Genomic DNA, 56819 nt, shown 5'->3' on the forward strand with positions numbered 1-56819 from the left:
GGCGGGGGGGCATTGGACGTTACGAATGGCTTTCAAGGTGGCCCGGGAGGCCGGCGCGCGTGCATGGTTTCCGTCCCGATGCGGGCTTCAACTGCGCGCGAGATGCGCGAGATACGCGCAGAACATGTCGGCCATCGCGTCCGAGTACGCGTCGATTTCCGCGGGCGTGCGCGCGGTTTCGGAGAACGCCTTGCCGCCCGTCGTGAGCGTCGTCAGGATCAGTTCGCACGCGAGCGCATGGGTGGCGTCGGGCACGTCGGGCAGCGCTTCGCGGATGAACGCGCTGAACGCCCGGTTGCCCTCGGCCTTCACGTCCTGCGCCTCGGGGGCGTCGCGATAGAGCGGAGCGGCATCGTCGAGCGCGGTCCGCATCGGCGCTTCGTCGCATTCCGAACGGATGAACGCATGCACCGCCGCGCGCAGCCGCTCGGGCGGCGTCTTGCGCGTGTCCTGCAGGATTGCGCACAGCATGTCGTGCGTCTGCCGCCACTCGTCGTGCTGGAGCCGGAACAGCACGGACGCCTTGTTCGGGAAGTACTGGTACAGCGAGCCGACGCTCACGCCGGCCCGCTCGGCGACGCGCGCCATCGTGAAGCGCTGCGCGCCTTCGCTCGCCAAAACCTGAATAGCCGCCTGCAGGACGTCCTCGACGAGGCGGGTCGAGCGCGCCTGCCGAGGCTGCTTGCGCGTGGCGATCGGGGCGTTTCGGCGGTCGGTCATGAGCGGTTTGCCAATGCGAATAGTAAAACCTGAATAGTTCGTCATATTCTAGTCGGGTGCACTGACGCACTCAACCCGATACGGAGATATCGCATGACCACCCTGATGCTCGACCCGCTGGCTTCGCTGCTGGCGCGCCTGTTCGACGAAGCCGACGCGTCGTCGCCCGCGACGAGCCCGGCCTTCGCCAACGTGTCGCGCGACGAGCAAGCGCGGCTGATGCGCAGCAAGACGGACTACGCCGATCTGTATGCGCGCCTGAAGGACTACCCGCTTCCCGTGTCGCGCGAGACGGGTATGCTGCTGTACATGCTCGCGCGCAGCGGCGGCGCGAAGGCAATCGTCGAATTCGGCACGTCGTTCGGCATCTCGACGCTGCATCTCGCGGCCGCGCTGCGCGACAACGGCGGCGGCCGGCTGATCACGAGCGAGTTCGAGCCGTCGAAGGTCGTGCGCGCGCAGGCCAACCTGGCGGCGGCCGGCTTGGCCGATCTCGTGGAGATTCGCGAAGGCGATGCGCTGCGCACGCTGGCCGCCGATCTTCCGGATTCGGTCGACCTGCTGCTGCTCGACGGGGCGAAGGCGCTGTATCCGGAGATTCTCGCGCTGGTCGAGCCGCGGCTCAGGGCGGGCGCGTTCGTCGTGGCCGACAACGCGGAATACAGCCCCGACTACCTTGCTTACGTGCGCGCGCCGGAACACGGCTACCTGTCGGTGCCGTTCGGCGGCGACGTCGAATTGTCGATGCGGCTGCGCTGACCGGACGGAGCGAGGGTGTCGACGATTTCATGCGTCCCCGCATCAAATATAGGAAAACTGATTAAGCGGAAGCGGGGCGAAAGGTGACGGGATGATCCCCGTCGCTGCGACGCCGTGCGCGTCACTTCAGGAACACATAGCGCGCGAAGTACGGGAAGCGGCCGACCGCATGTTCGGTCGTGCACGTCGCGGCCGGCGGCGTGCCGCCCGCCGTGTCGAGCCGCTGCACGAAGCGCACGCCGGCGAGCGTGCCGGTTGCGGCCGGCGTCGCCGCGAGCAGCAGTTGCGGAATGCTGGCCGGGCTGGCGCTCGGCACTTCCGCGAGCTTCTTGCCGGTAATGCGGCTGCCGTCGAGCGCTTCCCACGACGGTCCCGCGCCGTGCCGGACGACGAGCGTGCCGCCGGCATCGAACAGCAGCGCTTCGGGGTGCTGGAATGTCCACGCGAGCCGGTGTTCGGCATCGTATTCGCACGTGTAGACCTGCAAGCCGCTCGCGGTGGTCGTCAGCGCCGGCGTGGCCGGCGCTGGCGCCGTGAGGCCGGCAGCCTCGTTGGCGTGCGAAGGCGCGGTAAAGGCCGCGAGGGAAAAACCGGCCGCAAGGGCCAGCAGCATGTCGCGTGTCGGGGAGCGGCTTGGCATGACGGGGCGTCCTTTCAGGTCGGGTGACGATCGTATGGCGTCGATCCCGTCAACGTTAGACGCCGATCGCCCAGGCCGCAACTCGGAAATGACGATCGCGGCGATAGTCGCCGCGATTGCCGGAGGGCGGATGCGCGATCAGCGGATCGCGACCGGGTTGATATTGACCTGCGTGGAGCCGACGTACAGCGGCTGGCCGAGCACGAACAGGAATTCCCATGCCTTGTCGCGCACCAGCGCGCGGCTGTCGATCAGCTCCAGGTTGTAGATGCCGCGCTTCGCGAGCATGTACTGGTTGACCGGGAATTCGTCCCGCGTATGCGGATTCGGATAGACCTCCGACGCCCACGTGTCGCCGCCGAACGCGACGATCCCCTGATCGGCCAGCCACTTCGCGGCTTCCATGCCGATGCCGGGCTCGACGGCGAGGAACTGCTTGTCGTCCTTGCCGACCAGCTCGAGCCAGCCGGTGTTGAACAGCACGACGTCGCCCTTGCGCAGCGTCAGCCGCTGCTTCTTCAGCACGGCCTGGATATCGGCGACCGTGAACTCGGTGCCGCCCGGCACGATCGGCTTGCCGTAGTGGGCGGTCATGTCGAGCACGACGCCGCGCGTGACGATCGGCGGCACCTTCTCGACGCCGAGCTTCTTCACGCCGTCGACGGTCACGAAATCGGCCGCGCGGTTGCCGTTGTAGTACACGTTGTCGATGCCGATGTGGCCGATGCCGTTCAACTGCGTGCCGACGCCGGTCCATGCGTTGACGAGTTCGTCGTTGAACGTGAACTTGTTCGGGCCGAGGCTCTTGCCGGCCTGCTGGCCGACCTGCACGTTGTACAGCCGGAAGCTGCGGTGGCGGTACGCCGGCAGGTTCTTGTCCACCGGCACGGCCAGCGGATAGGTCTTGCCGGCTTTCACGAGGCCGACCGCCTGCTTGACGACGTCGGGCGTCAGCAGGTTGGCCGCGCCGATTTCGTCATCGGCGCCATAGACGGACGGATACCAGCCGGCCGCCGCCGCCTCGGACGGGGCGGCGTGGGCCGCTTGCGCGGCCGCGAACGGCAGGATCGCGGCGAGCGCGAGCCGGGCGAGCGTCGCTTTCATTCGAGACTCCTGTCGATCGTTATGCCGCGGCTTGCGCGAGCGTCGGGTAGTCGGTCAGGCCGTGGGCGCCGCCGCCGAACAGCGTATTGCGGTCGTGCGGCGCGAGCGCGGCGCCGGTGCGCAGCCGCTCGGGCAAGTCGGGATTCGCGACGAACGGGCGGCCGAATGCGACGAGGTCGGCCCAGCCGGCGGCGATCGCCTCGCGCGCGCGCTCGGCGGTGTATGCGCCGGCATAGATCAGCACGCCCGGGAACGCGGCGCGCAGTTGCTGCTTGAAGGCGACCGGCATCAGCGGCGCGTCGTCCCAGTCGGCTTCCGCGATGTGCAGGTAGCCGACGCCGAGTTCGCCGAGCAGCTTCGCGGCGGCGAGGTAGGTCGTTTCCGGATCGTCGTCGACGCAGCCGTTCAGCGTGGTCAGCGGCGCGAGGCGGATGCCGACGCGCGATGCGTCGCCGGTCCCGTCGATCAGCGCCTGCGTGACTTCGCGCAGGAAGCGCAGCCGGTTCTCCAGCGAGCCGCCGTATGCGTCGGTGCGCGTGTTCGCGTTCGAATCGATGAACTGGTTCACGAGGTAGCCGTTCGCGCCGTGCAGCTCGACGCCGTCGAAGCCGGCTTCGATCGCGTGGCGGGCGGCGGTGCGGTACTGGTCGACGATCTCGCGGATCTCGTCGATCGACAGCGCGCGCGGCTCGGACGCCTGCACGAAGCCCGGCGTGCTGCCGTCCTCGCCGGCGATGAACACGTTCACGCCCTTCGCCTGGAGCGGCGACGACGACACGGGTTGCGCGCCGCCGAGCAGGCTCGTGTGGCTCAGCCGGCCGACGTGCCACAGCTGCGCGAAGATGCGGCCGTGCGCGGCATGCACGGCGTCCGTCACCTTGCGCCAGCCGGCGACCTGCGACGGCGTGTGGATGCCGGGCGTCCATGCGTAGCCCTTGCCGAGCGGCGCGATGTAGGTGCCTTCGCTGACGATCAGGCCCGCACTCGCGCGCTGCGCGTAATACGCGGCCATCAGTTCGTTGGCTTCGTCGCCGGGTTGGCTGGCGCGCGAGCGCGTCATCGGCGGCATCACGATGCGGTTCGGCAGCGTCAGCGCGCCGAGTCGCAGCGGTTGGAAAAGCGGGTCCTGGGTCATGGTGGATTCCTGTCGGTGCCGCGGCCGGCGGGCCGCGGACGGGTCATGTCGGATGAAGGCGGCGTGGGCTCAGTCCCACTTCGGCGCGAGGCCGTCCGGGTCGACTTCGCGGCCGTTGCGCTCGAGCGCGGCGATCTGCGCCATGTCTTCGTCGGTCAGGCGCAGCGTCTGCGCGAGCAGGTTGCTCGCGAGGTTCTCGCGCTTGGTCGACGACGGAATCACCGAGTAGCCGAGTTGCAGCGCCCATGCGAGTGCGACTTGCGCCGGCGTCGCGTTGTGACGCTGTGCGATCGCGCCGAGCACCGGGTCGCCGAGCACCTTGCCGTACGCGAGCGTCATGTACGACGTCACGTGAATGCCTTCGGCGTTCAGGAACTCGACCAGCTTGCGGTTCTGCAGGTACGGGCTCAGTTCGATCTGGTTCGTCGCGATCGCGTCCTTGCCGACGGCCGCGATCGCTTCCTTCGTCAGTTCGATGTTGAAGTTCGAGATGCCGATCTGGCGCGTGAGGCCCTTCGCCTTCGCGTCCGCCAGCGCGGTCATGAACGCGTCGATCGACACGCCGTTGCCCGGCGCCGGCCAGTGGATCAGCGTCAGGTCGACGACGTCGGTGCGCAGCTTGCGCAGGCTTTCCTCGAGGCTGGCCGCCAGTTTTTCCGGCGCGTAGTTGTCGACCCAGATCTTCGTCGTGAGGAACAGGTCTTCGCGGCGCACGCCCGACGCGGCGATCGCTTCGCCGACTTCTGCTTCGTTGCCGTAGATCTGCGCGGTGTCGATCGCGCGGTAGCCGACTTCGAGGCCGTTGCGGACCGAGTCGATGACGACCTGGCCTTGCAGGCGGAACGTACCGAGGCCGAATGCGGGAATCTTGCTCATCATGTGCTCCTGAAAGAGGGGGAACGATTGCGGTATGGAAGTCATTCTGGCGCGTGAGACTGATGAGATAAACGCGTTCATCAGTCAAAAATATTTGATTTAAAGTCAAATATAGGTCGCGCCATGGGCGTCCGGACCGTGGTCGCCGCTTATGCGGCGCGCGTCTGCGGCGTCGTGTTCGGATGGAACGCGGGCAGCACGTCCGATGCGATTTCGGCCATCGTCTCGTCGAGCGGCCGCCGGTTGCGGCGGAAATGCAGGCCGATGTGCTGCACGCCCGCGTCGCGCATCGCCGCGAGTTCTTCCGTCAGCGCGATGCGCCCCGCGCGGGCGCCGAAGCGGTGCCGCTGCAGCGGTTCGTGCGGATCTTCCGCGAGGTCGAGATGGATGAAGCTCACGTACGGCTTGTCGCCGGCCACTGCGTGCCAGTTCGCGGCGCGCTGCAGGTGATCGGCCGGCGTGCCCGGATACGCGAGGCAGCCGTCCATGTGTTCGCCGATCCACGCAGGCGTCTGCTGTGCGAGGCCCGCGACGAGCAGCGGCACCGGCGAACGGGCGGCGGGCAGCACTTCCAGGCCGGGCGGCAAGTGTCCGCGCGCGCCGTCGCGCAGCAGCGCGATCTGGTCGCGGAAGTTTTCGCCGCGCGTGGCGAAGTCGCGGCCGAACAGCGGATATTCGACCGGCCGGTCGCCGCTCGCGACGCCGAGCAGCAGGCGACCGCCGCTCAGTTCCTGGATCGTCGCGGCCGATTTCAGCGTCAGCAGCGGTTCGCGCAGCGGCAGCACGACGGCCGCGGTACCGAGCAGGATGTCGTGCGTGATTCCGGCGAGGTAGCCGAGATACGAGAACGTTTCGAACACCTGCGCGGCATCGCCGAACGACGGGTCGTACACCGGCACGTCGCGCACCCAGAGCGCGCGAAAGCCGAGCGTGTCGGCCAGTTGCGCGAGCTCCGCGTGGATGTCGAGGTCGGGCACGCCGGGGTGGCGGCCGTCATGCCGGCGTTTCGCGTTGCCGGACGGGGTCCAGTCGTTGTCGAGCGGCAGTTCGATGCCGATGCTGAAGCCGCCGGCGGCGAGCGTGTCGAGTGAAGTGGACATGGTCGGGCTCCGTTCAGATCGCGCGCAGGCTGCCGTCGAGCCGGTAGAAATCGAGCGACGGCGCGGTGAAGAACGAGCGCGACGTGCCCGCGGCGAAGTCGTCGATATGCACGACGGTGGCGCGATCGGCTTCCTGCCACGAGATCGCGTAGGTGTCGTCGGCGATGGGCTGCCACGTATAGGCCACTTCACCCTTCGCGCCCGCGTACGGGCCTTCGGTGATCTCGTAGCGCATGTGGAGGCCGTCTTCGTCGTACGCGTTGAGCGCGGTGAGGCCGTCGTAACGGACTTCGAAAGTCTTGCCGGCGAACGGCGGACGTTGGGTCGATGCGTTCATGCGGGTGGCTCCTGCAAAAGGATGACGTTCAATGGGCGAGTTCGACGGGTTCGGCCGTGCGTTCCGGCAGGCCCTGACGGCTGTCGAGACGGCCGCTCAGCGCGGTGAGCGCAAACGCGCCGAGCGTGACGACGGCGGCGATCCACGGCGTGTGGCCGAGGCCGACGTTCGCGACGATCAGGCCGCCGAGCGACGATCCGCCGGCCACGCCGAGGTTGAAGGCGGCGATGTTGAAGCCCGACGCGACGTCGGTGGCGTCCGGCGCGAAGTGGCGCGCCTGCTTGACGACGTACACCTGCAGCCCCGGCACGTTGCCGAACGCCACGGCGCCCCACGCGAGCATCGTCAGCACCGCGAGCCATTTCACGTGGATCGTGAAGGTCAGCGCGAGCAGCACGATCGCGAGCAGCAGGAAGATCCGCTTGAGCGCCTTCACCGGGCCGACGGCGTCCGCGAGCTTGCCGCCCCACACGTTGCCGATCGCGACCGACACGCCGTAGCCGACGAGCACGAGGCTGACCTGCGACGGCGTGAAGCCGGCGATCTGTTCGAGCAGCGGCGCCATGTACGTGAACGCGATCAGCGAGCCGCCGTAGCCGACCGCCGTCATCGCATAGACGAGGAGCAGGCGCGGCTGGGCCAGCACGCGCAACTGGCGGGCGAGCGGCGCGGGCGGCGTCTGCGGCAGCCCGCGCGGCACGAACGCGACCGCGCCGAGGAACGCGACGAGGCCGAACAGCGCGACGATCAGGAACGTCGCGCGCCAGCCGAAGTGCTGGCCGATGAAGGTGCCGAGCGGAATGCCGGCGACGAACGCGACGGTCATCCCGCTGAACATCGTCGCGATCGCGCTGGCGGCCTTGTCCTTCGGCACGAGCGTGGTCGCGATGATCGAGCCGACCGAGAAGAACACGCCGTGCGCGAGGCCGGTGAGCACGCGCGCGACGATCAGCGATTCGTAGCCCGGCGCCTGCCACGCGACGAGGTTGCCGACGGTGAAGAGCGCCATCAGCCCGGCGAGCAGCGCCTTGCGCGGCACGCGGCCGGTGAGCGCGGTGAGGAGCGGCGCGCCGATGGCCACGCTCAGCGCGTACAGGCTGACGAGCAGGCCGGCGGACGGCAGGCTGACGCCGAGGTCGGCGCCGATCGTCGGGATCAGCCCGACGATCACGAATTCGGTGGTGCCGATGGCAAAGGCGCTGATGGTCAGCGCAAGCAACGCGAGTGGCATGACGGGATCCGGGTTTCAGTAGGAATGGATCGCAGTGTGCCGGCTTTACTTTTGCGGAAAAACTGGTCTATAAACCAAATTGTTTTGATTTCAGATCAACAATGAAGATCACTCTCGACGAACTCCAGGCCTTTGCCGCCGTGGTCGACACCGGTTCGATCACGGCCGCCGCCCAGCAGCTCGACCTCACCGTGTCGGCGACGAGCCGCACGCTCGCGCGGCTCGAGGAAAAGCTGAAGACCACGCTGCTGCGCCGGACCACGCGCCGGCTCGAACTGACCGAGGAAGGGCGCGCGTTCCTGCAGGATGCGCGCGCGATCATCGAATCGGTCGAGAACGCGGAAGAGCAGATGCTCGCGCGGCGCGAGATGCCGTCCGGGCGCCTGCGCGTCGACGCCGCGACGCCGTTCATGCTGCACGTGATCGTGCCGCTCGTGCGCGGCTACCGCGAGCGCTTCCCGAAGGTCGAGCTGGAGCTGAACAGCAACGAGGGCATCATCGACCTGCTGGAGCGGCGCACCGACGTCGCGATCCGGATCGGCCGGCTGAAGGATTCGACGCTGCACAGCCGGCGGATCGGCAACAGCCGGGTGCGCATCCTCGCCAGCCCCGACTACATCGAAGCGCACGGGCAGCCGCGCAAGGTCGAGGATCTGCCGAAGCACACGCTGCTCGGCTTCACGCAGCCCGAATCGTTGAACGTATGGCCGATCCTTGGCGCGGACGGCGAGCCCTGCCGCATCGAGCCCGACGTCTGGTCGTCGAGCGGCGAGACGCTGCGGCAGCTCGCGCTGGCGGGCACGGGGGTCGTGTGCCTGTCGGATTTCGTGACCGCGCAGGATCGCGAAGCGGGGCGGCTGGTGCAGGTGCTTGCGCGCCAGACGCTCGACGTCAGGCAGCCGATTCACGCGGTGTACTACCGCAATACCGCGATCTCGTCGCGGATCGCGTCGTTCGTCGACTACCTGATCGAGGTGCTGGGCGGTGGCAGCGGCGGCGATGCGCCGGCGCGGCGCAAGGCCGCGTGGATGGAGTCGCAGTAGCGACGCGGCGCTGCCTTTCCAAGTTCGGCGTGCCGCGCGGCGGCACGCCGTCGTGCGGCGATTACGCCTCTTCGGCCCAGGACATTCCGTCGCGCGCGAGCAGCGCCGACGAAGCCGCGGGCCCGAACGTGCCGGCCGTGTACAGGCGCGGCCGGTCGCCGAGCTGCTTCCAGCCGTCGAGGATCGGCTCGACCCACGACCAGGCGGCTTCGAGTTCGTCGCGGCGCATGAAGTGCGTGAGGCGGCCGCGGATCACGTCGATCAGCAGCCGTTCGTACGCTTCCGCGCGCCGTTCCGGAATCGCCTGCTGCAGGTCGAGGTTCAGGCTCACCGGCACCATGTTCATTCCGCTGCCCGGCTCTTTCGCGAGCATCTGCAACTGGATCGACTCTTCCGGCTGAAGCTGGATCACGAGACGGTTGCCGTAATTGCGCGGGCCGGTCGGGATGATCGAGAACGGCATGTCCGCGAACTCGATCACGATTTCCGACTGGCGGCGCTGCAGCCGCTTGCCGGTGCGCAGGAAGAACGGCACGTTCGCCCAGCGCCAGTTGTTGATGTGCGCGCGCAGCGCGACGAAGGTTTCCGCACGGCTGTCCGCCGGCACGTTGTCTTCCTCGAGATAGCCCTTGACCGGCTGCCCGTCGACCGCGCCGGCCGTGTACTGGCCGCGCACCGTGTCGCGCGCGACGTCCGACAGCGACATCGGCCGCAGCGAGCGCAGCACCTTCAGCTTCTCGTCGCGCACCGCGTCCGGGTCGAGCGACACGGGCGGCTCCATCGCGACGATGCACAGCAACTGCAGCAGGTGGTTCTGCACCATGTCGCGCAGCGCGCCGGTATGGTCGTAGAAGCCCGCGCGGCTGCCGACGCCGACCGTTTCCGCGACCGTGATCTGCACGCTGCGGATGTTCGGCGCCTGCCACAGCGGCCCGAAGATCGGGTTGCCGAAGCGCAGCACCATCAGGTTCTGCACGGTTTCCTTGCCGAGATAGTGGTCGATCCGGTAGATCTGCGATTCTTCGAAGTGCTTGCCGACCGCGTTATTGATCGCCTTCGCGGACGCGAGATCGTGGCCCAGCGGCTTTTCGAGGACGACGCGCGAGTGCGCGTCGACGAGGTGCGCGGCCGACAGGTTGTCGCAGATCGTCGTGAACAGCTCCGGCGACGTCGACAGGTAGAACACGCGGATCGCGTCGCCACGCGCCGCTTCGGCGAGCCGCAGGTAGTCGTCCGGCGCGTTCACGTCGATCAGCACGTACTTGAACAGGTCGAGGAAGCGGCTCCACGCGTCGGCGTCGAACGCCTTCTCGTCGATGAACGGGCGCGACTGCTCGTCCATGAACTTGCGATAGCCGTCGATGCCCCAGTCGCGGCGGCCGACGGCGATGATGCGCGTCTCGGGCGGAAGATTGCAGTGCAGGTGCGCCATGTACAGCGCGGGCAACAGCTTGCGGGCGGCCAGGTCGCCGCCGCCGCCGAAGATGATCATGTCGACGGGCCGGTCGGCCGCCGTCTGGGAAGGCTGATTCGTCATGGGAGGTTCGCGGTTTGAAACGGTGAACGTGAAACGAACTTCGAGGGCAATCGGGCGCCGGATGGCCGGCGCCGGTACGGCAAAACGCAATAGTGCACCGTTTTGATGGTTTGCGTGTGCGTTCCCCCGGATGTAACAGGGCTTGCGTTCTCGCTGATGGCTCGATTATGATTGAGCGCTCACTCATTAAAGGAATCGAACGTGGCCCGACCGCGCAGTCCCGACAAGCACGAAGCCATCCTCGCCGCGGCCGCGCGCGCGCTCGCCGAGGACGGCGCGACCGCGACGACCGCGCGCATCGCGCGGCTGGCCGGCGTGGCGGAAGGCACGGTGTTCACCTATTTCGACACCAAGGATGCGTTGCTGAACGCGCTGTACGTGAGCCTGAAGGCCGACATGCGCGAAGCGATGATGACCGGGTTTCCGGAACACGCGCCGGCCGAGCAGGCGGTACGGCATGCGTGGAACGGCTATGTGTCGTGGGGCGTCGCGAATCCGGACGGCCGGCGCGCGCTGCAGCAGCTCGGCGTGAGCGGGCGCATCGACGACCCGCATCGCGCGGCCGGCGCCGAAGGCTTCGGCGCGATCCGTGCGCTGCTGCGCGAACAGGTCGCCGCGTCGGGCGCGCTGAACCGCGACGAAGCGCATGCGTTCTGCTCGGCGTTGTTTACGTCGATCGCGGAAACGGCGATGGAATCGATCGCACGCGATCCGGCGCGAGCCGATGCGTACCAGGAAGCCGGCTTTCGCGCGTTGTGGGCCGTGTTGCACGCGGTGTGAGTCAGGCACGGCCGTCGGGCGGCGCGTGCCGCGACGACCGGCACGGAGTTTCAGGCCGGGCGATGCAGGTCATGAAGGATCGGTTCATCGTCCATATTAATGAGTGAGTAATCATTCATTTTCATCGTTTCACCACGATCAAGGAGTGGAAAATGTCGAAAGTCTGGTTGGTAACAGGGGCCGCACGCGGCCTGGGACGCGCGATTTCGGAAGCCGTGCTGGCGGCGGGCGACCGACTGGTGGCCGGCGCACGCGACCCGGCGCAACTGGCCGATCTGGCCGAACGGTATGGCGACCGGTTGCTGCCGGTCGCGCTCGACGTCACCGACGAAGCGGCGGCAGAGCAGGCCGTCTCGGCGGCACGCGCCGCATTCGGCCGCATCGACGTGCTGGTGAACAACGCGGGCTACGGCCATACGGCGCCGTTCGAGCAGATGGGCGCCGACGTGTTCCGCGACCAGATCGAAACGAACCTGTTCGGCGTGATCAATCTCACGCGCGCGGTGCTGCCGACGATGCGCGCACAACGCGCGGGGCGCATCTTCCAGGTATCGTCGGTCGGCGGGCGCACGTCGACGCCCGGGTTGTCCGCGTATCAGGCCGCGAAGTGGGCGGTCGGCGGATTCAGCGACGTGCTCGCGAAGGAAGTCGCGCCGTTCGGCGTGCGCGTGTGCACGCTCGAACCGGGCGGGATGCGGACCGAATGGGCCGCGCAGGCGAAGCGCGACGTCGACGATCTGCTGCCCGACTATCAGCCGTCGGTCGGCAAGATTCTCGAGTTGCTCGGTGCGTATGGCGGCCACGAGGTCGGCGATCCCGCGCGGATCGCGGCGTTGATCGTCGACCTGTCGCGCCGCGACGACGTGCCGCTGCGCCTGCTGCTCGGCGGCGATGCGCTGTTCGTCTGCGAGCAGGCGGAACGGCAGCGCGCGGAAGAGGCGGCGCGCTGGCGGGACGCCACGCTGTCCACGCAGTTTCCGGACGCGAAGCTGCCGGACGGACTGGAGGCGCTCAAGGCGATCGAGTAAGGGCGGCCGCTGTCGCGGGCGGCGCGTCGATCGCGTCGACCGCGTCGCTCCCGCAAGCCGGGTCGCGTGCCGGCGCGATCGATTTCGCCGGCGGCCCGGCGCGCAAAACGCCGCGTGGGTCCGCATCGCAACGCCGGCTTTCGCCCGACCATTCGCGAAACGAGAACGATCAATTCTCCTCAGCGGGGATTCTGTCGCAACCGCCGAGTTTCTAGACTTGCCTCAAGCGATGAGACCTGCTCGTCGCACCTCCAAAAGGACACAGTCATGAAGCTCTACGTTCATCCGCTTTCCGGTCACTCGCACCGCGCCCGCCTGCTCATCTCGCTGCTCGGCATCGAGCATGAACTGGTCGAAGTCGACCTGGCCGCCGGCGCGCACAAGTCGCCTGAATTTCTGGCGCTGAACCGCTTCGGTCAGGTGCCGGTGCTGGTCGACGGGGACACCGTGATCGCCGATTCGAATGCCATCCTCGTGTATCTCGCCCGCACGTCGGGCAACAGCGACTTCCTCCCGCAATCGCCCGTGCAGGAAGCCGCCGTGCAGCGCTGGTTGTCGGTCGCGGCCGGCGAGATCGCATTCGGGCCGGCCGCCGCGCGGCTCATCACGGTCTTCGGTGCGAAGTTCAATGCCGACGAAGTGATCGCCCGCGCGCATCGCATCCTCGCGCTCATCGACGCCGAACTCGCGGGGCGCGACTTCATCGTCGGGCCGAAGCCCACCATCGCCGACGTCGCGTTGTACGGCTACGTTGCGCGTGCACCCGAAGGCAATGTGGACCTGTCCGGCTATTCGAACGTCGCGGCGTGGCTGCGCCGCATCGAAGCGTTGCCGGGTTTCGTCGAGTTCGTGAAGACGCCGGTCGGGCTCGCGGCCGCTGCGTGATCGAGGTCGGCCCGTCGCCCGTGCGGTGACGGAGGCGACGCCTGCGCGTCAACGCGCGCTGAAAGCGTCATGTGCAGGTTCCGTCGAGGAGACACATCGTGAGCACGGTATCGAATGAAGCGAACTCGCCGTGGCATCGGGGCGAACTCGAGCTGCAGGAAAAAACAGGCGTGATGCAGAAGATGGACAGCGTGGGACGGCGCTTCGTCAGGGATCACATGCCCGACCAGCATCGCGCGTTCTTCGCACAGTTGCCTTTCGTCGTCGTCGGTGCGGTGGCCGACGACGCAGACGTATGGGCGACCTTCGCATTCGGCCAGCCCGGCTTCATGCAGTCGCCGAACGACAAGCGCCTGCGCATCGACACCGTGTTCGATCCGAACGATCCGGCTGCCAGTGGCACGCACGACGGCGCGGCGATCGGCCTGCTCGGCATCGAACTGCATACGCGGCGTCGCAATCGCCTGAACGGCATGATCCGCCGCGGCGAGACGCGCGCATTCGATCTCGATGTCGTGCAGAGCTTCGGCAACTGCCCGCAATACATCCAGTTGCGCGATTTCGCGTTCGTACGCGAACCCGATACGTTCTCGGAAATCGCACCGGAGGAAAGCGATCGTCTCGACGATCGCGCCCGCGCGATCATCGCGGCTGCCGACACGCTGTTCGTTGCGTCCTACGTCGGCGACGGCGCCGAGCGTCAGGTCGACGTTTCGCATCGCGGCGGCAAGGCGGGGTTCGTGCGCGTCGGCGACGACGGCGTGCTGACGATCCCGGATTTCGCCGGCAACCTGTTCTTCGCGACACTGGGCAATTTTCGGGTCAATCCGCGCGCGGGCATCGTGTTCGCCGACTTCGAAACCGGCGACGTGTTGCAGATGACCGGCGAAGCCGAAGTCGACCTCGATTCACCGGAGATCGCCGCATTTCAGGGCGCGGAGCGACTGTGGCGCTTCAAGCCGCGCCGCGTCGTTTATCGCGCCGGCGCATTGCCGTTGCGCTGGACGTTCCGGGCGGAAGGCTGGTCGCCCAACTCGCTGATGACGGGGAGCTGGGACGAGGCCGCGAGCCGCCTGAGCGCCGCCGAACTGGCACGGGCGTGGCGTCCGTTCAGGGTCGCGAAAATCACCGACGAGAGCACGCTGATTCGCTCGTTCCAGCTCGACCCTGCGGACGGCGCCGGCTTGGTGCCGCACCTGGCGGGCCAGCACGTGCCGATTCGCGTGAACCTGTCGGAAGGCGGCGATCCGCTCATCCGCACCTATACGTTGTCGAGCGCGCCGTCGGACGGTGTGTATCGCATCAGCGTGAAGCGGGAAGGGCGCGTGTCGTCGCATCTGCATGACGGGGTGCAGGTCGGCGACCGCATCGAAGTGCGAGCGCCCGCCGGGCAATTCACGATCGATGCGCTCGAGCGCCGTCCTGCCGTGTTGCTGGCGGCCGGTGTCGGCGTGACGCCGATGCTGGCGATGTTGCGTCACATCGTCTACGAAGGCGCGCGCAAGCGCGGCACCCGCAAGACCTGGTTCTTTCACGCGGCACGCTCCGTGAAGGAGCGCGCGTTCAGCGACGAGATCGGCCAGCTCGCGTCGGCGGCGAACGGCGCGGTGAACGTGGTGCGCGTGCTGTCGGACGCGACCGGCGCGCGCGAGGGCGACGCGTTCGACGTCGTCGGCCGCATCGATGCGAACCTGCTGCGCGCGACGCTGCCGTTCGACGACTACGACTTTTACCTGTGCGGACCGTCGGGCTTCATGCAAGCGGTCTACGACGGGCTCCGCGACCTGAACGTGGCGGACCACCGAATCCACGCGGAGTCGTTCGGCCCTTCCGGGCTCAAGCGTCGAGCCGATTCGGACGCGAGTGCCCCGCTGCGTGCGCCGGCGGATACGCCGACACCCGTCGCGTTCGTCAAGTCGGGCAAGGAAGCGCGCTGGCAGCCGGGCAGCGGCTCGCTGCTGGAACTGGCCGAGGCGCGCGGCTTGACGCCCGAATACGGGTGCCGCGGAGGCAGTTGCGGCACCTGCCGCACCCGGATCGTCGAAGGCGCGGTGACGTATCCGGTCGCGCCGGAATTCAAGGTACCGGACGACGAAGCGCTGATCTGCTGCGCGGTGCCCGCGCATCGCGAATCGGGCGGCGGCGACCGTCTGCTGCTCGACGTGTGATTCAGAACCCTCGTCGCAAGGCGACGATTCCCGACGAAAGGAGTTTGACCATGAAAGACGTCAACATTGTTCGCCCGCCGGTTCCACCGTTCTCGCTGGAGACGGCGATCGAGAAAGTGCGGCTCGCCGAAGACGGGTGGAATACGCGCAATCCGGAGCAGGTTTCGCTCGCGTACAGCATCGACAGCGTGTGGCGCAACCGCGCCGAATTCGCGACGGGCCGTCCGGCGATCGTTGCGCTGCTCACACGCAAGTGGCAGCGCGAACTCGACTACCGGCTCATCAAGGAGTTGTGGGCGTACGGCGGCAACCGGATCGCCGTGCGCTTCGCGTACGAGTGGCATGACGACGCGCAGAACTGGTATCGCTCGTACGGCAACGAGAACTGGGAATTCGGCGACGATGGCCTCATGCATCACCGGCATGCGTGCATCAACGATCTGCCGATCGCCGAGGCCGACCGGAAGTTCTTCTGGCCGCTCGGGCGCAGGCCCGACGATCATCCGGGCCTGAGCGATCTCGGCCTGTAGGGCCTGCTTGCCTACGGCGTGCGATGCTCGTACGCGTGCCGACTCGCCGGTGCCTGCTAGGCAGACCACATCGGCGCTTGGGCCCTCAGCCTTTCGACGCAGAGATCGATGAACGCGCGCGCTTTGCGGTTCGCGTGCCGGCCCTCCCGATGCACGACGTGAACCGGAAGCGGCGCAAGTTCGTGCTCGGCCAGCAGCACGCACAGCGTGCCTTGCGCGAGTTCGTCGACCACCTGATAGGACAGCAGGCGCACGATGCCGAGGCCGGCCGTTGCCGCGGCAATCGCGGAATCGTTCGTCGTGGTCAGCAGGCGTGGCTGAATGGGGACGGTGAGCGTCTTGTCCCGCGCGCGGAAGCGCCATTCGGGCGCCGGCGTGATGCCCGTCGCCTGAATCGTGACGTGAGCCGCGAGATCGTCCGGATGCTGCGGCGTGCCGTGCGCGTCTAAATAAGCGGGAGACGCGCACAGCACGCGGCGTACCTTCCCGACCGAGACCGCCTGCAGCGACGAGTTCGGCAGCTCGCCGATGCGCACGGCCACGTCGGCGCCTTCATCGACGAGATTGACGACGCGGTCCAGAAACCAGCAGTTGAGATTGACGGAAGGATGCTGCTGCAGATACTCGAGCGCGATCGGCGTCACGTAGCTCTTGCCGAACAGTACAGGCGCCGTGACGGTGAGCTGGCCGCGTGGCGTATTGCCGGTGCCGGTGGCGGAAAGCTCGGCCGCGTCGATGTCCGCGAGAATGCGCCGGCAGTCTTCGTAAAACGACGCGCCCGCATCGGTGATGCGGACCACGCGCGTCGTCCGCGTCAACAGCCGCACGCCGAGATATTCCTCGAGTTCCGTCATCACGCGGCTGATCACCGACGGCGAGACGTTCAGCTTGCGCGCCGCCGATGCGAACCCTTCCGTCTCGACCACCGTGACGAAGGTGGTCATGGCCTGGAGCCTGTCCATGTATGAAAGATATCCGGGTGAAGTGAACGTGTCCGCACGCGCATCGTGCGTCAGGATGAACGCGCGTCCGGCTCCGCGATGCTCGACGATCGGATGCGCCACTTCGCCGGCGTCATGCCGACCTGCCGTTTGAACACCCGTTGGAATGCGGCCTCGGATCGATAGCCGACCGATTCGCCGATCTCGGCGACGGACATCGTCGTTTGCGCGAGCTTGCGCCCGGCAAGCGCCATGCGGATTTCAGTCAGGACATCGCTGGCCGAGCGGCTGATCGCCTCGTCGAAGTGGCGTGCGAACGTCGCGCGCGACATGTGGCAGCGCTCGGCCAGCCGGGCCAGCGTCCAGGGCTTTTCGGGCTCGTCGAACATCGCTGCGAGCGCCGGCTGCAGCCGATGACGTTGTGCCAGTGCAAGCAGCCCGCGCGGCGCGTGGTCTGCCTCTGACGCACTGCGCAGGGTCAACGCGAACAGCGCGCCGGACAGATGATCCACGACCGCGGCGCTGCCGGCGCGTTGCTCCAGCACTTCCTCGCGCATCAATTCGATGACCCGCGCGAGCCGCGTGGCTGCAAACGCGGCGTCGCGCGTCTGTTCGTCGCCTGCGGTTACGCTGCTCACGATCAGACGTCGCGGCAGATGATCGCGCAGCAACTGCTGCGGGACGGCAGGCAGCACGAAGCGCCCGCACAGCACATCGGTGTTCGCATTGGCGCTGCCGTTCGTCGCAACGGTCAGGCCGTTCCTGTGCCGCTCGCGCGCGGCGCGCGGCGCCTCGCCGCTGCCGTCGTGCAGCCGATGGGCGCTGCCGGACGGAAACACCACGATGTCGCCGGCCTTCATCCGGAGCGTCGGTTCGTCTTCTCCGTCCGTCTCGCACTCGACGACGGCCTCGCCGCGCAACAGGATGTGATAGGGGAGTTCCCACTCGCTCGACTCGGGATGGTCGATGCGCCACGGCGCCCCGAAGTGGCACCGCACGTCGAGCCGCCCGGTGACCGGCATCATCGACAGCAATCGGTCGAGCATTTCCATATGAGACGTTTGAGCATGGAGTTGCGGCAGTATGGCATTAAAGAAACCGTCGCGCATCCCTACACTGACTCCCATGCCATACGACATGGCTAACCGTTCAACCACGAAGCAAGGAGTCGATCATGTCCCGTCTCACCACCATTCGCCCTGAAGAGGCAACCGGCGCGGCCGCTGAAGTGTTCGCGAAGATCAAGAAGGCCGTCGGCAAGGTGCCCAACGCATACGCCACCATCGGCACGCAAAGCCCCGAAGCGCTCGGCGCGGCGCTGGCGTTCGATGCGGCGGTCGCGGCGAGCACGCTCGGCAAGGCCGATATCGAAGCGATCAAGCTGGCGGTCAGCGAATACGCGGGATGTGATTACTGCGTCGCCGCTCACACGCTGATGGGCAAGCTGGCAGGCCTGACCAGCGATCAGATGAAGCAGGTGCGCGCGGGCGCGGCAACCGGCGACGCCGCGCGGGACGCGCTGGTCGCGTATGTTCGTACGCTCGTCGGCACGCACGGCACGGTCCCCGTTGCGGTCGTCGATGCGGTGCGCGCAGCGGGCTATACGGAACGCCAGCTCATCGAGATCAATCTCGCCATCGCGTCGATCACGTTCACGAACCTCGTCAATCGCGTGAACGATACGACGCTCGATTTTCCGGCCGTGGCGTAACGGCGCGGCAATCGCGGGCAGGAAGCCCGCGTCCGCGCCGATACGCGGACGCACTACCGGCTGTCGGGATCGGCCCGGTACCCGAGCTCGCCGCTGATCAGCGCGGCCTCGTGGCGCAGTGCCGTCGCGACCGGCCCGTCGATCGACGCGTCGAAGCCGCCGGTCGCGCCCAACGCGGTGATCGCCGCACACATATGTCCGTTCGCATCGAATAGCGGCGCCGACACGGCGCTGATGCCCTTCAGGTTCGTGTCGCGGACGGTCGCGAGGCCGGCCGCGCGAATCTCGCGCTGCAATTGACCGACCGGATCGCGTCGATCGAGCTGCGCGCGCAGCTCGGCCGGCGCCGACGCGAGTTCGTCTTCCGCAAGCTGCCGCACACGCGGTTCGTCGAGCAGCGCGAGGAACAGCCGCCCGGTTGCGGACCATAGCAACGACATCACCGAGCCGGCGCGAACATTGACCGTGACCGGCAAGCCGGGCTCTTCGAAGCGCATGATCGTCGGCCCGCGGTTGCCCATGATCGCGACGAAGCACGTCACCTCCAGGCGCTCGCGCACGCGCACGAGCGACGGTTCGGCGAGCCGTATCGGGTCGGCCATCCGGATCGCCGCGAGCCCGATCGAGATGCACTGGGGCCCGAGCACGTATTGCTGGGTGGCGCGCTCCTGCGTGACGAACGCTTCCTCCATCAGGCTCGCCAGATAGCGGTGAACCTTCGCGGGATTCTCGTCGAGCCGCGCGGCGAGCGCGGTCAGCGTGGCGCGGCCGCCGCACGCGGCGAGTTCCTTCAGCACGAGCAGGCCGGTCGACGCGGACTGGACGCGTTGCCTGCGGTCGCGCTCGGGCGGCGCGGTCTTCTTCGTTCTGGCGATCTTTTCCATAAGCCGGATTCTAGCCGGACGACCGGCGGCACCCGGCCGCCAAGGTTTACCCCAGTCGTTTGATTACGCATTGCGTATTAGATTTACGCAAAATCATAGCACGGGAGCGAATCATGTCCGTCACGGACCGCCACGCGTCATCGTCGAAATGTCCGTTTCATCCTGCGCCGGCCGCGGCGAGCGCACCGAACGGCTGTCCGGTGAGCGCCGCCGCAGCCGCGTTCGATCCGTTCGACGACGGCTACCAGCAGGACCCGCCCGAGTACGTGCGCTGGGCGCGCGAGCAGGAGCCGGTGTTCTACAGCCCCAAACTCGGCTACTGGGTCGTCACGCGCTACGACGACATCAAGGCGATCTTTCGCGACAACCTCACGTTCAGCCCGTCGATCGCGTTGGAGAAGATCACGCCCACCGGCCCCGAGGCGAACGCGGTGCTCGCGTCGTACGGCTTTGCGCTGAACCGCACGCTCGTCAACGAGGACGAGCCCGCGCACATGCCGCGCCGCCGCGCGCTGCTCGACCCGTTCACGCCCGACGCGCTGAGGCATCACGAACCGATGGTGCGCCGGCTCGCACGCGAATACGTGGACCGCTTCATCGACGACGGTCGAGCGGATCTGGTCGACCAGATGCTGTGGGAAGTGCCGCTCACCGTCGCGCTGCACTTTCTCGGCGTGCCCGAGGAGGACATGGACACGCTGCGCGAATACTCGATCGCGCACACGATCAACACGTGGGGGCGCCCGAAACCGGAGGAGCAGGTCGCGGTCGCGCATGCGGTCGGCAAGTTCTGGCAGTTCGCGGGCAAGGTGCTCGACAAGATGCGCGAGAATCCGTCCGGGCCCGGCTGGATGCAGTACGGGATCCGCAAGCAGAAGGAACTGCCGGACGTGATCACCGATTCGTATCTGCATTCGATGATGATGGCGGGCATCGTCGCGGCGCACGAGACGACCGCGAACGCGACGGCGAACGCGATGAAACTGCTGCTGCAGCATCCGGACGCGTGGCGCGACATCTGCGAGGATCCGTCGCTGATTCCGAACGCGGTCGAGGAGTGCCTGCGCCACAACGGCTCGGTCGCCGCATGGCGACGGCTCGCGACGAAGGACGTGACGATCGGCGGCGTCGACATTCCGGCGGGCTCGAAGCTGCTGATCGTCACGTCGTCCGCGAATCACGACGAAGCGCGCTTCGCGGACGCCGACCTGTTCGACATCCGCCGCGAGAACGCGAACGATCAGCTGACGTTCGGCTATGGATCGCATCAGTGCATGGGCAAGAATCTCGCGCGCATGGAGATGCAGGTCTTCCTCGACGAGTTCACGCGCCGTCTGCCGCACATGAAGCTCGCCGAGCAGCGCTTCACGTATGTGCCGAACACGTCGTTCCGAGGCCCCGAGCATCTGTACGTCGAATGGGATCCTGCGCTGAATCCCGAGCGCCGCGACCCGTCGGTGCTGCGCCCGCGCGCGGCGGTGCGCATCGGCGAGCCGTCGTCGCACGCGGTGAGCCGCGCGGTCACGGTCGAACGCGTGTCGATGTGCGCGGATCGCATCGCCCACATCCGGCTCGTGTCCGCCGACGGCCGCCCGCTGCCGCGCTGGACGCCCGGCGCGCACATCGACGTGATCTGCGGCGATACCGGCATCACGCGCCATTATTCGCTGTGCGGCGACCCGGACGAGCGCGACGCGTACGAGATCGCGGTACTGCACGAAGCGCAGAGCCGCGGCGGATCGGCGTGGGTGCATGCGAATCTGCGCGCCGGCGATGGGCTGAAGATTCGCGGCGCGCGCAATCACTTCCGCTTCGCAGCCGACGTCGACAAGGCCATCTTCGTCGCGGGCGGCATCGGCATCACGCCGATCAGTGCGATGGCGCGCGAAGCGAAGGCGCGCGGCATCGATTACGAAATCCACTACAGCGGCTCGCGACGCGCGTCGATGGCGATGCTCGATACGCTCGCCGCGCTGCATGGGGAGCGTCTGCACGTGTACGTGTCGGAAGAAGGCTCGCGTAACGACTTTCGCGCGCTGTTCGCGCAGCCGGCCGACGACACGCACATCTACGCGTGCGGCCCCGCGCGGATGCTCGACGCACTCGAAGCGAGCTGCGCGCACTGGCCGCGCGATGCGCTGCGAGTCGAGCATTTCGTGTCGACGAAGGCGGCGCTGGATCCGTCGAAGGAGCGGCCGTTCGAAGTCGAACTGAAGGATTCGGGCATCACGCTGACGGTCTCGGCGAACCAGACCGTGCTCGACGCGTTGCAGCACGCGAACATCGACGTGCAGAGCGACTGCCGAGAAGGGCTGTGCGGCTCGTGCGAAGTCCGCGTGCTGGCCGGTCGAGTCGATCATCGCGACAGCGTGCTCACGCGCGCGGAGCGCGATGCGCACGACCGCATGATGACTTGCTGTTCGCGCGCGTGCGGTGGCGAGCGGCTCGTTCTCGAACTTTGAACGCGCGGTGGCGCCGCGAGCGCCGCTCGCCCCCCATAAACCACAAAAAAGACCGGAGACATGCGCGATGAAAAAGCGTGCCAACCTGATGTTCGCCTGCACCGTCGGCACCACGCTCGAGTGGTACGACTTCTTCGCGTTCGCCGCGTGCGCGGTGCTCGTGTTCGACAAGCAGTTCTTCGTCGTCGGCAATCCGCTCGCGGCCACGCTGCTCGCGCTCGCGACGTTCGCGGTCGGCTTCGTCGCGCGGCCGCTCGGCGGCATCGTGTTCGGGATGATCGGCGACCGCATCGGCCGCCGCAAGACGCTCGTCGTCAGTCTGCTGATGATGGGCATCAGCACGTTCTGCGTCGGCCTGTTGCCGACCTATGCGTCGATCGGCATCGCGGCGCCGCTGCTGCTCGTGCTGCTGCGGATCGTGCAGGGGATCGCGGTCGGCGGCGAAGCGACCGGGGCGATCCTGATGATCGCCGAATCGATGCCCGCCGCGCAGCGCGGCTTCTGGACCAGCTTCACGATGTTCGCCGGCCCGCTCGCGAACGTGCTGACCGCGTTCGTGATCGGGCTGGTGCAGCGGTTCTACGGCGATGCCGCATTCGTCGACTGGGCGTGGCGGATTCCGTTCTTCATCTCCGCGCTGCTCGTGATCGTCGGTTTCTGGACGCGCCGGCGCGTCGAGGAATCGGCGGCATTCGCCGAGCTGGCCGCCGCGCATCGGACGGTCGAGCGCGCGTCGCTGCGCGAAACGTGTGCGGGCAACTGGCGGCAGATGGCGCGTGCGTTCTTCGTGAAGGCCGCGGAAAACACGTTCCTGTATCTGTTCTCGACGTTCGCGCTCGGACTCGCGACCGGCTATCTGCACTTCAGCCGGCCGCAGGCGCTGTCCGCGCTGATGTGGGCGTCGGCGATCGAGGTCGTCGTCATCCTGATCGCCGCGCACGTGTCGGACCGGGTCGGACGGCGCCCGGTGCTGATCGCCGGCTTGCTCGGCGCGGCGGTCGCCGGTTGTTCGTTGTTCACGTTGTCGCCGGGCAGCGATTATGCGCATCTGCAACTCGCGTTGATCGCGTGCCTGGCCTGCCACGGCATCATTCTCGGACCGATGGCCGCGTACATGGCCGAACTGTTTCCGACGCGGGTGCGCTTTACCGCACTGTCGACCAGCTATCAGCTCGCATCGGTGCTCGGCGGGTCGATCGCCCCGATCGTCGGCACGCTGCTCGTCAGCTATACGGGCTCGGCGATCTTCGTCGCGGGTTACGCGATGCTGATGGCGCTTCCCGCGTTCGTCGCGGTGATCGCGTCGCGCGAATCGCGCGGTGAGGACATCGATTCACAGTCGATGTTCGCCGGACATGCGATGCGGACGAACGACCGGCCGCGTTCGACGCATGCGTAAAGAACGGCGGCCGCGTCATGCGGGCGAAGAAGCGGGTTGCGCGTGTGCCGGCTCGACCGGTCCGTACTAGCCCTGTTACGGCTCGTCGGCTCGAACCCGCCCTGTGCGGAAGCGGCGATCAGGTGCCGTAGACGTTCTCGCAGAGCGCGACACTCGCGCCCAGCTTCCGCGATAGATCGGCGGCCGCATCCAGTTGCGGTCGATCCAGCTCGCCCGACTCGTGCGCGACGCTGAGGCGAGACGCAGGACCGGAAAGCGTCAGCGCCGCCATGAACTTGTCGCCGGCGCCGAAGACCGGCACCGCGAACGCCGCCGTGTGCACGTCGCGCGCACCCGCGGTGAAGAGGGGCAGTGCAGGCGGCTTGTCGTAGATCGGTTCGCCGAGCCCCCAGAAGCGGATCACGTGACTGATGGCCGTGTCGTCGAGCGGCAGCTTCGTGCCCGCCAGCCGCGTTTCACGTAGACCCTCGGACGGCTCGACGCGAAACAGGCAGAGCCGCTGCCCGTTGTCGTGCACGTAGTACGATGCGCTTTCCTTCGTCAACGCGGCCAGCGCATGCAGCGCCGGTTCCACCACCGTGGACAGATGGAAGGACTGCTCGTACAGCTTGCCGAGGTACAGCACGCGATGTCCGAGCGAATAGTTGCCGGATTGCGCGCGCACGACATACCCCATTCGCTCCAGCGAATTCATCAGCCGATAGACCGTCGTCTTGTGCATGCCGGATGCCTGCGACAGCATCGCGAGCGACTGCGATTCGGCGCCGGGCTTGAAGCAGTCCAGCAGCGAAAGCGCCTTTTCCACGGCAACGACCCCGTCGTTTCCCATTCCTTCTCTCCCGTCGACATTCATTCGGGATTGTACAGAGTAAAACGATGGTTTACCACGTAAAAGGGTAAACGCCAGTGCCTTTGCGCGCGTCCTCTGGCTATAGTGGTTTCACTATGTACACCAGTGTTGTACAGAGTACAACGCACAACCCGAGGTCGAAACATGAGCAAGCCATCCGTCAGCACTTCTCCGATCAATCGCGACATCGAACGCGTCTCGCCCGAACTCGTTCAGGCGGCCGCGCGCTACCAGGCCGCGATCCTGGCCGACGTCGCGGGCCGCCGTGGCACGGTGCATGGCCGCGTGCGGCCGTTGTCGCCGAAGATGAAGGTCGCCGGCCCCGCGGTCACGGTCGAAGTCCGCGCGGGCGACAACCTCGCCATCCATGCGGCGCTCGCCGTCGCGAAGCCGGGCGACGTCGTCGTGGTCGACGGCAAGGGCGACATCTCGTGCGCGCTGCTCGGCGAAATCATGGCGGCGCAGGCGAAGGCGACCGGCATCGCCGGTATCGTCATCGACGGCGCGGTGCGCGACGCGCACGAACTGGCCAACGGCGACTATCCGATCTTCGCGGCCGGCCTCAATCCGTGCGGCCCGACCAAGAGCGTCGCGGGGCGCGTGAATGCGCCGATCTCGCTGGGCGGCACGACGGTGAATCCGGGCGATCTGGTGGTCGGCGACGCCGACGGCGTCGTCGTCATTGCGCGCGCCGACGTCGCGCGCATCGTCGATCTCGCGCAGAAAAAGCTCGACTTCGAAACCGCGCGTATCGCGGCGATCCACAAGGGCGACCTTCGCCCGGGCTGGATCGAGAAGGAGTTGCGCGCAGCCGGCATGCTGGCAGAAGGCGAGGCACTGTGATGCAGGCCGCTTCGCACAAGCCCGTGGTCCTCGTGACCGCCGCCGACCTGGCGCCGCAGGCGCTCGAGATGCTTGCGCAGTTCGACGTCGTGTTCGCCGGCAAGCAACCGACCGAGGACGACATCGTGGCGCTCTGCACCCGGCACAGGCCGGTCGCGATCATCGTCCGGTACGGCAAGGTCAACGCCCGCATCATGGATGCGGCCGAAAATCTGCAGGTGATTTCGAAGCACGGCAGCGGGATCGACGTGATCGATCAGGACGCTGCCGCCGCTCGCGGCATCGCGGTGCGCGCCGCGGTCGGCGCGAATGCGGCCGCCGTCGCCGAGCACACATGGGCGCTGCTGCTCGCGTGTGCGAAGTCGGTTCCGCAGCTCGATATGCGCATGCGCGAAGGCCATTGGGACAAATCGACGCACAAGTCCGTCGAACTCGACGGGCGCACGCTCGGCCTCGTCGGACTCGGCGCGATCGGCCGGCGCGTGGCCGCGATCGGCGCGGCGTTCGGCATGAAGGTGCTCGCGTTCGATCCGTTCGCGAAGGAAGCGCCGGCCGGTGTGAAGCTGGTGCCGCTCGACACGCTGTACGCGGAGTCGGACGTCGTGTCGCTGCATTGTCCGTTGACGGCCGACAACCGCCGGATGCTCAACCGCGACACGCTCGCGCGTTTCAAGCGCGGCGCGATGCTCGTCAATACCGCACGCGGCGGCTTGATCGACGAAGCCGCGCTTGCCGACGCGCTGGCGAGCGGCCACTTGCGCGCGGCCGGCCTCGACAGCTTCGACGTGGAGCCGATGACGGCGCCGCACCCGTTCCAGCAGATCCCCAACGTGATTCTGTCTCCGCATATCGGCGGCGTGAGCGATGCCGCGTACGTGAACATGGGGAAGGGCGCAGCCGCCAACGTTCTCGCGGTGCTGGACGAACGTGCGCACAGCGCGGCTTGAATCCCGAACATCGAGGTACACATGTTTTATCTGACAAGTCCCGACGTGCGCGAAGCCGAAGTGTTCACGCGCATGCCGGAGAAGTTTCGCAAGCCGGACGTCCGCACGGAATGGGCGCGCGCGAATCGCGGCGGCATGGTCACGGATTCCTTTCTCGAAGGGCCGGTGTGGGATCCGGACGGCTATCTGTTCGTCACCGACATTCCGCACGGGCGCATCTTCCGCATTTCGCCGTCGGGCGACTGGGATCTCGTCGTCGAATACGACGGCGAGCCCAACGGGATGAAGCGCTTCGACGCATCGCACCTGATCATCACCGACTACCGGAACGGCCTGATGCTGCTCGATATCGAGCGCGGTGAAGTTCGCCCTTATCTCGAGCGCCGCAACACCGAGCGCTTCAAGGGCGTGAACGACCTGACGTTCGACTCGGCCGGCAATATCTACTTCACCGATCAAGGGCAGACCGGGCTGCACGATCCGACGGGCCGTGTGTATCGGCTGTCGCCCGACGGCAAGCTCGACATGCTGCTCGGCACCTGCCCGAGCCCGAACGGGCTCGTGCTGTCGCGCGACGAGAAGGTGCTGTTCGTCGCGATGACGCGCGGCAATGCCGTGTGGCGCATGCCGCTGCAGACCGACGGATCGGTCACCAAGGTCAGCCAGTTCTTCACGTCCTACGGACCGAGCGGCCCCGACGGCCTCACCGTCGATCTCGAAGGCCGCCTGTTCGTCGCGAATCCGGGGCTCGGCCGCGTATGGGTGCTCAACCACTGCGCGGAGCCTGTCGAGATCCTGACCGGGCCGAAGGGGGCGTCGCTCACGAGCGTGTGCTTCGGCGGCCCGGACATGAAGACGCTCTTCATCACCGAATCGACGTCCGGTTCCGTCCTGAAAGCGGATATGAGCATTGCCGGCCCGCTGCCGAAGCAGGCGGCGAAGCAGGACTGAGACCCGCGAGCCGAGCCGGGAAGCCGCACGTCGGCCTCCCGCCCGTATGCCGAAAGATCGCGCCGCCAGCCGCGCGACGAAGGAGACAAGCATGACCATTTCGCACGCGCTGCATGCCGGCGACGACGCCCCGCACGCCGACGCGTCATCGGCGGAGCGCCTGGCCGGCGACGATTACGCGGCCAGCGAGCGCACGCTCGCGAAGGCGTTCCGGCGCATTCTGCCGTTCATCTTCGTCTGCTACGTGATCAGCTATCTCGACAGGACCAACGTCGGTTTTGCCGCGCTCACGATGAACAAGGATCTCGGTCTCACGGCCGAGCAGTTCGGTTTCGGTGCGGGCCTGTTCTTCATCGGCTATTTCCTGTTCGAGATTCCGAGCAACCTGATCATGCAGAAGGTCGGGGCGCGTGTATGGATCGCGAGAATCATGATCACGTGGGGCCTGTTCTCGATGGCGACCGCGTTCGTCGTCGGTCCGAAGAGCTTTGCGGCGGCGCGCTTTCTGCTCGGGCTCGCCGAGGCGGGGTTTACGCCCGGCATCTACCTGTATTTCACGCACTGGTTTCCCGGCAAGTGGCGCGCGAAGGTGACGGCCGCCTTCCTCGTCGGCATTCCCGTCGCGAACATGATCGGCTCGCCGATTTCCGGTGCGCTGCTCGAACTCGGCGGCCTGCACGGGTTGCGCAGCTGGCAGTGGCTGTTGCTGATCGAAGGCGTACCGGCCGTGATGCTCGGCATCGCGTGCCTGTTCGTGCTGGCCGACCGTCCCGAGAAAGCCGCGTGGCTCAGTGACGAAGAGAAGGCGTCGCTCGCGAAGCGCCTCGCGTTCGAACAGCGCGACATCGGCGCGAAACACGGCAGCAAGCTCCGCGACGCGATGACGAACTGGCGCGTATTCGTGCTCGCGTTCGTCAACTTCTGCGGGATCGTCGGCTCGCTCGGCGTCGGCTTGTGGATGCCGCAGATCATCAAGCAGTTCGGCGTCGAACACGCGGTGGTCGGTTGGCTGACGGCCATTCCGTATGCGATCGGCGCCGGTGCGATGCTCTGGTGGGCGCGTCTCGCCAATCGCGCGACCAACCGCATTCCGTATGTCGCCGGCGCACTGGCGCTCGCCGCGGTGGCGTTGTGTGCGAGCGCCTTCATTCATGCGCCGGTTTTCAAGCTGATCGCACTGTGCGTCACGGTGAGCGGGATCCTCGCGTTCCAGGCGACTTACTGGGCCATCCCGTCGGGATTCCTCACCGGCCGGGCCGCCGCGGGCGGACTCGCGCTGATCGTGTCGGTCGGCAATCTCGGTGGCTTCGTCGGGCCGTCGCTGATCGGCGCGCTCAGGCAATTCTCCGGCGGCTTCACCGCGCCGCTCATCGCCGTGTCGGGTGTGCTGTTGCTCGGCGCGTTGACCATCGTGTGGCTCGGCGATCCGGGCTCGGGCGCCGGCGAAGCGCCTGCCGCCCGCGAGCCGTGAATTTTCTCTCGCCAGAAGACCCACCCACAAAAATTAGTTTGGAGACGCCATGTTGTCGAATTCGGCCAGCCTGCATACCCGCCCGAAACCCCGCCTTGCGTTCGGGGCCGTCACCGTCGCGAGCGCGACCTTGTGGTGCGGCGCCGCGCATGCGCAAGGCAGCGTCACGCTGTACGGCATTGCCGACGTCGGTATCGAGCACATCAACAACACGACTACCGGCGGCGCGCAGACGCGCGAAGCGTCGGGCAATCTGTCCGGTTCGCGCTGGGGACTGAAGGGCGTCGAGGATCTCGGCGGCGGCATGAAGGCCATTTTCCAGCTGGAAAACGGCTTCAACATCAATGACGGCACGACCGCGCAGTCGACGAAAGGCCTCGGTTCGAATGCCGCCACGACGTCGCGGATTTTCGGCCGGCAGGCGTGGGTCGGGCTGTCGTACCGGGGTCAGCAGCTGACGTTCGGCCGCCAGAATTCGCTCTTCTACGAACAGGCCGTGGCGTTCGACCCGATGGGCGCGTCGTCGCGATACTCGGTGCTGTCGCTCGACTACGCGGCGGCCGCGCGTATCGACAATTCGGCGAAGTACACCGGCGTGTTCGGTCCGCTGACGGCGCAGGCCATGTATAGCACCCGTTACGACACCGGGTACGGCGCCGAGGTGCCGGGCGCGCAACTCACCGGCCGCTTCTTCAGCGGGGCGCTGACTTTCTCGCAAGGACCGCTCGCCGCGAGCGTGTCGTACGAGCAGCGCAACAGCAACACCGTCGCGACGAATACGGGCACCGAGCGGCGCGCGACGGCCGCCGCGTCGTATGCGATCGGACCGGTGAAGGGATTCGCCGGTTATCGCTACCTTCAGGCGTCCAACGCGTTTTTGCCGGTGAACCCGATTCGTGTCGCGAACGGTTCCGAAGCCAGCGCGGCGAACCTGTACTGGGCCGGCGCGCAATACACGGTGTCGCCGGCGTTCGTGGTCACGGCAACGGCCTATTACCAGGACGTGCATTCGACCCATGCCGATCCGTGGCTTGCCGTGCTCTGTGCGGACTATCTGCTGTCGAAGCGCACCGACATCTACGCGACGGCGGGTTTCGCGCGCAACAAGGGCGGCTCCGCGCTCGGCGTGAACGGCTACGGCACGGTCGCACCCGATCACAACCAGACGGGCGTGGTGATCGGCATGCGCCAGAAGTTCTGAGGCGAGCGCGATGCAGACCGTCCACGCGCCCCATCTGCCCATTCGGCCCGAGTGGCTCGCTTTGCGCGACGAGCCGGTGCTCGAACCCGAGCTGGCCATCGTCGACGGCCACCATCACCTGTGGGACCGACAGACCGGTCGCTATCTCGCGGACGAGTTCGGCGCGGACGTGCGCAGCGGGCATCGCATCGTGTCGACGGTCTACGTGCAGTGCCGATCGATGTTGCGTGCAAGCGGGCCGGACGCATTCAAGCCAGTGGGCGAAGTGGAATTCGCGAGCGGCATCGCCGCGATGTTCGACAGCGGCGCATACGGCCCCACGCGCTGTTGCGAGGCCATCGTCGGCGGCGCCGATCTGTCGCTCGGCGCGGAACTCGATGCGGTGCTCGACACGATGCTGCAGGTGTCCGGCGGGCGACTGCGCGGGATCCGCAATCCGCTCGCGTGGCATGCGAGCCCCGACGTGCGATCGAGCCCGGTGACGCCGCCGCGCGACCGGATGTCGGATCCGGCTTTCCGGCAGGGCGTGACGACGCTCGGCCGCTACGGGCTGTCGCTGGACGCGTGGGTCTATCACACGCAGCTCGACGACCTGTACGAACTCGCGCGCGCATCCGAGGACGTCATCGTCGTCATCGACCATTTCGCCGGCCCGGTCGGCGTGGGCCCGCATGCCGGCCGGCGTGCGGAAGTGCATGCGCAATGGAAGCGGCAACTCGCGCGTCTCGCCGCGCTGCCGAACACGCGCATGAAGCTCGGCGGCGCGGGCATGACCGTGTTCGGCTTCGACTTCGCCGCGCGCGACCTGCCGCCGTCGTCGCAGGAGTTGGCCGCGGCGTGGCAGCCGTATTTCGACACCTGCGTCGAGCTTTTCGGCGTCGATCGCTGCATGTTCGAAAGCAACTTCCCCGTCGACAAGGGGATGTTCGGCTATCGCGTGCTGTGGAACGCCTTCAAACGACTCGCGTCCGCGATGTCGGCCGATGAAAAGGCCGCGCTGTTCAGCCGGACGGCCGCCTCGACGTATCGCATCGCGAATCCCGGAGACAACCCATGAAGACGAGTGCAACCGTGGCGACGCAGGAAACCGATTCCGCCGCCGCGGAAAAAGGGCTCACGCGCGTGACCGGTATCGAGTGGCGTTCGCTGTCGCTCGCCGGCCTCGGCTGGACGTTCGAGAGCTACGACTCGTTCCTGCTGTCGCTGCTGCTGCCGACGCTCGCGCTGCAGTTCGGGCTGAGCAAGGCGCAGCTCGGCATGTTCACGAGCGTCACGGCGGCCGGACAGATCATCGGCGGCATTCTGTTCGGCTTCGTGTCGGACCGGATCGGACGCGTACGTACCGCGCTGCTCTGCGTCGGCATCTACTCGCTGTTCTCCGGCCTGATCGCATTCGCGCCCGACGCGCACTCGTTTGCCGCGCTGCGCTTTTTCGGCGCGCTCGGCATGGGCGGAACCTGGACCGCCGGCGCGGCGCTCATCGCGGAGACCTGGCACCCGAGCCGGCGCGGCAAAGGTGGCGCGCTGATGCAGATGGGCTTGCCGATCGGCGCGATTCTCGCGATCGCGATCTCGGGCATCGTCGGCACCGCGCATGGCGGATTGGCCGGCGACAGCTGGCGTCTGCTGTTCCTGATCGGCGCGTCGCCGTTCTTCATTCTGTTCTGGGTCGCACGCAAGACGCCGGAATCGCCGATCTGGCTCGAGCGCAAGCATGCGAAATCGCAGGCCCGCAAGCTCGACACCGCAAGTCGCGAGAAGCTGAACGTGCGCGGCCTGCTCACCGCGTTCTGCTTCATCTTCTTTCTGCAGTACCTGTACTGGGGCGTATTCACGTGGACACCGACGTTTCTCATCACGGTGAAGCATCTCGACTTCGTGCATAGCCTGAAGTTCGTGCTGGCGCTGCAGTTCGGCGCGATCGCCGGGTTTCTGCTGTTCTCGGCATGGGTCGACCGGCTCGGCCGGCGGCCGATGTTCCTGGCCTATCTGCTGGTCGGCGCGATGGCCGTCGGCGTGTACATCGTGTCGGCGAATCCGTGGCTGCTGATGACCGCGATCTTTCTGACCGGGTTCAGCGTGAACGGCATCTTCGCGGGTGCCGGCCCGTTCCTCGCGGAGATCATCGGCAACACGGCATCGCGCGGGTTCTTCATGGGTCTCGCGTACAACGGCGGCCGGCTCGGCGGTTTCATCGCGCCGTTGGTCATCGGTTCGCTGGCGTCGACGTCGGGCGGCTTCGTGCTCGGACTCGCGACGACGATCGTCGCGTTCATCGCCGCGGCGGCAGTCGTGCTGTTCGCGCCCGAAACGCGCGGAAAGGCGCTGTCATGAACGTGGCAACGCAAGCCGGGTGGGTGAACAGGCTGTTTCCCGCGCTGTCGGAGGCGTCGCTGCGGCGCTACCTGAGCGGGCAGGTAGCGTCGGTGCTCGGCAGTTGGACGCAGAACGTCACGCTCAATCTGCTGATCTATCACCTGTCCGGCTCGGGAGCGATCCTCGCGCTGCTCAACTTTCTGCTGTACGGGCCGCAGTTGATCGTCGCGCCGGTGGCGGGTTCGCGCATCAGCTCGGCCAACGCGCGCCGCGTGACGCTAGGCGTGTTGACGACGTCGCTGCTGCTGACGGGCAGCCTTTTCACGTGGTCGCTGCTCGGCCTGCTCGGCGTGAAGCTGATCCTCGCGCATGCGCTCGCGATCGGTGTGTCGAGCGCGGTGGAAACGCCCGCGCGGCAGGTATTGCTGCTGACGAGCCTGCAGGATGCGACGCACACGTCCAACGCGGTCGCGATGAACACGATGGTCTACAACGTCGGGCGCATGGTCGGCCCGACCATCGCCGGATTCGTCTATCCGACGGTGGGCCCCAGGGCGTCGTTTGCGATCTATGCGCTCGCGCTGTGCTTCATGGCGACGTGCGTGCGCTCGATCCGGACCGCGTCGGCGGACCGCCCGTCGCGCGCGGAGAGCGGCCTGCGCGACGCGGTCGGCTATGTGCTGTCCGATGCGTTCTCGGCCCGCTATCTGCCGATTCTCGCGTGCATCGGCCTGTTCGCCGGCAGCTACCAGACGCTCGTGCCGCTGCTCGCGGACCAGGGCTTTCACGACGCGGCGCGCTTTACCGGCGTGTTCTTCGCGTGCGCCGGCGCCGGCTCGTTGAGCGCGGCGGTGCTGCTGTCGTCGGCGTTCGGGCCGCGCGCGTCGCGTCGGCTCATCGCGTATGCGCCGTGGACGGCCGTCGGCGCGCTGGCCGTGCTGGCCGCGACGACCGATGCGGCGGGATCGATTCCCGCGTTCTATGCACTCGGCTTCAGCCTCACGTTCGCGGCCACGTCGACGAACGCGACCATTCAGCGCCAGTGTCCGGAGCACGTGCGCGGCGGGCTCGTCGGGATGTACGGCATGGCCTACAACGGCACGATGCCGTTCGGTTATCTGCTCGTCGGCAGCGCATCCGAGGCGCTCGGCGTGCGACACACCTTCGCCGCCATGGCCGCCGTGCTCGCGTGCGGCGTCGTGGCGATCATCGCGTGGCAACGGTTCACAGGAACGCGCTCAGGCGCACAATAAACGGAGACAACATGCAAACCGGTTTCATGGACGCGTCCGCGATCGAGCGCCGGACCATACGAAAGGTCGTCTGGCGACTCATTCCCTTTTTGATGATCTGCTACCTACTTGCCTTCATCGACCGCGGTAACGTGGGGATGGCGTCGCTGCAGATGAACCACGACCTCGGGATGTCGGCGCAGGTCTTCGGTTTCGGCAGTAGCCTGTTCTTCATTTCGTACTTCTTTTGCGAAGTACCGAGCAATCTCGCGCTGCAGAAATACGGCGCGCGGATCTGGATCGCGCGAATCATGATCACGTGGGGCATCGTGTCGGCGGCGACCGCGCTCGTGCACAACGCGACGACGTTCTACGTGCTGCGTTTCCTGCTGGGCGCGGCCGAGGCCGGCTTCTTCCCCGGCGTGCTGCTTTATCTGTCGTACTGGATTCCCACGCAGTATCGTGCGCGGATCGTCGCGACGTTCATGGTCGCGATTCCGGCCGCGAGCTTCATCGGCTCGCCGATCTCCGCGCTGCTGCTGCAGATGGACGGCGTCTGGGGCCTGCGCGGATGGCACTGGCTGTTCATCCTCGAAGGCATTCCGACCGTGCTGCTCGGCATCGCGTGCCTGTTCGTGCTGACGAACAAGCCGGACGACGCGAGGTGGCTCGACGACGACGAGCGCGCATGGCTCACGACCGCGCTGGCCGCCGGCCACAAGACGCGCAAGAAGGTGCCGTCGCTGCCGCTCGCGCAGCTGTTCCGCAACCGCTACGTGCTGTGCCTCGCGCTCGTCGACACGTGCGCTTCCGCGGCAGGCAGCACGCTGTCCGTGTGGCAGCCGCAGTTGCTGAAGTCGTTCGGCCTGACCGTCATGGAAACCGGCCTGCTGAACTCGGTGCCGTACGCCGTGGCCTCGGTCCTGATGGTCTACTGGGGACGGCGCTCGGATCGCGTCGGCGAACGCCGCTGGCACACGGTCGTGCCGATGCTGCTGATCGGCGTGGGCCTGTTCGCGACGTCGCTGAGCGGATCGCTGCTGCCGACGGTCTGCATGCTGTGCGCGGTGCTGGTCGGCGCGTATTCGTTCAAGGGCCCGTTCTGGGCGCTCGCGACCGACATGCTGTCCAACAGCACCGTGGCGGCCGGGCTCGCGACGGTCAACGCGATCGCGAATCTGCTCGGCGGCGGGCTGATGGTGAACGTGTACGGGTGGGTGAAGGCGGCGACGGGCAGCTACGCGCTCGCGTTGATGCCGCTCGCGATCCTCACGCTCGTGAGCGTCGCGACGTTGCTGCTGCTCACGCGCAATCATGCGGCCGGCAAGCTGGTCGGCAAGACGGGGACCATCTGATCATGGCGCGCATCGCGAGACGCGGGTTTCTCCGGATCGCCGGCGCGACGCTGGCTTCGGCTGCATTGCCGAGGCCGGCCGCTGCCGACGAAACGTGGTCGAGCGGCAACGAGCGGCCGGCGTTCCGGTTGCCCGAAGGGGCGATCGACTGTCACATGCACATCTACGACGACCGGTTTCCGGTCGCGCCGGGTACGACGCTGCGGCCCCCGAATGCGACCGTCGCGCAATACCGAAGCGTGCAGGCGCGTATCGGCGTGAAGCGCAACGTGGTCGTGACGCCGTCGACGTACGGGACGGACAATCGCTGCACGCTGGCGGCGATCGCGCAGTTCGGCGCCGACGCACGCGGTGTCGCTGTCGTCGACGGCACCGTGAGCGACGACGAACTTCGGGCGCTCGATCGCGGCGGCATCCGTGCGATCCGGTTCAACCTCAGCTATCCGGGCGCGACGACGCTCGACATGCTCGCGCCGCTCGCCGAGCGCATTGCGAAGCTCGGATGGCACATCGAGTTGGTGGTGCAGGGCGCGCGGCTGCCGGAGCTGGAGCCGCATCTTGCAGCGTTGCCTTGTCCGCTCGTCATCGACCATATCGCGCATGTGCCGCAGCCGGACGGGCTGTCATCGGCCGCGTTTCGCGCCGCGCAACGCCTCGTCGAAAAGGGTCATACGTGGATCACGTTGTCGGGGCCGTACGTCGACAGCAAGACGGGGGCGCCCGCCTACGACGACGTCGCGCCGGTCGCGAAGGCACTGATCGACATGGCGCCGGAACGCATGCTGTGGGGTACCGACTGGCCGCACCCGACGCAGAAGCCGGACAAGCCGGACGACGCAAGCATGCTGGACGTGATCGCCGGCTGGATCGGGCGTCCGGACTGGCAGCAATTGATATTCGTCACCAACCCTGCGAAGTTGTACGGATTTGCATAGCCCAATGCGGTGGGCGGGCATCGGCGCGACCCGACAGCGGGTACGTCGTCAATGGCGTGCCGCATACGAAGCAAAGACCTTCTTCAGGTATGCCAGGAATACTTTGACGGCCGGGCTACTCCGGCGGCTCTCGGGCCAAAGCGCGGTGATAGTGGAGCGTGGTTCGACGAACTCGGTGAGGATCGGCACAAGCTCCCCGCGCCGAACGTACGATGCAGCGACATACGTCGGTGAAATTCCCACGCCACCACCAGCCGCGATGACAGCAGCCACCGCGTCGCTGGTATCGACAACGATACCCGCATCCGGCGTGAGGCTGAGCGACCCTTCACCCGTGGCAAAAGTCCAGCGAAGCACTTGTCCCGAACTTTGAAAACGAAAGTTCACGCAATCGTGATCCACGAGGTCGTCGGGATGTCTGGGAACACCGCGGTTGGCGAGGTAGTCCGGAGATGCGTAGGCGCCGATGTAGTGAGGGGAAAGCGCTCGCGAGACCAGACGAGAGCCCGCGAGATCACCCACGCGAACAGCCACATCGATGCCTTCACCGACAAGGTCGACGAAATGATCACCGAGGCGCAGGTCGATCGACAGCTTTGGAAAGCGCTCGCGAAACGCGGGTAGGGCGGGCGCGATGAGATGAACCCCGATGGGGAGCGGCGCGGTCACTTTCAGGATGCCCGCAGGCTCGGATCGCGCCGAGGCAGCAGCCTGTTCGATCGCCTCCATTTCCGACAGCAGGCGCAGCGTGCGTTCATGCAAGTCGCGCCCCTCCTGAGTCAGCGTCAATGACCGTGTCGTGCGGTTGAACAGTTTGATCTCGAAGTGACGCTCCAGGCGCTGGATACTTTTGCTCACAGCGGAAGGCGTTACGCCAAGCGCGCGCGCCGCAGCGGAATAGCTTCCTAACGATGCCGCGCGGCTAAATGCGATGAGACCGGTGAGGCGGTCCAGGCTGATTTGTTCCATGGCGGAAATATAGAAGCGAATGCGGCGCTGATTATCAATGTCCGCTGCCAAGTATAGAGTGCACTGCACGGCGCCGTCTTGAGTTGCGCCGGCTGACAGGGCCCACTTCATGAACTCCGATTTCGATTCGCATTCACTCGAGAGCAAGTCCGTCCTCATCTTCGGCGGAACGTCCGGAATCGGCCTTTCCGCGGCCAAACAGGCCAAGGCCGCCGGTGCAAGCGTCACGGTTGTCGGGTTCAACCCGGAGGGCGCCGAACAGGTCGCGATCGAGAATGGATTCGCGGGTTGGCGGAGCGCCGACGTGACCAAGCCGGAGACCATCGTCGCGGCATTGGCGGACATCGCTCACGTCGACCATCTCGTTCTCCTCGCGGGAACCTTCGTGGCAGGCAAGGTACTCGAGGCGGACGTCGACTATCTACGGCGGGCGTTCGACGAGCGCGTTTGGGCAGCCGTCCATACCTTGCGCGCATTGGGTGACCGTCTGGCGGCCGATGCCTCCGTCACGTTCATTTCCGGCGTGTTGGCCGATCGACCCAACGCCTATGGCACAGCCATTCTTGCGTCCGCGTCGGCCGCGATGGAGGCGCTGGCCAGGGGGCTGGTTCTCGAACTTGCGCCTCGCCGTGTCAACACCGTTTCGCCCGGCACCACCGATACACCGTTGCTGGCTCGCACGCTCGGCGAAGGGCGTGACGCGTACGTCAACGCATTGAAGGACAAATTGCCGCTGCACCGTTTGGGAACCGCCGAAGAAGTGGGCGCTGCCGTGGTGTTCCTCATGAGCAATGGATCCATGAACGGCGAGACGATTCATGTCGACGGCGGCGCGCGCCTTGTCTGAGTCGGATAAAGAGTTGCCGGCATTTCCACGTTGGCAAAAACGAGAAGGAGGTTCGGGTGCCTACGCTCTTCGATCCGTTGCGACTCGGTGCGATTGAAGCGCCCAACCGTATCTTCATGGCGCCGATGACGCGTGCGCGGGGAACGCGCGAACACGTACCGACCGCGATGATGGCGGACTATTACAGTCAGCGTGCGTCCGCGGGGCTCATCATCTCGGAGGCGATCGGCATCTCCCGGCAGGGCCTGGGATGGCCTTACGCCACCGGGCTGTGGACAACTGCGCAAATTGCCGGCTGGCGCACGGTGACCGATGCCGTGCACGAAGCGGGTGGTCGCATCATCGCTCAGCTTTGGCATATGGGGCGAGTCGTGCATCCGAGCTTTCTGGATGGCGCACCGCCGGTCTCCTCGTCTGAGACTACGGCGCCCGGCCATGCTCACACCTACTCGGGCAAGCAGCCCTACACGCAGGCACGCGCACTCAAGACAAACGAAATTCCCGCGGTTGTCGAGCAGTTCGCCGCCGCAGCGCGGAATGCGCTGCAGGCCGGCTTCGACGGCGTACAGCTGCATGCGTCGAACGGTTATCTGATCGATCAATTCCTGCGAGACAGTGCCAACTTCCGCAGCGACGCGTATGGCGGATCGATCTCGAATCGGCTCAGGCTTCTCATCGAGGCAACCCGGGCTGTCGCGGATGTAGCGGGTCCCGGCCGTACCAGCGTTCGTCTGTCTCCCAACGGCGAAACCCAGGGCGTGCGTGACAGCGATCCCTTGCCGTTGTTTGTCGCGGCCGCCGAGGCGCTATCCGCGGTAGGGATCGGATTCCTGGAACTGCGTGAGCCTCCGCTGAACGGCAGTTTCGGCGTCGGCTACCTCGATCCGCTCGCTGCGAAAATTCGACCGGCTTTCAAAGGACCGCTGGTGCTCAACTCGGATTTCGACGCCATTCGCGCTCAGGCGGAACTCGATGCGGGCGTTGGCGACGCCGTTACGTTCGGGCGCTCGTTCATCTCCAATCCGGATTTCCCCCGGCGTCTGGCCGAAGCGATTCCGCTCGCGTCGGACGACCCGGCAACGTGGTTCACGCAAGACGCGGAGGGCTACATCGATTACCCGTTCGCGGCGTCGACGTAACTCTGCCTTCCTGAAGCGGACTCGCGATCGGGCGGCACCCGTGTACGTCCCTTTCGCCTGCCGGCCGCATTCGGGCGACAACCACCCGAGATCGCGCTTGCCACGACGACTTCCGCAGCAACCGTTACTTCCCTGCAACCGTACGAAAGGAAAACGATCATGTCATTCATTACCACGCGAGACGGCGTCGACATTTTCTACAAGGACTGGGGGCCCACGGATGCTCAGCCGATCGTGTTCCATCACGGTTGGCCACTCTCCGCGGATGACTGGGATGCCCAGATGCTCTTCTTCCTGTCGAACGGGTATCGCGTCGTTGCCCACGACCGGCGCGGACACGGGCGCTCGTCGCAGGTAGCCGAAGGTCACGACATGGATCATTACGCAGCGGACGTGTTTGCGCTCGTCGAGACGCTGGACCTCAGGAATGCCGTGCATATCGGCCATTCCACCGGTGGCGGCGAAGTCGCGCGCTATGTTGCAAGACACGGCGGGCCGGCGGGGCGAGTCGCCAAGGCAATTCTTGTGAGCGCCGTGACGCCGCTGATGCTGAAGACGCCATCGAATCCCGAAGGCCTGCCGCAGGATGTTTTCGACGGGCTACGCAAGGGGCTCGCCGAAAATCGCGGGCAGTTCTTCGTAGACGTGCCCGCGGGTCCGTTCTACGGGTTCAACCGTCCGGACGCGACCGTTTATCCGGGCGTGATCCAGAACTGGTGGCGCCAGGGAATGATGGGTAGCGCGAAAGCCCACTACGACGGTATCGAGGCGTTTTCGGAAACGGACCAGACCGAAGATCTCCAGTTGATCGACGTGCCGACGCTGGTGCTTCACGGCGAAGACGACCAGATCGTCCCGTACAGAGACGCGGCGCTCAAGACAATCAAGCTGTTGAAGAACGGCACGCTGAAGACGTTCCCGGGCTTCTCTCATGGGATGTTGACCGTCAACGCAGGTGTCTTGAACCCAGAATTGCTGGCATTCGTTCAAGGCTAAGACCGGCGGTACATGGAGACCCTGCCTGTGCGCCATGTACCGCGCCTGCTTTCCACCCCCTAGTCCGTGGAGCCGAGATGACTACCGATGTTTTGACTGTGGCGCTTCGCTTCTTTTCGCTTTGGACGGAGAACCGCATCGACGACGCACTGTCGATGCTCTCCGATGATGTCCTCTACGATAACGTTCCGTTCCCCGACATCGTTGGACGGGACAATGTCCGCAAATTCCACGGCGACTTCGGGATCGGTACGACGTTCAAGGCCGACTGGACGGTGACCCATATCGCCGCAGCGGGAAACGTCGTTCTCAATGAGCGGATCGACGTCTTTCAACACGCATCAGGCGGAAAAATCAGGCTTCCTGTGATGGGCACACTCACCATCGTCGATGATCGAATCACGGTTTGGCGAGACTACTTCGATCCCGCGGACTTCGATCGGCAGTTGAGCGCAATCAAGCAGTAGTCTTGAACTGCAGCCGCGGATCACGCAATCCATTGCAGACGCGAGGATCATCTCGGCGCTATTCCCCGGCCGTTTCGAGCCACGCCACTGCGGCTTGTAGACATCGTCGCCAACTTGCACGAGTTCGCCACTCAATGCACAGCGCCCCTTGCGCCGTGATTTCGCGTTGACCCAGCGCTGCTCGTCATAGCGACAGCGTGTCGAGTCGCTCCACGACACGAGGACCGTCGACCCATTCAGACGCTCGACGGCGACGATGGCCCTGGCGACTTCGTCAATACCGTTCGCCCGGACGCCGGTTTCGTTCGGCTCTCGCGCTCCGATCACATTGCCGCGCCCCTGCTCCGGCACACGTGTTCCACCGTCGAGCATGGACGCAAGCTCCGCGATCATCTGTTCCCAGGGACTGAAGTCGTTCATGCCATGCATCTTCGAAAATGGTGTGAGAGATGCGTCCCCTCAACTAGCGGCCGGGATATGGCCGCTTTTCAGTGATGCGCGCGGTATGCCACCCAGTCGATCGGCGAATGACAGTTATTGTTTTCGCTTAAGGACGTTCACGACAGCGTGGAGGATACGACGTCTATTTTTTATTGAAAATTGGCGTAGGACTCCGATGTGTCATTCCACGATGGAACAGGTCAGGGATGAGCGCTTGCGCGTTGGGCCGAGGTTCCTGACGAAGGGGGTTACCCGACGCATCCGTATTAACCCTGATTAAAAACCCTTATCGCGGTGAAAAATTCCGCATCTTATTGAACCGATATCGGCTGGATATAGTGGCTCGCTTTCCCGCACGCGCCACCGGCGTGCGCAGATAAACGCAGGAGCCCCTTGATGACCACCGATACCCGATTCACCGAAGTCGAGGATCTGATGCCCGCCGCCGGCGGGCTTCGCGAGATCCGTCACCACATCCATCACCACCCCGAACTCGCGTACGAAGAGCACGACACGGCCGCGCTCGTCGCCGACAAGCTCGAGCAATGGGGCTGGCAGGTGACGCGCGGGGTCGGCAAGACGGGCGTGGTCGGCACGCTGCGGGTGGGCGACGGCGCGCGCAGCATCGGCATTCGTGCGGACATGGATGCGCTGCCGATCGTCGAGGCAACCGGCCTGCCGTATGCGAGCGGCACGCACGGCAAGATGCACGCATGCGGCCATGACGGCCACACGACGATGCTGCTCGGCGCCGCACAGCATCTCGCGAAAACGCGTCACTTCTCGGGCACCGTGCACCTGTATTTCCAGCCGGCGGAAGAGCACGGCGTCGACAGCGGCGCGAAGAAGATGATCGACGACGGCCTGTTCGAGCGCTTCCCGTGCGATGCGGTGTTCGGCATGCACAACCATCCGGGCGCGGCGCCCGGTGTGTTCCTCACGCGGCGCGGCCCGTTCATGTCGGCGGGCGACAAGGCGATCATCACGATCGAAGGCGTCGGCGGCCACGCGGCGCGGCCGCACCTGACGGTCGATCCGGTCGTCGTCGCCGCGAGCATCGTGATGGCGCTGCAGACGATCGTCGCGCGCAACGTCGACCCGTCGCAGCCGGCGGTCGTCACGGTCGGCTCGATGCACGCCGGCACCGCGAACAACGTGATCCCGAACGGCGCGCGCCTCGAACTCAGCGTGCGTTCGTTCAGCCCCGAAGTCCGCGCGCTGCTCAAGCGTCGCATCACCGAGCTGGCGCAAACGCAGGCCGCGAGCTACGGCGCGAGCGCGAACGTCGAGTACATCGAAGGTTATCCGGTCGTCGTCAATACGGATGCCGAAACGGATTTCGCCGCGCAGGTCGCGCGCGAACTCGTCGGCGATGCGCACGTGGTCGAGCAGACCGACCTGCTGATGGGCAGCGAGGATTTCGCGTTCATGCTGCAGCAGCGGCCGGGCTCGTTCGTGCGGCTCGGCAACGGCGAAGGCGAGGACGGCTGCATGGTGCACAACCCGAAATACGACTTCAACGATCGCAACCTGCCGATCGGCGCGGCGTTCTGGACGCGCCTCGTCGAGCGTTACCTCGGGCAGTGATCGCGGCGGCGGCGCGCGGTCGGCGCTTCCGGCCGCATTGACAGGAGAGGATAGCGATGCAGAAAGACCATCTCGCGCTGCACCCGGCGTCGGCGGGCGTGGCCGAAGCCGACACGCCTGCCGTCACGAAGCGCGGCGCGATCGCAGCGGCCGTGATCGGCAACTGGCTGGAATTCTTCGATTTCACCGTGTACGGCTTCTTCGCGGTGCTGATCGGCAAGCTGTTCTTCCCGTCGAGCGACCCGACCACGTCGCTGCTGCTGTCGGTCGCGACGTTCGCCGCCGGCTTCTTCACGCGGCCGCTCGGCAGCGTCGTGCTCGGCGTGTACGCGGACCGCAAGGGGCGCAAGGCCGCGCTGAACCTGACGATCATGCTGATGGCGCTCGGCACCGGCCTGATCGCGATCGCGCCGACCTATGCGCAGGTCGGCGTGGCCGCGCCGTTGCTCGTCGTGTTCGCGCGGTTGCTGCAGGGCTTCTCGCAGGGCGGCGAATTCGGCGCGGCGACGTCGACGCTGCTCGAACAGGGCGGCACGTCGCGCCGCGGATTCCGCGCGAGCTGGCAGCTCGCGACGCAGGGCGGCGCCGCGCTGATGGGCTCGGGCTTCGCGGCGCTGCTGTCGAACACGATGACGAAGGACGCGCTCGAAGGCTGGGGCTGGCGGCTGCCGTTCCTCGTCGGCGTGCTGATCGCGCCGGTCGGAATGGTTCTGCGTCGCCGGCTCGCGGACGACGCGCCCGGCGACCGCCATCACGGGATCGAGCGCGGCGTGCTGCACGAGCTGTTCTCGAAGCACACGCGCACGGTGGTGCTGCTGATGCTCACGGTGATGGGCGGCACGGTGTCGACCTACATCCTGACGTTCTACATGCCGACCTACGCGATCCATACGCTCGGCCTGCCGATGAAGCTGTCGATGTTCGTCGGCGTCGCGTCGGGCTGCGTGATGCTGGTCACGTGCCCGCTGTTCGGCTGGCTGTCGGACAAACTCGGGAGCCGCCGCCTGCCGATCTTCGTCGGCCGCGGCGTGCTGGTCGCGCTGCTGTTCCCGGCGTTCTGGCTGATGAACCATCATCCGACGCTGTCGGTGATCCTGCCGCTGACCGCGCTGATGCTGCTGTTCTATTCGCTCGGCTCGGCATCGGAAATGGCGTTGATGTGCGAGTCGCTGCCGCGCCACGTGCGCGCGACGGGCATCTCGATCGCGTATGCGCTCGCGGTGACGATCTTCGGCGGCACCGCGCAGCTGATCGCGACCTGGCTCGTGAAGACGACCGGCAGCAAGCTCGCGCCGGCCGGCTACGTGGCCGCGTGCGTGGTGCTGTCGCTGATCGCGGTCGCGATGCTGCGCGAGACGGCGCGGGAATCGCTGGACTGACCCGCGAGGCGCGCGACTCACGGCGCGGGCGGCGACGCGGCCGTGTGTGCTTACCGCCCGCGCACCACCCTCAGATACGACGCGAGCATCGTCGCAAGTTCCTGCGCGGCCGGCGTCAGCGGCACGGCCGCGCGTTGCAGCAGGCAGACGTCCTGCGCGTCGGCCCGTTCGCATACGGGTACTTTCGCAAGCGCGCCGGCGAACGGCCCGTGCCGCGTGATCGCCTCGGTTTCGAGCGCGAGGGAATCGGTCTGCGTGACGATCTGCAGCGTCTCGAACATCCCTTCGACGGTCGCGAGAATCCTCGGCGGCGGCTGGCCGTGCGCGTCGAAGTACGCGAGCAGCCGGTTGACGACCGGATCGGCGCTCAGGTTCGGCGAGCGCGTCGACACCCATCCATAGTCGGCCAGCTCGGCGAGCGATTGCGCGTGCATCGCCGGGTGCCCGTTGCGGCACACGACCACCGGCGCCGACGTGCGCAGCGGCGTGACCGCGAGATCGGTCGTGTCGGTCTGCTTCGCGACCAGCGCGATCGCGAAATCGACCGCGCTTTCGCGCAGCCAGCCGATCATCATCCGCGACGTGCCGGTGCGCAGGTGCACGTCCACCTTGTCGAAGCGCGCGCGGAACGCGGTCAGCACGGGCGCGAACGCGTCGATCAGCGGCTCGGTCACGAGGCCGAGCGTGACGGTGCCTTCGTAGGCGCCGCTCAACTGACGGATTTCCCGCTCGACCTGCTCGCATTCGCCGAGGATCGAACCGGAGCGCGCGAGCAGCCGCTGGCCGACGGCCGTCGGCACGATCCCGCGATTGGTCCGCGTGAACAGCGTCGCGCCGAGCGTCGCCTCGAGGCCCTGCAGTTGCTGCGTGACGCCGCTTTGCGCGAGGTCGAGCGCGCGGGCGGCCGCGCGCAGGCTGCCGTGCTCGACGACGGCCTGGAAGATGCGGAGCTGGGACAGCGTGAACGCCATGGGAAGCAGCGAAGCCGGTGATCGGAAATACCGATCATGATAAGTCAGCCGATGGTTCCGGCGTGGGCCCCGCGCTTCTACGATCGCAGGCAGTCCGGCTCATGCCGTTTGCCTCACTTCCTGCCCATCGTCGACCATGAAACGTTTCCTCGTCCCGCTCGTTTCCCTGTGCCTTGGCCTGGCCGCCACGTCCGCGTACGCGCTCGACGCGCACATGGTGCGGCTCGGCATCGATCCGACCTATCCGCCGATGGATGCGAAAGCGCCCGACGGCAGCCTGAAGGGCTTCGACGTCGATCTCGGCAACGAAATCTGCCGCCGCGCGCAGTTGCGCTGCCAGTGGGTCGAGCTCGAATTCTCCGGGATGATTCCCGCGCTGCAGGCGCGCAAGATCGACGCGATCCTGTCGTCGATGGCGATCACCGCGAAGCGCGAGAAGCAGATCCTGTTCTCGTCGAAGCTGTTCCGTTTCAAGTCGCGGCTCGTCGCGCGGCCCGGCAGCGGGCTCGACGGCGCGGCGGCGTCGCTGGCCGGCAAGCGCGTCGGCGTGCAGTCGGGCACGCAGTTCGAATCGTGGGCGCTCGCGCACTGGGCGCCGGCCGGCGTCGGCGTGATGCCGTACAAGAGCCAGGACGACGTGTTCGCCGATCTCGTCAACGGCCGCCTCGACGCGGCGCTGCTCGGCACCGTGGAAGCCGATTACGGGTTCCTGCGCCAGCCGCGCGGCAAGGGTTTCGCGTTCGTCGGCGCGCCGCTCGACATGGGCGATCGCGGTGTCGGCATCGGCATGCGGCAGTCGGATACCGCGCTGAAGGCGTCGATCGACGGCGCGATCGCGTCGATGCTGAAGGACGGTACGTACGAGCGGATCGCGAAGCAGTATTTCGATTTCAACCCGTACGGCGACTGAACGCCGGGCGACCTCGACGTGTCACCCGCTTCTTCGTTTTCATTTCGTTCGAGACCATCGATGCAGATTCGCACTACGCCGCTCCTGTCGCCGTCGATCGGCACGCAGCGCACGCTGACGAGCTTTCATTTCGGGCCCGCCGACAGCGGCCGCAAGATCTATCTGCAGGCCGCGCTGCACGCGGACGAGACGCCCGCGATGCTCGCGGCGTTCGTGCTCAAGCAGCGCCTCGCGCAGCTCGACGCCGAAGGCCGGCTCGCGGCCGAAATCGTGCTCGTGCCGGTATCGAACCCGATCGGCCTCAATCATCATCTGCTCGGGCAGTTCATCGGCCGTTTCGACCTCGCGAGCGGCCGCAACTTCAATCGCGGCTTCCTGCCGCTCGCGGAGATCGCCGCGAGCGCGCGTGACCGGCTCGGCGACGACGGCGCGCACAATCGCGCGATCGTGCGCGAATGCGTCGGGGCGGCGCTCGCGGAAATCGCGCCGCGCACCGAATTCGATGCGCTGCAGCTTGCGCTGCTGAAGCTGTCGCACGACGCCGACGTCGTGATCGACCTGCATTGCTCGCTTGAAGCGGTGATGCACGTGTACACGAGCGATAGCGCGTGGCCGGACGTCGAGCCGCTCGCGCGTTATCTCGGTGCACAGGTGTCGCTGCTCGCCGAGGACTCGGGCGGGCACGCGTTCGACGATGCGCATCACCTGCTGTGGTCGCGGTTGAGCGCGCATTTGCCGAACGGCACGCCGATGGCGGCCGGCACCGTGGCCGTGACGGTCGAGTGCCGCGGCCAGCGCGACGTGACGTACGAATACGCGCAACGCGACGCCGACGCGCTCGTCGACTATCTGGTGTGGCGCGGCGCGGTGCGCGGCGAACCCGCGCCGCTGCCGCCGCTGGCCGCGCCGGCCACGCCGCTCGCGGGCAGCGAGCAGTTCTACGCGCCGGTGAGCGGGATCCTCGTGCACCGTGCGGCGATCGGCGCGACGATCCGTGCGGGCGATCCGCTGTTCGACATCGTCGATCCGCTGACGGATGCGGTCACGACGATCTCGAGCGCGACCGACGGCGTGTTCTACATGCGCCGCGCGATCCGCTTCGTGACGGCCGGCGCGCCGCTCGGCCGCGTGACGGGCACGGTGCCGGTGCGCAAGGGGATGCTGCTGGGCGCGTGAGCGGCGGGACGGGCGCGTGTCCGAGTGGCGCCCCGCAATTTCGTTCTCGTCAAATTGACCGGGCGTGGCCGCATCCCTAAATTGGTTGATGCGGAGCGCGCTCCGTGTTCCGTGAGAAGGACGTTGCAAGCAGAGTCAGAGAGTTGAGCGGGCGGCCCATGCCGCCCGTCTTTTTATCCGCGCGATCCGCGAATGACCGTCGTGCCGGTCCCGCGAGCGAAGTAACCGCTCACCCGCGCCGCGCGACCAGTTCCGACACCGTCTGCGCGGCCTGCTGCAGCGGCCCGAGAAACTCCTTCACCATCTGCTTCGCGGTATGCCGCTGCGCGTTGCCGCTGATGTTCATCGCGGCGATGATCTGCCCGCGCCGGTTGCGGATCGGCGCGGACAGCGACATCAGCCCCACTTCGAGTTCCTGGTCGACCACGGCCCAGCCCTGCTGGCGCGCCTGAGCGATCGCCGCCTTCAGCTCGCCGAGGTCGGTGATCGTGCGCGGCGTGTGCGCGCGGATGCCGCTCTGCGCGAGCGTTTCGTCGAGCGCCGCGTCGTCGAGCGCGGACAGCAGCACGCGGCCCATCGACGTGCAGTACGCGGGCAGCCGGCTGCCGATCGACAGGTTGATCGTCATGATCTTGCGGGTCGGCACGCGCAGCACGTAGACGATCTCGGTGCGATCGAGCACCGCGGCCGAGCAGCTTTCGTGGATCTGTGCGGACAGCTGCTCCATCACCGGATCGGCGAGATTCCAGAACGGCATCGACGTGAGATACGCGAAGCCGAGCTCGAGGATCTTCGGCGTGAGCCGGAACAGCCGGCCGTCGGCCTCGACGTAGCCGAGCGTCTGCAGCGTGAGCAGGATCCGGCGTGCGCCCGCGCGCGTGAGGCCGGTGGCCGACGCGACCTCGGTGAGCGTCTGCTCCGGGCGCGTCGCGTCGAACGCGCGGATCACCGCGAGGCCGCGCGCGAACGACTGCACATAGGAGTCGCCGGGTTTCTGGATGTCTTCGGTTGTCATGAACGGTTGGTTTGTCGTGCAGCCGAGAAGATAGCGCATGGGGCCTGACACGCCAACCGCCCGGCGGACCGCGCGCTTGACAGGTCGTCCCCGCACTCCCTATGATGCGTTGAACGTTCGATACACGATCTTATGTTCGTATATAGAACATTTAAGCGCATCCCGGCGGGCAATGCAAGGGGCGCGCCCTGTTCATTTCCCAGCCTTCCGTGGGACCGGAGACACTGATGACCGAAGCTTTTCTATGTGATGCGATCCGTACGCCGATCGGGCGTTACGGCGGTGCACTATCCGGCGTGCGCGCCGACGATCTGGGCGCGGTGCCGCTCAAGGCGCTCGTCGAGCGCAACCGCGACGTCGACTGGACGGCGATCGACGACGTGATCTACGGCTGCGCGAACCAGGCCGGCGAGGATAATCGCAACGTCGCGCGCATGTCGGCGCTGCTCGCGGGCTTGCCGGAAGGCGTGCCGGGTTCGACGATCAACCGCCTGTGCGGGTCGGGGATGGATGCGGTCGGCGTGGCCGCGCGCGCGATCAAGTCGGGCGAAGCCGCGCTGATGGTCGCGGGTGGCGTCGAGAGCATGACGCGCGCGCCGTTCGTGATGGGCAAGGCCGCGAGCGCGTTCGCGCGCCAGGCCGACATCTACGACACGACGATCGGCTGGCGCTTCGTCAATCCGCTGATGAAACAGCTGCATGGCGTCGATTCGATGCCGGAGACCGCCGAGAACGTCGCGGTCGACTACAACGTCAGCCGCGCGGATCAGGACCTGTTCGCGCTGCGCAGCCAGCAGAAGGCCGCACGCGCGCAGCAGGACGGCACGCTCGCCGAAGAAATCGTGTCGGTCACGATTGCGCAGAAGAAGGGCGATCCGCTGGTCGTGTCGCGCGACGAGCATCCGCGCGAAACGTCGCTCGAGACGCTCGCGAAGCTGAAGGGCGTCGTGCGCCCGGACGGCTCGGTCACGGCCGGCAACGCGTCGGGCGTGAACGACGGCGCCGCCGCGCTGCTGCTCGCGAACGAGGCAACCGCGAGGCGCTTCGGCCTGACGCCGCGCGCCCGCGTGCTGGGGATCGCGACGGCCGGCGTCGCGCCGCGCGTGATGGGCATCGGCCCCGCGCCGGCCACGCAGAAGCTGCTCGCCCGACTCGGGATGACGATCGACCAGTTCGACGTGATCGAGCTGAACGAGGCATTTGCGTCGCAAGGTCTTGCGGTGCTGCGCATGCTCGGCGTCGCCGACGACGATCCGCGCGTGAACCCGAACGGCGGCGCGATCGCGCTCGGCCACCCGCTCGGCGCATCGGGTGCGCGCCTCGTGACGACCGCGATGTACCAGTTGCATCGTACGAACGGCCGCTTTGCGCTGTGCACGATGTGCATCGGCGTTGGCCAGGGCATCGCGATCGCGATCGAACGCGTGTGAGCGGCGTGATGCGGTGAAGCGGCCGGATACGCGCCGCTTTGCTGCTGCGTTGTTTCCCCTACGAGGGGCGGCACGAGACATCTCGCGCCGCCCTTCGTCGTTAACCACCGGCCCGCGACAGTTGCTTGAAGCGCGCGCCGCCATCCGCGTGCCAGCCGTCAGGCCATCGGCCCTTCCAGATGAATGTCGTCGGGCTCGAGCGCGTAAAGCTCGGGATCGGGCGACGCGCTGACCGTGAAGCCGAGCCGCAGGTAGAAGTCGATCGTGCGCTGCGACGGCGTGGCCGATACGTACAGCCGCTCGGCGCCCATTGCACGCGCCTGCGCGCGGGCCGTGCGGTAGAGCTGTTCGCCGAGCCCGCAGCCGCGCCAGTCGTGGCTCACGTGCAGGAACTTCAGCTGCAGCATGTCGCGTTGCGGGCCGAGCCGCCGGCTGTCGACGACCGCCGCCGCGACCAGCCGCGCGCCGTCGAACCTGCCGAGAAACCAGCCGCCGCGGTCGTGGCAGTCGAGCAGGATCGGCGTGTAGTGATCGGCTTCGCCGTCGGGCCAGCCGGCCACGTCGTAGAACTCGGGCACGAGATGCAGCGTGCCGTCGCGCAGCACGTACAGGTGTTCGATGATTTCGCGCCGGTCGATGGTCCATACGAGCGGTACGTCGTCGCGCGCAAGCGGGCGGGCCGACAGCGCGTCGCGTTCGGCGGCGGTGCGGCGCGTCATGCGGCCCTCCGGTGCGCGGAGATCGTACCCGTCGGCGGCAGGCGCGGCATGCGGTCGGGCGGCGCCATCCGATAGCCGTCCGGTTCGCGTTGTCCCGGAAACCGCGTGGCGCCGCCATTCCGGAAAAACGCGGCCTGATCGCGTTGATGGCGCTCATGCGCGGCCGTCGCGGTATTCCAGGACAGCCGATTCAGCTCATGCAATGCCTTTTTCATCGAATTCGAATTCCAGTGGAATGGAGCAGGATAGGCCAATCGTTTCGCTGCACGCAACAGCGGCCGGCATTGCCAATGTCGTTCGGCGCTTCGTGACCGACAGATAAACGTGCGCGGGGATTATCGGCGGATTATTTGATCTGAATCATGGTAATGGCCGGATTGCCCGTTTTATTCGCATCGAAATTAAGGTTTGCCGGTGAATTGCCGACAGTAAGGACGAGAGTGTCGTAAAGCGAACAACCGTTTTTCGGCTACTGAGCGCGATTTCAGCGCGGCGCGGACGACAGATCCGCCTTTCGGAGCCTTGCATGCGCAACAACCAGCCCGTTACCCAACAGGAATTCGATTTTCCCGACGACGTCACGCTGATGTCGACGACCGATGCCGACAGCATCATCACCTACGCCAACACGACGTTCGCGCAAGTGAGCGGCTTCTCGACCGAGGAGCTCGTCGGCCAGCCGCACAACGTGGTCCGTCACCCGGACATGCCGAAGGAGGCGTTCGCCGACATGTGGGCGACGCTGCGGCGCGGCGAGCCGTGGACCGCGCTCGTGAAGAACCGCCGCAAGAACGGCGACCACTACTGGGTGCGCGCGAACGCGATTCCGGTGATGCGCAACGGCGCGCCGCAGGGCTATATGTCGGTGCGCACGAAGGCGCCGCACGACGAGAGCACGGCCGCGGACGCGCTGTATCGCGCGTTTCGCGACGGCAAGGCCGGCCGGCGCCGGTTCCACAAGGGGCTCGTGATCCGCACCGGGCTGCTGCGAGTCGCGTCGCTGCCGCAGACGATGTCGGTGCGTGCGCGCGTTCATGCGGCACTGTGCGTGCTGGCGCCGGCCGTCGTCGGCGCGGGGTGGGCCTGCGGGCTCACCGGCGGCGGGCTCGCGGCGTTTGCCGGCGTGACGGCCGGCGTGGCGGTCGCGGCAGGCTGGTGGCTCGACGCGCAGATCGTGCAACCGCTGAAGCGGCTGCACGAGCAGGCGCTGAACGTCGCGACCGGCGAGAGCCGGCGCGGCGTACGGATGAACCGCGTCGACGAGATCGGCATGACGCTGCGCACGATCAACCAGCTCGGGCTGATGTTCCGCTGGCTCGTCGACGACGTCAGCGAGCAGGTGCACAACGTGCAGCGCGCGAGCAACGAGATCGCGCAAGGCAACAGCGACCTGAGCGCGCGCACCGAACAGGCCGCGTCGAGCGTGCAGCAGACGGCCGCGTCGATGGCCGAGATGACGGCGACCGTATCGAGCAACGCGGAGACGGCGCTGCAGGCGAATCAGCTGTCCGTTTCCGCGAGCGGCGCGGCCGAGCGCGGCGGGCAGGCGGTGAGCGAGGTCGTCGCGACGATGAGCGAGATCACCGACAGCTCGCGCAGGATCGCCGACATCATCGGCGTGATCGACGGCATCGCGTTCCAGACCAACATCCTCGCGCTGAACGCGGCGGTCGAGGCCGCACGTGCGGGCGAACAGGGGCGCGGTTTCGCGGTGGTGGCCGGCGAAGTGCGCGCGCTCGCGCAGCGCAGCGCGAACGCGGCGAAGGAAATCAAGACGCTGATCGGCGCGAGCGTCGAGCGCGTCGAGTCGGGTGCGCGGATCGTCGACGGCGCGGGCAAGACGATGGAGGACATCGTCACGCAGGTGAAGCGCGTGTCGGACCTGATTGCGGAGATCAGCTCGTCGACGGCCGAGCAGAGCACGGGCGTCGCGCAGGTCGACCAGGCAGTCGTGCATCTGGACAACATCACGCAGCAGAACGCGGCGCTCGTCGAGCAGAGCACGGCGGCGTCGGAAAGCCTGAAGCAGCAGGCGACGCGGCTCGTCGATGCGGTGAACGTGTTCAGGTGAGGGTTGCAAGCGTGCGCGACGTGCGGATTCGATCAATGAATCCGGCATGTCGCGCACGATACATGTTCGGATTGGCGAATTCAATCGAATGACGCCAAACGCGAAATATTCGTATTTACGACTTTATCGTTACGCGCTAAATCGGGCCGAACGCATTACGTCGAACGATCGGGCGAATGGCCGTCAGGCCGTTGTCCGGCCACGCATTCTGGTTTATCCATAAACAAATCATTCGGCAAAAACACGATCATGCATCTTTAATGCATATTTACCCGAGTACGGCATCATGTTTTGGCGGAATTTGCCGAAAGCGCAGGAGTCGACTCACACGCAGGCGAATCGATCGCCATGCGTGGAGTCTCGAATCAATCGACGAACGGACGCAAGATCCGTCACCCGGAGCTCCACACCATGCGCAACAACCAGCCTGTCACGCAACGCGAATTCGAATTTGCCGATGATGCGACGCTGATGTCGACGACCGACGTCGACAGCCACATCACGTACGCGAACGCGGCGTTCATCCAGGTCAGCGGTTTTTCTCCCGAGGAGATCGAGGGCCAGCCGCACAACGTGGTACGGCATCCGGACATGCCGAAGGAAGCGTTCGCCGACATGTGGGCGACGCTCAAGGGCGGCGAGCCGTGGACCGCGCTCGTGAAGAACCGCCGCAAGAACGGCGATCACTACTGGGTGCGCGCGAACGCGATTCCGGTGATGCGCAACGGGCAGCCGAAGGGCTACATGTCGGTGCGCACGAAGGCGACACGCGATGAGATCGCGGCCGCCGAGGCGCTGTATCGCGATTTCCGCGAAGGCAAGGCCGGCAGCCGCCGGTTCCACAAGGGATTGATCGTGCGCACGGGCGCGATGCGCGTCGCGTCGCTGTTCCAGACGATGTCGGTGCGGGCCCGGCTAGTGTCGACGCTGTGCGTCCTCGCGCCGGCTGTCGTCGGCGCCGGCTGGGCGGCCGGGTTGACCGGCGGCGCGTTCGCGGCGTTTGCCGGTGCGGCGGTCGGCGTGACGGCGGCAGCCGGGCTGTGGCTCGATGCGCAGATCGTGCGGCCGCTGGGGCAACTGCGCGACGAGGCGTTGCGCGTGGCGACCGGCGAGAGCCGCAGCGGCGTGCGGATGAACCGGGTCGACGAGATCGGCATGACGCTGCGCACGATCAACCAGCTCGGGTTGATGTTCCGCTGGCTCGTCGACGACGTCAGCGAACAGGTGTTGAACGTGCAGCGCGCGAGCAACGAGATCGCGCAAGGCAACAACGATCTGAGCGCGCGCACCGAGCAGGCGTCGACGAGCGTGCAGCAGACGGCCGCGTCGATGGCCGAGATGACGGCCACCGTGTCGAGCAATGCGGAGACGGCGCTGCAGGCGAATCAGTTGTCCGTTTCCGCGAGCGAGGCGGCCGGGCGCGGCGGGCAGGCGGTGAACGAAGTCGTCGCGACGATGAACGACATCACCGACAGCTCGCGCAAGATCGCGGACATCATCGGCGTGATCGACGGCATCGCGTTCCAGACCAACATTCTCGCGTTGAACGCGGCCGTCGAGGCGGCGCGCGCGGGCGATCAGGGGCGAGGCTTCGCGGTGGTGGCCGGCGAAGTGCGCGCGCTCGCGCAGCGCAGCGCGAACGCGGCGAAGGAGATCAAGACGCTGATCGGCGCGAGCGTCGAGCGGGTCGAGTCGGGCGCGCGGATCGTCGATGGCGCGGGCAAGACGATGGAGGACATCGTCACGCAGGTGAAGCGCGTGTCGGACCTCATTGCGGAGATCAGCTCGTCGACGGCCGAGCAGAGCACGGGCGTCGCGCAGGTCGACCAGGCAGTCGTGCATCTGGACAACATCACGCAGCAGAACGCGGCGCTCGTCGAGCAGAGCACGGCGGCGTCGGAAAGCCTGAAGCAGCAGGCGACGCGGTTGGTCGAGGCGGTGAACGTGTTCCGCTGATCGCGGGAGGGGAAGGTGACGCGGGCACGGCGGAGAGGGATACCGGCCCGCGTCGGGCCGCCCGGTTCCGGCCGGGCGGCCAGGGCCTGTCGCCGAGGCGGCAGGCCCCGAACCGTCAGACGGCGAGGCAGAGGTACTTGATCACGACGTAGTCGTCGATGCCGTAGTGCGAGCCTTCGCGGCCGAGGCCCGACTGCTTGACGCCGCCGAACGGCGCGACTTCGTTCGAGATCAGGCCCGTGTTCACGCCGACCATCCCGTATTCGAGCGCTTCGGCCACCTTCCACACGCGGCCGATGTCGCGGCTGTAGAAGTACGCGGCCAAGCCGAACTCGGTGTCGTTCGCGAGGCGGATCACCTCGTCGTCGCTGCCGAACTTGAACAGCGGCGCGAGCGGCCCGAACGTCTCTTCCTTCGCGACCTTCATCGCCGGCGTGACGCCCGTCAGCACGGTCGGCTCGAAGAAGCCGTGGCCGAGCGCATGGCGCTTGCCGCCCGTCACGACGGTCGCACCCTTCGCGAGCGCGTCCTCGATGTGCGCCTCGACCTTCAGCACGGCCGCTTCGTTGATCAGCGGGCCCTGCGTGACGCCCGGCTCCGTGCCGCGGCCGACCTTCAACTGGCCGACGGCCGCCGCGAGCTTCTGCGCGAACTGGTCGTACACGGCTTCGTGCACGTAGAAGCGGTTCGTGCACACGCACGTCTGGCCGCTGTTGCGGTACTTCGACGCGATCGCGCCCTGCACGGCCGCATCGAGATCGGCGTCGTCGAACACGATGAACGGCGCGTTGCCGCCGAGCTCCAGCGACACCTTCTTGACCGTCGCCGCGCATTGCGACATCAGCAGGCGGCCGACCGGCGTCGAGCCGGTGAACGACAGCTTGCGCACGATCGGGTTCGACGTCAGTTCGCCGCCGATCGCCTTCGGGTCGCCCGTGACGACGCTGAACACGCCGGCCGGCACGCCCGCGCGCTCGGCCAGCACGGCCATCGCGAGCGCCGAGAACGGCGTCGCTTCGGCCGGCTTCACGACGATCGGGCAGCCTGCGGCGAGCGCCGGGCCGACCTTGCGCGTGATCATCGCCGCCGGGAAATTCCACGGTGTGATCGCCGCGCACACGCCGATCGCTTCCTTCGTCACGACGATGCGCTTGTCGCTCGCCGGCGTCGGGATCGTGTCGCCGTACACGCGCTTGCCTTCTTCCGCGAACCACTCGAGGAACGACGCCGCATAGCCGATCTCGCCCTTCGCTTCGGCGAGCGACTTGCCTTGCTCGGTCGTCAGGATCAGCGCGAGGTCGTCGGCGTTTTCCATCATCAGGTCGTGCCACTTGCGCAGGATCGTCGCGCGCTCCTTCGCGGTCTTCTTGCGCCACGCGGGCCAGGCGGCGTTCGCGGCTTCGATCGCGTGACGCGTCTCGGCCGTGCCCATCGCCGGCACGGTGCCGAGCAGGCCGCCGGTCGCCGGGTTGCGGACCTCGAACGACTCGCCGTTCGTTGCGCCTTGCCATTCGCCGTTGATGTACGCCTGCTGGCGGAACAGCGACGGATCTTTCAGTGCCAGGGTTTCCTGAACAGTGCTCATATGAATCGCCTGCTATGAAAAGGACGGATGAAAACGGCCGCCGCCGTCTTCACGACGGCGGCGGCGCATTCAGTGGAAGCGGACGGGCACTCAGGCCGGCACGCCGACCGTTTCCTTCAGCACTTCCTCGAGGATCACGAGCGCTTCGTCGAACACGGCTTGCGGGATCGTCAGCGGGAACAGGAAGCGCACGACGTTCGAGTACACGCCGCACACGAGCAGCAGCAGGCCGCGCTCGAGCGCACGCGTCTGCACGCGCTTCGTGAATTCGGCATCCGGCTCGCCCGAACCCGGCTTCAGGAATTCGACCGCGATCATCGCGCCCGGGCCGCGCACGTCGGCGATCTGCGGCACGTCGGCCTGCAGCGCGTTCAGCTTCGCCTTCAGCACGTCGCCGAACTGCGTCGCGCGCTCGCACAGCTTCTCTTCGTCGATGATCTCGAGCACCGCGTGCGCCGATGCGACGGCCAGCGGGTTGCCCGCGTAGGTGCCGCCGAGGCCGCCGGGAGCCGCTGCGTCCATCACGTCCGCACGACCGACGACGCCCGACAGCGGCATGCCGCCCGCGAGGCTCTTCGCCATCGTGATCAGGTCGGCCAGCACGTCGTAGTGCTGCATCGCGAACAGCTTGCCGGTACGCGCGAAGCCCGTCTGCACTTCGTCGGCGATCAGCAGGATGCCGTGTTCGTTACAGATCTTGCGCAGCGCGCGCACGAATTCGGCCGGCGCCGGGTTGAAGCCGCCTTCGCCCTGGACCGGTTCGAAGATGATCGCGGCGACGCGCTTCGGATCGATGTCGGCCTTGAACAGCATCTCGATCGCCTTGATCGAGTCGGCCGTCGTCACGCCGTGCACGGCGTTCGGGTACGGCGCGTGGAACACGTCGCCCGGGAACGGGCCGAAGTTCAGCTTGTACGGCGCGACCTTGCCGGTCAGCGCCATGCCCATCATCGTGCGGCCGTGGAAGCCGCCCGAGAACGCGATCACGCCCGGACGGCCGGTGGCCGCACGCGCGATCTTGATCGCGTTCTCGACGGCTTCGGCGCCGGTCGTGAAGAACGCGGTCTTCTTCGGGAAGTCGCCCGGCGCGCGCTCGTTGATCTTCTCGGCCAGCTCGACGTACGACGCGTACGGGACGATCTGGTAGGCGGTGTGCGTGAAGTGGTTCAGCTGATCGGCGATCGCCTTGACGATCTTCGGGTGGCGGTGGCCCGTGTTCAGCACCGCGATGCCGGCGGCGAAATCGATGAAGCGGCGGCCTTCGACGTCCCACAGCTCCGCGTTCTCGGCGCGGGCTGCGTAGAAATCGCACATCACGCCGACGCCGCGCGGGGTGGCGGCGTTCTTGCGGGCCTGCAGGTCGGCATTCTTCACGGTCATCTCCTTGATGTTCTGTCCGGTGGGTAGGAAATCGGGCGCCTGGGCAGCCCATGGAGGCGACTATAATCACATTTGGCTCTGGCAATCAGAGCCATTTCAATAAATATTCAGGAGCCAATCATGCGCGCAAGCGTGTTGTCGGACTGGCTGGCGCAGCGCCTCGTGCGCGGCGGCGAACAGCCGATCTACCGGCAGCTGCATCGCCTGCTGCAACAGGCGATCCTGTCGCGCGAACTGCCGGCCGGCACGCGCGTGCCGTCGTCGCGGCTGCTGGCCGCCGAGCTCGGGATCGCGCGCAACACGGTCACGCAGGTTTACGAACAGCTTGCGCTTGAAGGCTATGTGAACTCGGCGACGGGCCGCGGCACCTTCGTCGCCGACAGCGCGCCGGACGAGATCGTCGGCGCGCC

The 56819-nt window shown here is 66.7% G+C and carries 51 protein-coding genes and 2 pseudogenes (1 of these 53 only partly in view); 32 read left to right on the forward strand and 21 right to left on the reverse strand.

All coding sequences use genetic code 11. The annotated features are described in order from the left end of the window. Positions 1-87 precede the first annotated feature (87 nt). Positions 88-765, reverse strand: a complete 678-nt coding sequence (locus J8I35_RS09270; protein WP_209925060.1) for a TetR family transcriptional regulator — start codon at positions 763-765, stop codon at positions 88-90. 48 nt (positions 766-813) lie between these two features. Between J8I35_RS09270 and J8I35_RS09275 the strand changes: the two genes are divergently transcribed. Beyond that, positions 814-1479 (forward strand): O-methyltransferase, encoded by a 666-nt coding sequence (locus tag J8I35_RS09275; protein ID WP_124555285.1) that lies wholly within the window; start codon positions 814-816, stop codon positions 1477-1479. A gap of 121 nt (positions 1480-1600) precedes the next feature. Here J8I35_RS09275 and J8I35_RS09280 read toward each other — a convergent pair whose 3' ends face one another. The 7 genes from J8I35_RS09280 to J8I35_RS09310 form a co-directional block, all read right to left on the reverse strand. Next, positions 1601-2119, reverse strand: coding sequence for a DUF3455 domain-containing protein (locus J8I35_RS09280; protein ID WP_209925061.1), 519 nt, complete (start codon positions 2117-2119; stop codon positions 1601-1603). 138 nt (positions 2120-2257) lie between these two features. Continuing rightward, entirely contained in the window at positions 2258-3223 is a 966-nt protein-coding gene (locus tag J8I35_RS09285) for a cyclase family protein (protein ID WP_209925062.1), read from the reverse strand. A gap of 19 nt (positions 3224-3242) precedes the next feature. Next, on the reverse strand, positions 3243-4358 hold the full coding sequence (locus J8I35_RS09290) for an alkene reductase (RefSeq protein ID WP_069621571.1): 1116 nt from the start codon (positions 4356-4358) through the stop codon (positions 3243-3245). 69 nt (positions 4359-4427) lie between these two features. Next, complete coding sequence (gene dkgB, locus J8I35_RS09295; RefSeq protein ID WP_209925063.1) at positions 4428-5234, reverse strand: 2,5-didehydrogluconate reductase DkgB; 807 nt, start codon at positions 5232-5234, stop codon at positions 4428-4430. Between the two features lie 149 nt (positions 5235-5383). Then, positions 5384-6334: an LLM class oxidoreductase gene (locus J8I35_RS09300; RefSeq protein WP_050012131.1), complete on the reverse strand. Its 951-nt coding sequence runs from the start codon at positions 6332-6334 to the stop codon at positions 5384-5386. Positions 6335-6347: 13 nt separating this feature from the next. Then, positions 6348-6671 (reverse strand): hypothetical protein, encoded by a 324-nt coding sequence (locus tag J8I35_RS09305; RefSeq protein ID WP_050012130.1) that lies wholly within the window; start codon positions 6669-6671, stop codon positions 6348-6350. Between the two features lie 28 nt (positions 6672-6699). Further along, complete coding sequence (locus J8I35_RS09310) at positions 6700-7902, reverse strand: MFS transporter (RefSeq protein ID WP_209925064.1); 1203 nt, start codon at positions 7900-7902, stop codon at positions 6700-6702. Between the two features lie 101 nt (positions 7903-8003). Here J8I35_RS09310 and J8I35_RS09315 point away from each other — a divergent pair, with 101 nt between their 5' ends. Next, on the forward strand, positions 8004-8945 hold the full coding sequence (locus tag J8I35_RS09315) for a LysR family transcriptional regulator (RefSeq protein ID WP_050012128.1): 942 nt from the start codon (positions 8004-8006) through the stop codon (positions 8943-8945). 61 nt (positions 8946-9006) lie between these two features. On the opposite strand, the gene zwf is transcribed toward J8I35_RS09315, so the two are convergent. After that, on the reverse strand, positions 9007-10482 hold the full coding sequence (gene zwf, locus J8I35_RS09320; protein ID WP_050012127.1) for a glucose-6-phosphate dehydrogenase: 1476 nt from the start codon (positions 10480-10482) through the stop codon (positions 9007-9009). 201 nt (positions 10483-10683) lie between these two features. Between zwf and J8I35_RS09325 the strand changes: the two genes are divergently transcribed. The 5 genes from J8I35_RS09325 to J8I35_RS09345 all read left to right on the forward strand — a co-directional run bounded on the left by J8I35_RS09325 (position 10684) and on the right by J8I35_RS09345 (position 15873). Continuing rightward, positions 10684-11262, forward strand: a complete 579-nt coding sequence (locus J8I35_RS09325; RefSeq protein ID WP_124555291.1) for a TetR/AcrR family transcriptional regulator — start codon at positions 10684-10686, stop codon at positions 11260-11262. Positions 11263-11414: 152 nt separating this feature from the next. Next, on the forward strand, positions 11415-12290 hold the full coding sequence (locus J8I35_RS09330; RefSeq protein ID WP_124638893.1) for an SDR family NAD(P)-dependent oxidoreductase: 876 nt from the start codon (positions 11415-11417) through the stop codon (positions 12288-12290). A gap of 267 nt (positions 12291-12557) precedes the next feature. Next, on the forward strand, positions 12558-13175 hold the full coding sequence (locus J8I35_RS09335) for a glutathione S-transferase (RefSeq protein ID WP_209925065.1): 618 nt from the start codon (positions 12558-12560) through the stop codon (positions 13173-13175). A gap of 98 nt (positions 13176-13273) precedes the next feature. Then, the gene (locus J8I35_RS09340) at positions 13274-15343 is read left to right on the forward strand and encodes a pyridoxamine 5'-phosphate oxidase family protein (RefSeq protein WP_209925066.1); all 2070 of its coding nucleotides are present in this window, start codon (positions 13274-13276) and stop codon (positions 15341-15343) included. 50 nt (positions 15344-15393) lie between these two features. Then, a complete protein-coding gene (locus tag J8I35_RS09345) occupies positions 15394-15873 on the forward strand; it encodes a nuclear transport factor 2 family protein (protein ID WP_209925067.1) in 480 nt (159 codons plus the stop codon). Positions 15874-15929: 56 nt separating this feature from the next. Here J8I35_RS09345 and J8I35_RS09350 read toward each other — a convergent pair whose 3' ends face one another. Both J8I35_RS09350 and J8I35_RS09355 read right to left on the reverse strand, forming a co-directional pair. Further along, positions 15930-16835, reverse strand: coding sequence for a LysR family transcriptional regulator (locus J8I35_RS09350; RefSeq protein ID WP_209925068.1), 906 nt, complete (start codon positions 16833-16835; stop codon positions 15930-15932). Positions 16836-16885: 50 nt separating this feature from the next. Further along, positions 16886-17866: an AraC family transcriptional regulator gene (locus tag J8I35_RS09355; RefSeq protein WP_245170173.1), complete on the reverse strand. Its 981-nt coding sequence runs from the start codon at positions 17864-17866 to the stop codon at positions 16886-16888. 122 nt (positions 17867-17988) lie between these two features. Between J8I35_RS09355 and J8I35_RS09360 the strand changes: the two genes are divergently transcribed. Continuing rightward, complete coding sequence (locus J8I35_RS09360; RefSeq protein WP_050012119.1) at positions 17989-18525, forward strand: carboxymuconolactone decarboxylase family protein; 537 nt, start codon at positions 17989-17991, stop codon at positions 18523-18525. Between the two features lie 53 nt (positions 18526-18578). Here the strand turns inward: J8I35_RS09360 and J8I35_RS09365 are convergent, their stop codons facing one another. Next, on the reverse strand, positions 18579-19409 hold the full coding sequence (locus tag J8I35_RS09365) for an IclR family transcriptional regulator (RefSeq protein ID WP_209925071.1): 831 nt from the start codon (positions 19407-19409) through the stop codon (positions 18579-18581). Positions 19410-19522: 113 nt separating this feature from the next. Here J8I35_RS09365 and J8I35_RS09370 point away from each other — a divergent pair, with 113 nt between their 5' ends. Together J8I35_RS09370 and J8I35_RS09375 are read left to right on the forward strand one after the other, a co-directional pair. Beyond that, on the forward strand, positions 19523-21871 hold the full coding sequence (locus J8I35_RS09370; RefSeq protein ID WP_209925080.1) for a cytochrome P450/oxidoreductase: 2349 nt from the start codon (positions 19523-19525) through the stop codon (positions 21869-21871). 67 nt (positions 21872-21938) lie between these two features. Then, a complete protein-coding gene (locus J8I35_RS09375; protein ID WP_050012116.1) occupies positions 21939-23270 on the forward strand; it encodes an MFS transporter in 1332 nt (443 codons plus the stop codon). A 118-nt stretch (positions 23271-23388) separates the two neighbouring features. Here J8I35_RS09375 and J8I35_RS09380 read toward each other — a convergent pair whose 3' ends face one another. After that, on the reverse strand, positions 23389-24099 hold the full coding sequence (locus tag J8I35_RS09380) for an IclR family transcriptional regulator (RefSeq protein ID WP_209925081.1): 711 nt from the start codon (positions 24097-24099) through the stop codon (positions 23389-23391). 165 nt (positions 24100-24264) lie between these two features. Between J8I35_RS09380 and J8I35_RS09385 the strand changes: the two genes are divergently transcribed. The 10 genes from J8I35_RS09385 to J8I35_RS09430 all read left to right on the forward strand — a co-directional run bounded on the left by J8I35_RS09385 (position 24265) and on the right by J8I35_RS09430 (position 35371). After that, a complete protein-coding gene (locus J8I35_RS09385; protein WP_175973987.1) occupies positions 24265-24963 on the forward strand; it encodes an RraA family protein in 699 nt (232 codons plus the stop codon). Further along, entirely contained in the window at positions 24963-25910 is a 948-nt protein-coding gene (locus J8I35_RS09390) for a hydroxyacid dehydrogenase (RefSeq protein ID WP_209925083.1), read from the forward strand. The genes J8I35_RS09385 and J8I35_RS09390 overlap by 1 nt, the downstream gene beginning before the upstream one ends. A 21-nt stretch (positions 25911-25931) precedes the next feature. Further along, positions 25932-26861, forward strand: coding sequence for an SMP-30/gluconolactonase/LRE family protein (locus J8I35_RS09395; protein ID WP_209925085.1), 930 nt, complete (start codon positions 25932-25934; stop codon positions 26859-26861). 91 nt (positions 26862-26952) lie between these two features. Beyond that, positions 26953-28332: an MFS transporter gene (locus J8I35_RS09400; RefSeq protein ID WP_209925086.1), complete on the forward strand. Its 1380-nt coding sequence runs from the start codon at positions 26953-26955 to the stop codon at positions 28330-28332. A gap of 49 nt (positions 28333-28381) precedes the next feature. Further along, positions 28382-29533, forward strand: coding sequence for a porin (locus J8I35_RS09405; protein WP_209925088.1), 1152 nt, complete (start codon positions 28382-28384; stop codon positions 29531-29533). A gap of 10 nt (positions 29534-29543) precedes the next feature. Next, on the forward strand, positions 29544-30590 hold the full coding sequence (locus tag J8I35_RS09410; protein ID WP_209925089.1) for an amidohydrolase family protein: 1047 nt from the start codon (positions 29544-29546) through the stop codon (positions 30588-30590). Then, positions 30587-31867: an MFS transporter gene (locus J8I35_RS09415; protein WP_209925090.1), complete on the forward strand. Its 1281-nt coding sequence runs from the start codon at positions 30587-30589 to the stop codon at positions 31865-31867. The genes J8I35_RS09410 and J8I35_RS09415 overlap by 4 nt, the downstream gene beginning before the upstream one ends. Next, complete coding sequence (locus tag J8I35_RS09420; RefSeq protein ID WP_209925091.1) at positions 31864-33102, forward strand: MFS transporter; 1239 nt, start codon at positions 31864-31866, stop codon at positions 33100-33102. Before J8I35_RS09415 ends, J8I35_RS09420 begins: the two co-directional genes overlap by 4 nt. An 11-nt stretch (positions 33103-33113) precedes the next feature. After that, positions 33114-34436 carry an MFS transporter gene (locus tag J8I35_RS09425; protein ID WP_209925092.1) on the forward strand — a complete coding sequence of 441 codons (1323 nt, stop codon included), beginning with the start codon at positions 33114-33116 and terminating at the stop codon, positions 34434-34436. Between the two features lie 2 nt (positions 34437-34438). Continuing rightward, on the forward strand, positions 34439-35371 hold the full coding sequence (locus J8I35_RS09430) for an amidohydrolase family protein (RefSeq protein WP_209925093.1): 933 nt from the start codon (positions 34439-34441) through the stop codon (positions 35369-35371). Between the two features lie 48 nt (positions 35372-35419). Here J8I35_RS09430 and J8I35_RS09435 read toward each other — a convergent pair whose 3' ends face one another. Continuing rightward, a complete protein-coding gene (locus J8I35_RS09435) occupies positions 35420-36340 on the reverse strand; it encodes a LysR family transcriptional regulator (RefSeq protein WP_209925173.1) in 921 nt (306 codons plus the stop codon). A gap of 109 nt (positions 36341-36449) precedes the next feature. On the opposite strand from J8I35_RS09435, the gene J8I35_RS09440 reads away from it, so the two are divergent. The 4 genes from J8I35_RS09440 (at position 36450) to J8I35_RS09455 (ending at position 39789) form a co-directional block, all read left to right on the forward strand. Further along, entirely contained in the window at positions 36450-37187 is a 738-nt protein-coding gene (locus J8I35_RS09440) for an SDR family oxidoreductase (protein ID WP_089470702.1), read from the forward strand. Positions 37188-37243: 56 nt separating this feature from the next. Continuing rightward, positions 37244-38326 (forward strand): alkene reductase, encoded by a 1083-nt coding sequence (locus tag J8I35_RS09445; protein ID WP_209925094.1) that lies wholly within the window; start codon positions 37244-37246, stop codon positions 38324-38326. A 159-nt stretch (positions 38327-38485) separates the two neighbouring features. Next, the gene (locus J8I35_RS09450; RefSeq protein WP_209925095.1) at positions 38486-39322 is read left to right on the forward strand and encodes an alpha/beta hydrolase; all 837 of its coding nucleotides are present in this window, start codon (positions 38486-38488) and stop codon (positions 39320-39322) included. A gap of 77 nt (positions 39323-39399) precedes the next feature. Further along, positions 39400-39789 (forward strand): limonene-1,2-epoxide hydrolase family protein, encoded by a 390-nt coding sequence (locus J8I35_RS09455; protein WP_209925097.1) that lies wholly within the window; start codon positions 39400-39402, stop codon positions 39787-39789. A gap of 39 nt (positions 39790-39828) precedes the next feature. On the opposite strand, the pseudogene J8I35_RS09460 reads toward J8I35_RS09455, so the two are convergent. Then, a pseudogene (locus J8I35_RS09460) lies at positions 39829-40218 on the reverse strand (DUF3331 domain-containing protein); the annotation flags it as partial. Between the two features lie 408 nt (positions 40219-40626). Here J8I35_RS09460 and J8I35_RS09465 point away from each other — a divergent pair. Further along, positions 40627-41817, forward strand: a complete 1191-nt coding sequence (locus tag J8I35_RS09465) for a M20 aminoacylase family protein (RefSeq protein WP_124594374.1) — start codon at positions 40627-40629, stop codon at positions 41815-41817. Between the two features lie 56 nt (positions 41818-41873). Beyond that, positions 41874-43196, forward strand: a complete 1323-nt coding sequence (locus J8I35_RS09470) for an MFS transporter (RefSeq protein WP_124653900.1) — start codon at positions 41874-41876, stop codon at positions 43194-43196. 50 nt (positions 43197-43246) lie between these two features. Here the strand turns inward: J8I35_RS09470 and J8I35_RS09475 are convergent, their stop codons facing one another. Then, positions 43247-44167, reverse strand: a complete 921-nt coding sequence (locus J8I35_RS09475; RefSeq protein ID WP_050012112.1) for a LysR family transcriptional regulator — start codon at positions 44165-44167, stop codon at positions 43247-43249. Positions 44168-44303: 136 nt separating this feature from the next. Between J8I35_RS09475 and J8I35_RS09480 the strand changes: the two genes are divergently transcribed. Together J8I35_RS09480 and J8I35_RS09485 are read left to right on the forward strand one after the other, a co-directional pair. Then, positions 44304-45077 carry a transporter substrate-binding domain-containing protein gene (locus J8I35_RS09480; protein ID WP_209925099.1) on the forward strand — a complete coding sequence of 258 codons (774 nt, stop codon included), beginning with the start codon at positions 44304-44306 and terminating at the stop codon, positions 45075-45077. A 60-nt stretch (positions 45078-45137) separates the two neighbouring features. Next, a complete protein-coding gene (locus tag J8I35_RS09485; RefSeq protein WP_124555305.1) occupies positions 45138-46253 on the forward strand; it encodes a succinylglutamate desuccinylase/aspartoacylase family protein in 1116 nt (371 codons plus the stop codon). A gap of 229 nt (positions 46254-46482) precedes the next feature. On the opposite strand, the gene J8I35_RS09490 is transcribed toward J8I35_RS09485, so the two are convergent. Then, positions 46483-47268, reverse strand: a complete 786-nt coding sequence (locus J8I35_RS09490; RefSeq protein ID WP_050012439.1) for an IclR family transcriptional regulator — start codon at positions 47266-47268, stop codon at positions 46483-46485. A gap of 227 nt (positions 47269-47495) precedes the next feature. On the opposite strand from J8I35_RS09490, the gene pcaF reads away from it, so the two are divergent. Next, entirely contained in the window at positions 47496-48698 is a 1203-nt protein-coding gene (gene pcaF / locus J8I35_RS09495; RefSeq protein WP_089489815.1) for a 3-oxoadipyl-CoA thiolase, read from the forward strand. A 158-nt stretch (positions 48699-48856) separates the two neighbouring features. Here the strand turns inward: pcaF and J8I35_RS09500 are convergent, their stop codons facing one another. Together J8I35_RS09500 and J8I35_RS34580 are read right to left on the reverse strand one after the other, a co-directional pair. After that, entirely contained in the window at positions 48857-49417 is a 561-nt protein-coding gene (locus J8I35_RS09500; RefSeq protein WP_204383908.1) for an N-acetyltransferase, read from the reverse strand. 83 nt (positions 49418-49500) lie between these two features. Next, positions 49501-49632: pseudogene (locus J8I35_RS34580) on the reverse strand (SAM-dependent methyltransferase); the annotation flags it as partial. A gap of 311 nt (positions 49633-49943) precedes the next feature. On the opposite strand from J8I35_RS34580, the gene J8I35_RS09505 reads away from it, so the two are divergent. Beyond that, a complete protein-coding gene (locus J8I35_RS09505; protein ID WP_060733345.1) occupies positions 49944-51488 on the forward strand; it encodes a PAS domain-containing methyl-accepting chemotaxis protein in 1545 nt (514 codons plus the stop codon). A 411-nt stretch (positions 51489-51899) separates the two neighbouring features. Then, a complete protein-coding gene (locus J8I35_RS09510) occupies positions 51900-53444 on the forward strand; it encodes a PAS domain-containing methyl-accepting chemotaxis protein (protein ID WP_089489812.1) in 1545 nt (514 codons plus the stop codon). A gap of 115 nt (positions 53445-53559) precedes the next feature. Here J8I35_RS09510 and gabD read toward each other — a convergent pair whose 3' ends face one another. Further along, complete coding sequence (gene gabD, locus J8I35_RS09515; RefSeq protein WP_124595385.1) at positions 53560-55029, reverse strand: NADP-dependent succinate-semialdehyde dehydrogenase; 1470 nt, start codon at positions 55027-55029, stop codon at positions 53560-53562. A gap of 90 nt (positions 55030-55119) precedes the next feature. After that, the gene (locus tag J8I35_RS09520; RefSeq protein ID WP_209925102.1) at positions 55120-56403 is read right to left on the reverse strand and encodes a 4-aminobutyrate--2-oxoglutarate transaminase; all 1284 of its coding nucleotides are present in this window, start codon (positions 56401-56403) and stop codon (positions 55120-55122) included. A 126-nt stretch (positions 56404-56529) separates the two neighbouring features. Here J8I35_RS09520 and J8I35_RS09525 point away from each other — a divergent pair, with 126 nt between their 5' ends. Then, on the forward strand, positions 56530-56819 hold the 5' portion of the coding sequence (locus tag J8I35_RS09525; RefSeq protein ID WP_209925104.1) for a PLP-dependent aminotransferase family protein. 1219 nt of this gene lie beyond the right edge of the window; only the first 290 of its 1509 coding nucleotides appear in the window; its start codon is at positions 56530-56532; the stop codon falls past the right edge of the window.

This window comes from Burkholderia sp. CpTa8-5 (assembly GCF_017815045.1).
Taxonomy (GTDB): domain Bacteria; phylum Pseudomonadota; class Gammaproteobacteria; order Burkholderiales; family Burkholderiaceae; genus Burkholderia; species Burkholderia sola.

Coding starts and splice junctions, on each gene's coding strand:
- J8I35_RS09270 (WP_209925060.1), bottom strand. CDS start 765: ATGACGAACTATTCAGGTTTTACTATTCGCATTGGCAAACCGCTCATG.
- J8I35_RS09275 (WP_124555285.1), top strand. CDS start 814: ATGACCACCCTGATGCTCGACCCGCTGGCTTCGCTGCTGGCGCGCCTG.
- J8I35_RS09280 (WP_209925061.1), bottom strand. CDS start 2,119: ATGCCAAGCCGCTCCCCGACACGCGACATGCTGCTGGCCCTTGCGGCC.
- J8I35_RS09285 (WP_209925062.1), bottom strand. CDS start 3,223: ATGAAAGCGACGCTCGCCCGGCTCGCGCTCGCCGCGATCCTGCCGTTC.
- J8I35_RS09290 (WP_069621571.1), bottom strand. CDS start 4,358: ATGACCCAGGACCCGCTTTTCCAACCGCTGCGACTCGGCGCGCTGACG.
- dkgB (WP_209925063.1), bottom strand. CDS start 5,234: ATGAGCAAGATTCCCGCATTCGGCCTCGGTACGTTCCGCCTGCAAGGC.
- J8I35_RS09300 (WP_050012131.1), bottom strand. CDS start 6,334: ATGTCCACTTCACTCGACACGCTCGCCGCCGGCGGCTTCAGCATCGGC.
- J8I35_RS09305 (WP_050012130.1), bottom strand. CDS start 6,671: ATGAACGCATCGACCCAACGTCCGCCGTTCGCCGGCAAGACTTTCGAA.
- J8I35_RS09310 (WP_209925064.1), bottom strand. CDS start 7,902: ATGCCACTCGCGTTGCTTGCGCTGACCATCAGCGCCTTTGCCATCGGC.
- J8I35_RS09315 (WP_050012128.1), top strand. CDS start 8,004: ATGAAGATCACTCTCGACGAACTCCAGGCCTTTGCCGCCGTGGTCGAC.
- zwf (WP_050012127.1), bottom strand. CDS start 10,482: ATGACGAATCAGCCTTCCCAGACGGCGGCCGACCGGCCCGTCGACATG.
- J8I35_RS09330 (WP_124638893.1), top strand. CDS start 11,415: ATGTCGAAAGTCTGGTTGGTAACAGGGGCCGCACGCGGCCTGGGACGC.
- J8I35_RS09335 (WP_209925065.1), top strand. CDS start 12,558: ATGAAGCTCTACGTTCATCCGCTTTCCGGTCACTCGCACCGCGCCCGC.
- J8I35_RS09345 (WP_209925067.1), top strand. CDS start 15,394: ATGAAAGACGTCAACATTGTTCGCCCGCCGGTTCCACCGTTCTCGCTG.
- J8I35_RS09350 (WP_209925068.1), bottom strand. CDS start 16,835: ATGGACAGGCTCCAGGCCATGACCACCTTCGTCACGGTGGTCGAGACG.
- J8I35_RS09355 (WP_245170173.1), bottom strand. CDS start 17,866: ATGGAAATGCTCGACCGATTGCTGTCGATGATGCCGGTCACCGGGCGG.
- J8I35_RS09360 (WP_050012119.1), top strand. CDS start 17,989: ATGTCCCGTCTCACCACCATTCGCCCTGAAGAGGCAACCGGCGCGGCC.
- J8I35_RS09365 (WP_209925071.1), bottom strand. CDS start 19,409: ATGGAAAAGATCGCCAGAACGAAGAAGACCGCGCCGCCCGAGCGCGAC.
- J8I35_RS09370 (WP_209925080.1), top strand. CDS start 19,523: ATGTCCGTCACGGACCGCCACGCGTCATCGTCGAAATGTCCGTTTCAT.
- J8I35_RS09375 (WP_050012116.1), top strand. CDS start 21,939: ATGAAAAAGCGTGCCAACCTGATGTTCGCCTGCACCGTCGGCACCACG.
- J8I35_RS09380 (WP_209925081.1), bottom strand. CDS start 24,099: ATGGGAAACGACGGGGTCGTTGCCGTGGAAAAGGCGCTTTCGCTGCTG.
- J8I35_RS09385 (WP_175973987.1), top strand. CDS start 24,265: ATGAGCAAGCCATCCGTCAGCACTTCTCCGATCAATCGCGACATCGAA.
- J8I35_RS09390 (WP_209925083.1), top strand. CDS start 24,963: ATGCAGGCCGCTTCGCACAAGCCCGTGGTCCTCGTGACCGCCGCCGAC.
- J8I35_RS09395 (WP_209925085.1), top strand. CDS start 25,932: ATGTTTTATCTGACAAGTCCCGACGTGCGCGAAGCCGAAGTGTTCACG.
- J8I35_RS09400 (WP_209925086.1), top strand. CDS start 26,953: ATGACCATTTCGCACGCGCTGCATGCCGGCGACGACGCCCCGCACGCC.
- J8I35_RS09405 (WP_209925088.1), top strand. CDS start 28,382: ATGTTGTCGAATTCGGCCAGCCTGCATACCCGCCCGAAACCCCGCCTT.
- J8I35_RS09410 (WP_209925089.1), top strand. CDS start 29,544: ATGCAGACCGTCCACGCGCCCCATCTGCCCATTCGGCCCGAGTGGCTC.
- J8I35_RS09415 (WP_209925090.1), top strand. CDS start 30,587: ATGAAGACGAGTGCAACCGTGGCGACGCAGGAAACCGATTCCGCCGCC.
- J8I35_RS09420 (WP_209925091.1), top strand. CDS start 31,864: ATGAACGTGGCAACGCAAGCCGGGTGGGTGAACAGGCTGTTTCCCGCG.
- J8I35_RS09425 (WP_209925092.1), top strand. CDS start 33,114: ATGCAAACCGGTTTCATGGACGCGTCCGCGATCGAGCGCCGGACCATA.
- J8I35_RS09430 (WP_209925093.1), top strand. CDS start 34,439: ATGGCGCGCATCGCGAGACGCGGGTTTCTCCGGATCGCCGGCGCGACG.
- J8I35_RS09435 (WP_209925173.1), bottom strand. CDS start 36,340: ATGGAACAAATCAGCCTGGACCGCCTCACCGGTCTCATCGCATTTAGC.
- J8I35_RS09440 (WP_089470702.1), top strand. CDS start 36,450: ATGAACTCCGATTTCGATTCGCATTCACTCGAGAGCAAGTCCGTCCTC.
- J8I35_RS09450 (WP_209925095.1), top strand. CDS start 38,486: ATGTCATTCATTACCACGCGAGACGGCGTCGACATTTTCTACAAGGAC.
- J8I35_RS09455 (WP_209925097.1), top strand. CDS start 39,400: ATGACTACCGATGTTTTGACTGTGGCGCTTCGCTTCTTTTCGCTTTGG.
- J8I35_RS09465 (WP_124594374.1), top strand. CDS start 40,627: ATGACCACCGATACCCGATTCACCGAAGTCGAGGATCTGATGCCCGCC.
- J8I35_RS09470 (WP_124653900.1), top strand. CDS start 41,874: ATGCAGAAAGACCATCTCGCGCTGCACCCGGCGTCGGCGGGCGTGGCC.
- J8I35_RS09475 (WP_050012112.1), bottom strand. CDS start 44,167: ATGGCGTTCACGCTGTCCCAGCTCCGCATCTTCCAGGCCGTCGTCGAG.
- J8I35_RS09480 (WP_209925099.1), top strand. CDS start 44,304: ATGAAACGTTTCCTCGTCCCGCTCGTTTCCCTGTGCCTTGGCCTGGCC.
- J8I35_RS09485 (WP_124555305.1), top strand. CDS start 45,138: ATGCAGATTCGCACTACGCCGCTCCTGTCGCCGTCGATCGGCACGCAG.
- J8I35_RS09490 (WP_050012439.1), bottom strand. CDS start 47,268: ATGACAACCGAAGACATCCAGAAACCCGGCGACTCCTATGTGCAGTCG.
- pcaF (WP_089489815.1), top strand. CDS start 47,496: ATGACCGAAGCTTTTCTATGTGATGCGATCCGTACGCCGATCGGGCGT.
- J8I35_RS09500 (WP_204383908.1), bottom strand. CDS start 49,417: ATGACGCGCCGCACCGCCGCCGAACGCGACGCGCTGTCGGCCCGCCCG.
- J8I35_RS09505 (WP_060733345.1), top strand. CDS start 49,944: ATGCGCAACAACCAGCCCGTTACCCAACAGGAATTCGATTTTCCCGAC.
- J8I35_RS09510 (WP_089489812.1), top strand. CDS start 51,900: ATGCGCAACAACCAGCCTGTCACGCAACGCGAATTCGAATTTGCCGAT.
- gabD (WP_124595385.1), bottom strand. CDS start 55,029: ATGAGCACTGTTCAGGAAACCCTGGCACTGAAAGATCCGTCGCTGTTC.